We start from the raw sequence: 57,671 nt of genomic DNA, 5'->3' as shown, positions 1-57,671 counted from the left end.
GCAGCCGTCACCCGGCGCATCGCACTCGGCACCGCGGTGATGCAGATCCCCGCACGCACTCCCGCGGCCACCGCCATGACCGCCATGACGCTGGACATGCTCTCCGGAGGACGCTTCCAGCTCGGCCTGGGGCTGTCCGTGCCCTGGATCGTCGAGGGCTGGCACGGCCGCCCCTACGACAGACCGCTGCGGCGCACCCGCGAGTACGTCGAGGTCGTCCGCAAGGCGATCGCCCACGAGGAGCGCGTCGAGCACGACGGCGAGCTCTACCCGCTGCCCTACCGCGGGCCGGGCTCGAGCGGCAGCGCACGCGCCGTGAAGTCCGACATGACCCCGCTACGTCCGCACATCCCTGTCCACTTGGGCGCGATCGGCCCCCGCAACGTCGCACTGACCGGAGAGATCGCCGACGGCTGGTTGGCCGGGATGTACGCACCCGAGCACGAAGCGGCCCTGACCCGCCCGCTCGACGAAGGACTCGCCAAGGCCGGCCGCACACCCGACGACATCAAGATCAACCCGATCCTCTATGTGGCACGCGCCGACACGATCGAAGAGGGCCGCGACAAACTGCGACCCCTGTTCGCCCACCTGATCGGTGCCGTAGGACCGGGAGGACGTAACACCTACTTCGACGTGGCCTGCCAGATGGGCTACGAAGGCCCCGCCCGGACCGTTCGCACCCACCTGACCGACGGTCGCAAGCGCGACGCCGTGGCCGCCGTACCCGACACACTGCTGGACCAGGTCGCGCTGCCGGGACCCCTGCCCGCCATCGTCGATCGGATCCTCGCCTGGAAGGATTCCCGCGTCGACACCCTCATCCTCCTCGACCGCGACCCCGAGCTGCTGGAAGCCGCCCAGGCCGCCCTGTGAACAACCCGGAGCACCCGGCCGCGAGCCGCGCCGTGGACACCCCAGAACCACCGACCGTGCGCCGTGTGTGGACCCTCGCGTGTCCGCTGCTCATCGCCGGTGTCACCCAGATCGCCCTCAACCTGGTGGACACGGTCATGCTCGCCCGGCTGTCCACCCGCGCGCTCGGTGCGTTCGCGCTCGCCGCGCCCGTGTACCTCATCGCCCTGATCGTCGTACGCGGCTGGGCCACCGCCGTCCAGGTCCAGGTCGCCCGGTGTCACGGTGCCGGGCGGCACGAGGACGTCGCCCGTGTCGTACGGGCCGGGCTGGTCATGTCCGCCGGTGCCGGGGTGGCCATCGGTGCCGTCCTGTTCGCCGTCGCCCCGACGGCACTGACCGTGCTGGGCGCTCCCGACGACGTCATGGCACCGGGCACCGACTATCTGCGCCTGGTGGCGTTCGCCGTCCCCTTCGCCGCCGTCTCCTTCACACTCCAGGCCGCGTGCGCGGGTATCGGCGCCACGCGTGCCGCGATGCACACCGCGCTGCTCGTGAACGCCGTCAATCTGCCCCTCGGACTGCTGCTCATCTTCCGCGCCGGTCTCGGAGTCACCGGCGCTGCCCTCGCCACGTTCGCCGCCACCGCCGTGGGAACGGGCTACCTGGCCCTGTACTGCCGCACCAGGCTGCCGAGGCGTACCAAGGGCGCGCACGATCCACCGGGCACCGCCAAGGAACTGTGGCGGATCGGCTGGCCCGAGATGAGCACCCTGGGCATCGGTTACGTCAACGAAGCGCTGATGGCGGGATTCGCCGCCCGCATGAGCACTCCCGACCTGGCCGCCTACCGGATCGTGGACAACCTCACCCTCATCGTCTTCACCTTCCTGGCCTCCGCCTCCACCGCCATCACGATCCTGGCCGGCCAGGATCTGGGCGGCGGTCGTCACGACCGCGCGGTGGCCTGGCGGAAGGCCGGCGCCCGACTGCTCCTGCTGATGCTCGCCCTGCCGTCCGCCGCCGCACTCGTCATCGGCCGCCCGCTGCTCGCGTCGGTGACCGATGATCCCGAAGTTCTCGACAGGGCTTGGTCGGTGACACCGCTGGCGCTGCTCAGCCTGGCGCCTTTCGCGATCGCCATGTCGTACGCCGCCCTGCTGCGAGCCGCAGGCGACACCCGAACCGTCATGATCGCGTCCGTGACCAGCGACTACACGCTGCTCATCCCGCTCGGCTGGCTCCTCGGGGTCCACGCCGGGCTCGCACTGCCCGGGCTCTACCTGGCCTGGACGATGTTCGGGGTCCTCTACGCCATCCTTCTCCTCCCGCAGTACAGACGCCGATTCACGTCGAGCGCGCCGGCGCCACCGCCGTGACTTCCGACGTCGGCCACGCGGCGCTGCGTCGGGTCACCTGCGGCGGTGGATCGGGCGCGAAGCGCCACCGACTCTCCGGCGCGGCCGAGCCGGTACGCGTGGCGCAGCTCCCAGCCGAGCGCCGCAGGGGACGGCGCGTGGCCGCAGCATCAGTGACTGCCCTCGGTGGAGGCGGCGACCGGGATGCTCAGGGCCGTGCACGACAGGGACAACCGCCGCACAGACGATCCCCCGGGCCGCTCGCCCTCAGAATTGCGCAGCGGCGGGCGACGGGGCATCGGCGGATGTGGCGCGTACCGCAGCGGGAGGGGTGGCCGCGTTCGCACAAAGGCGCATATGATGCGGCCGATCCGTCTGCGGGCGGACGTACAACTGAATGCGTACGCAACTGGGGAAAGCCGGTGTGAATCCGGCGCTGACCTGCAACCGTGAGCGGAAGAGCACTACTTGCCGCGAGCCGGAGCACCCACTGCGTACGTGCACTGCTTCTCACTGTCATGGTCTGCAGCGTGGAGCCCGGCAACTGCCTCCCGGGCCCTGCCGTATTCGGTTTCCGAATTCCGAATGCGCGCAAGGGTCCTTTTTGTGACAGCGTCCCGGGAGCCCGTTGCCGGCCCTCATCGAAGGGATCTGTGCCATGGTCGGCGTCAGACCACCGGTCAAGGTTGCCGCCGTTCTCGGTGCCGGGGGCTCGTTCCTCGCCGCGGGCCTGATCACCCTCAGCCCCAACGCGTTCGCCGAGCCGCGACCGGACGCCGCGACCGCCGCCGCTCGCTGGCAGGCGGGCGAGCTCGACAACGGCGCGATACCCGGCTTCTCGCCCGGGATGTACGACTGGGGCCTGACCGTCGACACCCTCATCGCGCTCAAGGCGACCGGTGCGGACGAGGAAGCGGCCGACAAGGTCGTGGACACGCTCAAGGTGCACGTGCGCGACTACAACAGCTACGACGCCTGGAGCGAGCCCGGCCAGCGGGTGGCGGGTGCCACCGCCAAGCTGTTGTACGCGGCCGTCGTCGCGGGGGAGGACCCGGCCAAGTTCGGCGCGTACAACCTGCGCCAGGAGACGCTGGACCTCATCGCCGGACCCGACGCGGGGCTGGAGGAGGGCCGGCTGAAGGACAAGGTCCTCGACGGCAACGACTACAGCAACACATTCGGCCAGTCCCTGGCCGTTGTCGGCCTTGCGCGCAGCGGTGACGTGCCGCAGAGCGCCGTCGACTTCCTGATCGACCAGCAGTGCGCGGCCGGTGGCTTCCGCCTCTACCCGTACGCCTTCGGCAGCGGCACGGTCTCCGGGGACTGCGACGCGCAGGGCGCCGAGGCGGTGCTCGACCCGGACTCCACCGCCATGGCCGTACAGGCACTGCTCGCCGCGGCAGCGGACGGCGCGGAGGGCGCCGCCGCGGCGGCGAAGAAGGGCGGTGACTGGCTGGCGGGCATCCAGCACGACGACGGTGCGCTGATCGGCTCAGGACCCACCGCATTCCCCAACGCCAACAGCACGGGCCTCGGGGGCCAGGCGCTCGCCGCCACAGGCCACCAGGCAGCGGCCGACAAGGCGGCCGACTGGATCGAGGCACGCCAGATCACCTCGTCCAACGCCGGCGCCGCGTCGGCGGAGACCGGCACCATCGCCTACAACGACGAGGCGCTGGCCGGGGCACAGGCCGACGGCATCCCCGACTTCCAGCGCGACCAGTGGCGCCGCTCCACACCGCAAGCAGTGCTCGCGCTGGCGCAGATCCCGCTGGCGGAGATCGGCCTCACCGACCCGGGGCCGGGCCCTGACCCGAGTGGCGACCCGAGTGGTGACCCCTCGGGTGACCCGAGCGGGGACCCGTCCGACGGCCCGAGTGGCGATCCGTCGGGCGACCCGAGCGGGGACCCGTCCGACGACCCGAGTGGTGACCCGTCGGGCGACCCGAGCAGTGCCCCGTCCCACGACGGATCCGGCAGCCCGATGCCCACGGCCGGCACCACCACCATCCCGAACAACCCCGTCCCCAGTGGCGGGAGCGGCCCGCTGGCCGGCACCGGCAGCAGCGCACTGGTCCTCGGGAGCGCCGCAGCGGCGCTGACCGCCGCCGGATACGCCGCCTTCCGCGTAGCCAAGCGCAGGCAGGGGGCCCACACATGACCGCCACGGCACCGAAATGGCACAAGCTCCGCTCCGGAGTGCTCGCGCTCGCCCTCACATTCGGCTCGGCCGGGATCGGCATGGTCACCGCGCCCGCCGCGTACTCCATCGACCACAGCAAGGGCACCCCGGGCTACTGCCCGAACGCCAACGGCGTCACTGTGATGATCGACTTTCAGGAGCTCGGCGGAACGACCATCATCCGCTGTGCCCCGGGCGACCAGGCCACCGGTCACGCCGCGCTGAAGAACGCGGGGATCCGGATCGCCGGCACCAACCGCTGGGGCGAGGCGTTCATCTGCCGCATCGAGGGCAAGCCGGGGCCGGAGAGCGAGCCGTGCATCGACACGCCTCCGGCGACCGCCTACTGGTCGTACTGGCACGCCCCGAACGGCGGCAACTGGACGTACAGCCAGTGGGGCGTGATGAACCGCAAGCCGCCGCCGGGCAGCTTCGAGGGCTGGTCGTTCTCCAAGAACAAGACGTCCACCACCAATCCGCCGCCGCGGATCGCGCCGGTACGGCCCACGAGCAGCCGGCCGCCGGGCTCGGGCGGATCCGGAAACTCCGGCGGTTCCGCCACCGGGGGCTCGTCCACCACGGGCGGCGGTTCCACCTCTGGCGGCTCGTCCGGCGCCGGCGGTTCGTCCACCGCGGCGGGCGGCACTTCCACTTCCGGCGGCTCGACCGGCTCTGGCGGCTCCCTCGGCGGGTCCGCGGCGACCGGGAGCACCGGTGGCGGCAGCGCCACCTTGCCGGGACAGGGCAAGGGACCCGAGGCAGCCTCTCCCAAGGGGGGCAAGGACCCCATGGCCGGCAAGACGGCCAAGGCCGATGGTTCCGCTTCGCCGTCGGCGTCCTCCTCTGACGAGCCGCTGCCCGGCACCGAGGTCCAGCCGAGCGAGGCGCCGCAGTGGACCGGAGCCGGCGAGGACGGCATGCAGACGGTGAACGCCTCTGCCGATGACGGCATACCGGTGAGCACCCTGGCCGGGATCGGCGGCGCCACGGTCCTCGCCGCCGCCGCCGGGATCACCGCCTGGCGTCGGCGCCAGGCGGCCGCGGGACCCGGCGACACCCCGTGAACCAACGGATCCTCCCCTTCCACCCGCCGCTGCCACGCACCGTCCATCCCGGGGCGTGGTGGCTGTGGGCACTGTGCATGGCCACCGCCGCCAGCCGGACCACGAACCCGCTGCTGCTCATCCTGATCCTCGCGGTCTGCGGCTACGTGGTGGTGCGGCGGCGCAGCGACGCCCCCTGGGCGCTCGCGTTCCGGATGTACCTGCTGCTTGGCGCGTTCATCGTGACCATGCGCGTGGTCTTCCGCATCATCTTCGGCGGCGGGCAGGGTGACACCATCCTGTTCACTCTCCCCGAGATCCCGCTGCCCGCATGGGCGGCGGGCATCCGGTTGTTCGGCGCGGTCGCGGTCGAGCAACTCCTCGGCGGGTTCTACGACGGACTGCGGCTGGCGACCATGCTGGTGTGTGTGGGCGCGGCCAACGCGCTGGCCAACCCCAAGCGGATGCTGAAGGCGCTGCCCGGCGCGCTCTACGAGATCGGGACCTCAGTGGTCGTCGCACTGACGTTCGCTCCACAGCTGGTGGAGAGCGTGCAGCGGGTGCGCCGCGCCCGGCGGCTCCGGGCCGGCGGCCAGAAGGGCGCCCGCGCGCTGCGCGGCATCATCATCCCCGTTCTGGAGGACGCCCTGAACCGCTCCCTCGCCCTGGCGGCGGCGATGGCCTCGCACGGCTACGGACGCACCGGCCGGATCACCCCCGGTGCCCGCTTCCTCACCGGCTTCCTGGTGATCACCGGCCTGCTGGGGGTCTGCGCCGGGCTGTACGGGGTGATGGACGCCTCCACCCCGCGCTATCTCGGCGCCCCGATGCTGGCCGCCGGCCTGGTCGTTGCCACGACCGGGTTCCTGCTCGGCGGCCGGCGGATGCGACGCAGCCGCTACCGGCCCGACTCCTGGCGGCTGGGCGAACTGGCTGTTGCCGCCTCGGGTCTGAGCGCGGCCACACTCATGTACGTCACCACCAAGGTCGACGCGGCGAACCTGTACCCCTCCCTGAACCCGCTGACCTGGCCCGAGCTTTCACTGCTTCCCGGGGTGGCTGTCCTCATCGGCGTACTGCCGGCCTGGCTGGCTCCGCCACCGGAGCCCACTCTGGACTCCGAGCAGCCTGATGCCATCGGCGATGTCGTTCACCTCCCGCACCTCAAGGAGCCCGTCGCATGATCGAGTTCAACGAGGTGAGCTTCTCCTACGCGGGGGCCGAGCGGCCTGCGCTGCGCGATGTCGACCTGTCCATCGGCGAGGGCGAGCTGTGTCTGGTCACCGGCCGTACCGGCGTCGGCAAGTCCACACTGCTCGGCGCCGTCAACGGTCTGGTGCCGCGCTTCACCGGCGGACACCTCCGGGGCCGGGTCACCGTCGACGGGCAGGACACGGCGCTGTACCCGCCGCAGGAGTTCGCCCACCTCGTCGGTGTCGTCGGCCAGGATCCCCTCGCCGGGTTCGTCACCGACACGGTCGAGGAGGAACTTGCTTACGGGATGGAGCAGTTGCGCCTGCGGCCCGAGGTCATGCGCAAGCGCGTGGAGGAGACCCTCGACCTGCTCGGTATCGCCGAGCTGCGCCGCCGCGCCCTGCGCACCCTCTCCGGCGGCCAGCAGCAGCGCGTGGCGATCGGCTCGGTGCTCACCACCCACCCCAGGGTGCTGGTCCTCGACGAGCCGACCTCCGCGCTCGACCCCACGGCCGCCGAGGAGGTGCTGGCCTCGATCATCCGGCTGGTGCACGACCTGGGCACCACGGTCCTGGTCGCCGAGCACCGCGTCGAACGCGTGCTCCAGTACGCCGACCGGCTGCTGCACCTGACCGGCGACGGCCGTGTGCGCGACGGCGCGCCCGCCGAGTTGATGGCGGACAGCGACGTCGCCCCGCCCGTCGTACGCCTCGGCCGGCTGGCAGGCTGGCAGCCCCTCCCTCTCTCCGTACGCGATGCCCGCCGCCGGTCCGCCGCACTCCGCGACCGGCTGGCCGGGCGGCAGCCCGCCGCACCCGGGACGGTGCTCGGCGACACGGCACTGTCTGCGGAGAAGGTCACCGTTTCCTATGGACAGCACCTGGCCGTCAGAGCGGTGTCCCTGGAGCTGCGCAAGGGAGAGGTGACCGCGCTGATGGGCCGCAACGGCTCCGGTAAGTCGTCCCTGCTCTGGGCGCTGCAGGGTTCGGGTCCGCGCCGCTCCGGCAGTGTGGACGTGGCCGGTACCGACCCCCGCAAGGTGTCGGCACGCGAGGCCAGAGCGCTGGTCGGCCTCGTCCCGCAGACCGCGAGCGACCTGCTCTACCTGGAGACGGTCGACGCGGAATGCGCCCAGAGCGACGCCGAATCGGCAGCCGCCCCCGGCACCTGCCGCGCCCTTCTCGACAGCCTCGCCCCCGGCATCCCGGGCAAGCACCACCCCCGTGACCTTTCCGAAGGCCAGAAGCTGGCCCTGGTCCTGGCCGTTCAACTGGCCGCCGCCCCCGGGGTCGTCCTGCTCGACGAGCCGACCCGCGGCCTGGATTACCACGCGAAGGAACGCTTCACCGAAGTCGTACGCGACCTCGCCGCACACGGGCGGGCAGTCGTCGTCGCCACCCATGACGTGGAGTTCGTCGCCGGCGCAGCGGACCGGGTGGTGGTCATGGCCGAGGGAGAGATCGTCGCAGACGGGCCGACAGCCGATGTCGTCGTCGCGTCCCCGGCCTTCGCCCCGCAGGTGGCCAAGGTCCTGGCCCCGCAGCCATGGCTGACCGTCGAGCAGATCACCCGGGCACTCGACGCCGAGGAGATCCCCGCATGACCACGACGACGAACCGGCCCCGGACGGACCGGCACCTCGATCCGGGCCGCCGAGTCTCCGTCCTGCGTATCCGCCTGCGCACATCCGTCGTGCTGACACTCGCCAGTATTGCCGGGCTGGCGATGTTCTTCTGGCCGCTGTTCGCACCACCGCAGCCGGAGGCGATGGCGCATTCCGCCGACGCCCCGCTGATCTTCATCATCGCGATGCCCGTCATCCTGGCCGTCGTGCTCGCCGAGATGAGCTCGGGCGGCATCGATCCGAAGGTCCTGGCACTGCTGGGCGTCCTGTCCGCCGTCAATGCCGGGATGCGACCGTTGGGGGCCGGGACGGCCGGCATCGAGACGGTCTTCTTCCTGCTGGTGCTGGCCGGGCGGGTCTTCGGCCCCGGCTTCGGCTTCGTGCTCGGGACCACATCGCTGTTCGCCTCCGCCCTGCTCACGGCCGGCGTCGGACCGTGGCTGCCGTTCCAGATGGTGTCCTCCGCCTGGATCGGGCTCGGCGCCGGACTGCTGCCCAAGCGGGTCACCGGCCGCGCCGAGATCGGCATGCTCGCCGCCTACGGAGTGGCCTCCGCGTACTTCTTCGGCTTCATCATGAACATGTGGTTCTGGCCGTTCACGGCCGGCATCGGTACCCAACTGTCCTTCGACCCCGGCGCATCCGTCGTGGACAACCTGCACACCTTCGTCCTCTTCACCCTCGCCACCTCCACCTTCGGCTGGGACACCGGCCGCGCGATCACCAACCTCATCGCCATCCTCCTCACCGGCCCCGCGGTGCTGGCCGTCCTGCGCCGCGCCGCCCGCCGGGCTGCTTTCGACGCGCCGGTCACCTTCACTCCGACCCAGCCCGGCGCACGCGTCGGAGCGTGACGAACACGAGCGAAGGGATGCGTCCGGGCGCCCGCTGCCGGGCGTCCGGACGGACACCGGCGCCCTACTCCCGACCTGGACCAAGGGCGGCGGCGCACTGACTGTCCTCGGCTGCATCGCCTACCGAGCAGCCCCGAACAAGAAGGAAGAACACAGATGTTGAGAACGACTTACCGACACGCGGTACGCGCGTTGCGCGCCGCCGCGCTGTCCATCGCCCTGGTCCTTGGCTCGACAGGAATCGGCCTGGTCGCAGCTCCTCAAGCCACCGCCCTGACCAGCAAGGGGCTGCCCGGTTACTGCCCGGACGGCAACGGCGTCACGGTCGTCGTCGACTTCCAGGAGCTCGGCGGCGACACGATCATCCGCTGCGCCCCCGGCGACCAGACCACCGGCCTCGCCGCGCTGAAGAACGCGGGATTCGAGATCACCGGAACCGCGCGCTGGGGCGAGGCCTTCATCTGCCGGATCGAAGGCAAGCCCACCGCTGCCACCGAGGCGTGCCAGAACACACCCCCGGCTTCCGCCTACTGGTCGTACTGGCACGCCCCCAACGGCGGCAACTGGACCTACAGCCAGTCCGGTTCCTCGAACCGCAAGCCGCCGCTGGGGAGCTTCGAAGGCTGGTCGTTCTCGCTGAACAAGACAGCGACCACCAATCCGCCGCCCCGGGTCGCGCCCGTCCGCCCGTAACCGGGTCTTCGAACTCGAGTGGTGCGTGTCGCTCCTCGCCCCGTGGTCCCGGCTCATGCAACCCGCCGGGACCACGGGTCGTGCGTCACGAGGCCGACTTACCTGCGCGCACGTCCTGCCCTGGGGCGCGCGGGGAGTGTGACGCCTCGGCGGTCCTACTTCCTGTGGGAGGACTCGACGCGGTGCAGCCTCGGTTCGACGATGTCCGCGATCTTGCCCGCTGCATCCATGTGGACACGTGCTTCGGGATTCTCCAGCATGCGCCGGTAGTGCTCCTCGCTCTCCCACTGTGCGTAGTTGATGACGCGCTCGCCGTCCAGGCTGGCGTGGAAGTTGGCGCAGATGAAGCCGGGCTGGTGCTTCATCGTCTCCTCGGTGGCCCGAGCCAGCAGTTCGAGCAACTCGGCCTGTCGCTCGGGGGCGACGGTGAAGACGTTGATCAGCGTGGTAACGGGAGAGGAGGAGTTGATGTATGCGGTGACGGTCATACGCCGACTCTTCCCGCGGCACCCGCCGGGCCATCGCCTGTGGCCCCGCGTTCCACCGTTCGGAGGCGGCGAGCCCGCCGGGCGGTCTACCTCTCGTGGAGCAGGCGGGGCAGCGCGGCCAGAGCGCCCGCCAGTTCGGTGGCGGGAAGGTCTCCGCCCTGGGCGAGTTCAACTGTCCCGCCGCCCCCCGGCCGTTGAGGAGCACCATGTGCTCCGGATGTCACACGGGAAGTTCGGCGTGGTGACGGGGGCCCAGGAACACGGCCACACCGGTGCCTTCGGGGGCGGGGTGGGTGGCCTGACGCCAGCCGAGCCGTCGGTAGAAGTCCAGTGCGGCTCGTGCCCGCACGGAGGTCAGCAACCACGTGCGGCCGTCGGAGACATCCCGGCTGACCACGTCCAGGAGTGCCGCGCCCACCCCTTTGCCGCGGCCCCGGGAGTGGACGGCGAGTTCGTCGACCTCCTGCCCGCCGCACAGCCAGGCGCGCGTCCGTGGAGCGCCGAGTGCCGCCGACACCTCCGGGTAACAGCGGTCTTCGGGGAATGGGTCTGGGGTGGTCCAGGCCGTGCAGAAGCCGATGAGCCGCTCGCCGTCGAGAGCGACGGCGGCCGCGAACCCGGGACGCAGCACGTCGATGGCCAGTCGGTCCAGATACGCATCGGCCATTGCTGCGTCCTCCGCCCAGGGCGGGGCGGCGAACGCGTCGGCATAGACGTTCCGTATGTCCGCCGCGTACGTCAGCAACCGGTCGCCGGTGGTCGTCTCGACACGCACGGCTCTCACGCGGCTCTCGTCGCCGGGACCGCGGCTTTCGGGTGCAGGGCCGCGTATTCCAGGGGGGCGGACGGATCGATCGAGACATCGAGCGGGGCCGGCGCGGCGTCCGCCCGGACCAGGAGGTCCCCGACGGCGGCGATCATCGCACCGTTGTCGGTGCACAGGCGCAACGGCGGCACCCGCAGGGTGATGCCGGCGGCCGCGCAGCGTTCCTCGGCGAGCGAGCGGACCCGTGAGTTGGCGGCCACCCCGCCGACCACGACCAGTGTGGCGACGCCATGGTCCCGGCAGGCGGCAACGGCCTTCCGGGTCAGCACATCGGCCACTGCCTCCTGCAACGAAGCGGCCCCGTCCGCGACCGGCAACGTCTGCTCCCGGTGATGCTCGGCCCAGCGGGCGGCGGCGGTCTTGAGACCGGAGAAGGAGAAGGCGTACGGATCGTCGCGCGGACCGGTGAGCGGCCGTGGGAACGGCACAGCACGCGGATCACCCTCCCGGGCGGCACGGTCGATGGCCGGCCCTCCCGGATACGGCAGCCCGAAGACCCGTGCCACCTTGTCGAAGCATTCGCCGGCCGCGTCGTCCAGGGTGTCGCCGAGGTGCACGATGGGGTCCCGTACCAGGTCTCGCACCAGCAGCAGCGAGGTGTGCCCGCCGGAGACGATCAGGACCATGCAGGGATTGGGCAGCGGACCGTGCTCCAGGGTGTCCGCGGCCACGTGCCCGGCCAGATGGTGAACCCCGTACAGGGGCACTCCGAGTGAGTAGGCGAGCCCCTTGGCTCCGGCGACACCCACCTGCAGAGCGCCAGAGAGCCCGGGGCCCGTGGTGACGGCGACGGCGTCGATGTCCGCCATGCCCAGCCCCGCCTGCTCCAGTGCCTGGCGCACGACCGGATTGAAGGAGTGGACGTGGGCGCGGGCGGCAATCTCCGGGACCACGCCGCCGAACCGTGCGTGCTCGTCCATGCTCGACGCCACCGCGTGTCCGAGCAGGCGTCCGTCACGGACGAGGCCGGCACCGGTCTCGTCGCACGACGACTCGATCCCCAGCACGATGCGTCCGTTCGCCATGTGACCGGTCCTCCTCAGCCTCACCTTGTTGCTAGAACATTGTAATTGCACATCTGACGCAATAAGGCGGGGGAGTGGCTCGTCGCACGACCGCTGTCCGGTGGTTCTGATCCAGGAGTGCGGAGTCCCGGCCTCGCCACCTTGTCTGCTGCTGCCACGGTGTGCGGGTCTCCACCGGATGCGGCATGTAGGTCCGTCGGTCGGGATCGACGGCCAGCCGGCATCGACTCCGTGCGTCGACTGCCCCCGCGTGTGCCCGCGTCCGACCAGCGCGTCACATCGATCTTCTCCAGAATGCGCAGGACCGGCCCCTCCTCGTGGCCGCCGGCCTCGTCGCCACCGTCTCCCTTGCCGGCGTCGCGGCCTGGCAGCACCAGCAGAGCACCGAGTCACAACGACAGGCACAGCAGGCGGCCCGGAAACTCGACGAGCTGACCTCGATCATGTCCGCCCCCGACGCCCGCACCGTCCAGGGCCGCACCACCAACGGGGCCACCACCTCGGTCACCACGTTCAGGCAACTCGGCAAGGCGGTGTTCGTCGGAACCAACCTCCCCAAGCCTGCGACGCTCACTACGGCTCCGCTCCTGCGGCTCACGCTGCCCGCATGACCGGATGTCCGGATGCACTGCGTGTACGCGGTGCGAGGGGCACCACTCCACTTGGGGCGTGGCGGCCGAGCAGAGATCGAGGAGCCGCCGCCGGCGGCGTATGGAGTGGTGGGAGCAGCGTGGTCCCTGCGGTGACTGTGGTCGGTGCGGGGTGTCGGAGTTGACCGCCGCGTATGTGCTCAGCCGTTCGAGTGAGGTCACGCTGTACGAGGCCGACGATCGCCTGGGTGGACACGCGCCACTCATGAGCCGGCCGCCTCGTCCGGGGGCACGGTGGGGGTCGATTCAGGGGGTTTGGGCGTCGATCGCAACGTGGGCAATGAGATCGATGTTGAACGGAAGGTCCGCCGAGACTGCTGATCGCAGAGGAGTCCCGTTGCCTGTATGTCATGCGCCCTGTCGCCCGGTCTGAGGACGCTCTGTCGCGAGCTCACGGTGGCTGCGGGGCCGGTTGGCGGATGCAACCGTCTCCCGTGTCGCAGTGCTGAACCGGATCAGTGGGTGTCGACCCGCGAGCAGCCGGCCGCCCTCCTCCCTAACGGCGCCTCCGGAGCAAGCGCGCGCCGCAACGAGAGCAGTGCTCGGCGCATATGGCTCTTCACCGTTCCCAGAGGCAGCCCCGTGGCCTCCGCGATCTGCGCCTGGGTGAGGTCGGCGTAGAAGGCCAGTCGGACCACGCGCTCCTGAGCCGCGGGAAGTGCTTCCAGCTCGCGCAGGACGAGGACCCGATCCAGGGCCCTTTGGGGTTCGTCGGCCGCGCGGGCCCCACGGGCCGACTCGTAGCCGATGGCCGCCGCCGCGACCAGCTCCGCGCGACGTGTGCGGGAGGCAAGTGTGTCGGCGATCTTGTGGCGGGTGATGCCCACGAGCCAGCCGGCGACCCCTCCGCGGCCTGGTCGATAGCCCTGCCGTCCACGCCAGGCGGCGAGGAACACCTGCTGGGTGACGTCCTCCGCCTCACGGTCGTCCCCCAGCGCCCGCCGCGCAAGCGTGTACACAAGTGATCCCCAGCGGCGGTAGAGGGCCTCGAGACTCCTGTCGTCACCGGCCGCGAAGCCCGCGGCCAGCGACTCGTCCGCGCGTGTCTCGTCGGAGGGCGGTGCCGATTCTCTGCGTCGTGGCCGAGCGAGCGGGGGCCGGGGCGTTCCGGATGCGACGAAGACCATGATCTCGGCTCCTCGTGCCAGATCCTCACCTGACTGACGGTTCCGGACACGCTGCCGTGACGGTGTCCCGTCAGGCATGTCGTGGCGCCGTACGCGTTCTGCAGGTGCCAGCAGGACCAGGTTGGCTGGTGAGCGACCAGCTCTCAACGTGCATCGCTTTTGCATCGGATTGCGCCTTGAGGAGGATGTGTCGTCCGGCGCAGTACGGTCGTGGCTGCGGTTGCTGTTGGCGCTCAGGGGGCCCCGCAGCCCAGGCGCGCGACCAGCAGCCGGTGCCGGGTACGCGGACACGGGATCACCATCCCGCGGTTCCCGGGCTTCCCTTGAACGGACCGACGATCCCGGGTGTGATCCAGCCCCCGTAGAAGTCCCCGGACTGAGCATCGACCCTCTGACCGTCCACCTCGCAGGCGCTGACGCGCCCCGCGTGGAAGGCGAAGTGGCTGGCCAGTGCCTGGTATCCAGGCATCGGGCTCTCGTAACTCCACGCGGCCTGGGCGGATTCGAGTGCTCCCACCTGCAGATCCCAGTACGTGGCGATGCCTTTCCACTCGCACCGTGTGCGGAACTTCGAGCGGTGCAGAGTCTCTTGCCGTACATCCTCGACGGGGATGTAGAAGGTTGGCGGATGGCTGGTCTCCAACACCCGCAGCGCCCTGCGCGTGTCCGCTATCAGGACCCCGGAGAACGTCACCACGACGTGGCGCTCGTCCGGCTCCACGCGGGGCGGTCGTGGGTAGTCCCACACCGACTCCGACCTGCGCACGTCTCTGCCCCGGTCTTTCATCGCGCGTCCTCTCCTGTCCCCCCGAGTCGCTTCGGACCGAGCCCACGGATCGGATGCGTCATGTCCACGCCGCCGCCGCGGACAGGCAGGGCGCCTCGCACCAGCGGCGCCAACTGACCTTCCTTCACGCTCAGTCGGCGGCGCGTGCCGATGCGCTCAGGCCGCACTTCCCGGGGTGCTCCGGCTCGGCGGGCCAACCGGGCTCGGCGGCGGGATCCTGCAGCCACCTCTGATCCATTCCTCGCCCCGGGAGGGACTCCGCCCGCCGAGGATTCGACCGCGGAAGCCCATCAGGAGCGCAAGGACGGCGGCATCTGGGAGCGTCCGGGAATCTGGTTGTGGCTCGTCGTCATCGGTGCAGTGCTCGTCGCCGCCTTCTTTCGTCGCTCGCGTCATCAGCATCTGATGTCAGGACGGCCGGACGGACCGTTCTCGCCCTGAGACGTCTGCCGTTGCTGCTCCCGCTCTCAGGGCGGACGCCGCAAGGGTTCGGTATCGCCACCAGTTCCTGCGCAGGAAAGCCTGCGATCCCACTTGCGCACGGGCGCGGTTGGCGCTTCCGCCCGGCGGATGCCCAGGCGGAGCCGCATCCGGCTGCCGCCCGCGGGCGGAACAGGTGATGAGGTTCCACATCCTGCGGATCCGCCATGGAGGGCAGTCCGATGATGAAGTCCCACACCGCCGGAATGGCAGTCGCCCTGCTCGGGGTATCCGCCCTGTCCCTGGGGGCAGCGGTGCCTGTGGGTGCCGTGGACCACGCAGCCGCGGACAAGGCGATGGTTTTTGTTTTCCACGGCGTACCCGGCCTGACGGTCGACGTGTACGCGAACGGAAGCGAGCTGCTGCCCGACTTCAAGCCCGGTACGCTGACCGATCCGCAGTCCCTCGACGCCGGCTCCTATGATGTCAAGATCTTCAAGGCTGGGGACAGTCCGAGCGGTACACCCGCGATTCAGAAGACGATCGAGGTTCCGGCGGGGGCCAACGCCACCGTCGTCGCCCATTTGTCGGCCTAAGGAAAGCCTGAGCTGGACGCCTTCGTCAACGACACCGCCAAGGTGGCAGCGGGCAAGTCCAGGCTCACCGTCCGGCATGTCGCCGCAGCTCCGGCGGTCGACGTCCGCACCGGTGGCCAGCCGGTCTTCAATGGGCTGGTGAACCCCAAGGAAGAGACGACTGACGTCGACGCGGGTACCGTGCCCGCTGATGTCGTGCTCGCCGGAACGGACACCGTCGTCATCGGTCCCGCCGGCCTCGATCTGAAGGAGGGCACGAGCGACATCGTCTACGCCTGGGGCAGCGCCGACGACAAGAACCTCGCGCTGAAGGTCCAGACCCTCGATGGGATGAACTCCACCCCGAACGCCGTCCACGCAGGCACCTTGGGACTCGGCGCGGTCAACTCGCCCGGCGCGTGGCTGGCATGGAGTGCCGCTGCCGGACTGGTCACACTCATGGGCGCGCTCAGTGTCGGCCGCCTGGCCCGGCGGCGGGTCTGATGTGGCAGACGATGGCCGGGGTCCCGGCGGCTTCTGGTCGCTGCATCGTCCTTTCCTTCACTCCATGAGTGAGATCAGACGCTCCGTCAAGAACCTCTTCGAGTACGACCGGGGTGGCGAACCTCAGTGACGGTGTTCCGCGAGTGCGGATGGGAGACGCTGGGCGACCTTGTCCGCAAGCGCCTCGAGCTCCGTTCTCATGAACGGAGTGGCTAGCCTCGCCAAGCCCTTGAAGCGGAAGGACGCCTGGTACCTCAAGAGTGTTCCGTCGCCCGATCGTGCCTCGAAGCGCATGTCATCGGTCGCCGTCACCGACTTGTTCGTACCTATGAACACCAGGTGTGTCGGCTCTCTGACCTCCAGCACGTACATCAGTTCGGTGGTGCGTCCGCGGAAGTGTGAGGTATTCCGCCACACGGCACCCGGCCGCACCGGCCCCTCGTCGATCCGGACACAGCACACCGTTCCCGGATCCCATTCCTCGGTGCGACGGAAGTCCTGCAGATAGGAGACCGCCTCGTCCAGAGGGGCGGGGAGGGCGACCATACGTTCCACCACTATCACTTCATGACCTCCTGGGTCGGCTCGAAGGGATCGGATGCATGAGCTGATGTCATTCCTTCTTGCGCAGCGCGCCCGACGGATGCGGGGTGCGTGGCGCGGGAGGCTCCGCCGTCCCTGCAAGAAGCGATGCACAAACGCTGCGTCTTGAGGACCAAGGGGCGTCGCCCGACCCTGAGTGGGGCGGGACGTACCCGCCCGGCGGTGTCCCGCTCCCTCGGAGCGGAAGCTTCCACCCGCCGGATCGCACCATGGGCAACAGGAGTCGTCGTGATCGCAGTGCACACGGCACACCGCCTCCGGCCCCTGGCCTCCGAGCCGACCGACGAGGAGCCCGGGCGCCGGACTCGTTCGCGGCGACGAGGGCTGCCTGGCCCTGGCCTTCCGGCGCTGGGGCGACCTCGTGCATGCCCTGGCGAGCCGGGCGATCTGGGACTCCCGCGAAGCGGAGGACGTGACGCAGCAGGTCTTCCTCGCCGCCTGGCGCGGTCGCCAAGGCGACCGCCCGAACGGGGGGCGGTTCGCGACCTGACACAGGCCAGGACCGCTCGGGGGACCGGTATCCCACTCGGAACCGTCAAGAGCCATGCCAGGCGCGGGCTCCAGCGGCTGCGCGGCAGCCTCATGCCGCTCCCGGAAGCCCGCCCGTACGACGACAAGCCGGACGCCCGGCCGTCCGTCGGCGAACGGCCGAACCCCGTCAACCGCAGCGGAGGAGAGCGCACCCATCCGCAGTTGCGAAGGCGCCGAATCAGCACAGATGGCAACCCTTACAGCCGATGACACGAGGGGGAACGGATGAAACAGCGAAGCGTCGCCGTCGTCGGGGCAGGAGTGGCGGGCCTGACCGCCGCTCATATCCTTTCGCGCACCCATGACGTGGTCCTGTACGAGGCCGAATCCCGGCTCGGCGGCCACGCCCACACCCATGAGTTTCCGACCGGGGCGGGCGGTACCGTCCGCGTGGACACCGGCTTCATCGTCCACAACGAGCGCACCTACCCGCACCTCCTGCGGCTCTTCCGCGAACTCGGCGTCGTCACACAGGACTCCGAGATGAGCATGTCCGTGCGGTGCGACGGTTGCGGCCTCGAATACGCCGGCGCTCGCGGCCCGCGCGGGCTGCTGGGCGGAGGCAACGCTCTGCGGGGCCGACACCTACGGATGCTCGCGGACGTACCGCGCTTCCACCGGGCCGCCCGTCGGCTTCTCGCCTCCGGGGACGACACCAAGACCCTCGGGTCCTTCTTGAACCAGGGCGGCTTCTCTGCCTACTTCATCGGCCACTTCGCACTGCCACTCGTCTCCGCCGTCTGGTCCTGCGCGCCGGACACCTCCCTCCTGTACCCGGCCGCGTACCTCTTCCGGTTCCTCGACCACCACGGGCTGCTCTCCACCACCGGATCGCCGCAGTGGAAGACCGTGACCGGAGGTTCCTCGGCCTACGTGGAGAAGGCGGCCAAGAGCCTTGCCTCCGTCCGGATCGCCACGCCTGTGCGGGCGGTCGAACGCGGTGCCGACCATGCGCGCGTGACCACCGAGGACGGCGAGTCCGAGCTGCACGCCGCCGTCGTCGTGGCCGTCCATCCCGACCAGGCCCTCCGGATGCTCGTCGACGCCACTCCCGACGAGCGCCGCGTCCTGGGAGCGTTCGTCTACTCTCGCAACCCCACCGTCCTGCACCGGGACACCAGCGTCCTTCCACGATCACCGCACGCGCACGCGTCCTGGAACTACTGGCTCCCGTCCTGCACGGCACGCCCCGGCTCCGTGCAGGTGAGTTACGACATGAACCGGCTTCAGCGCCTCTCCCTGACCGAGCCGCACATCGTGACCCTCAACCCCGGCAACCGCGTTGATGAGAGCACCGTGATCGCACGGATGGTGTACGAGCACCCCGTCTACACGCCCCGATCCGTCGCGGCCCAGCGGGACCTCCCCGGCCTCGCCACATCCGTCACCGCCTTCGCCGGCGCCTACCACGGTTGGGGCTTCCACGAGGACGGCTGCCGTTCCGGAGCCGAAGCGGCCCGCGCTCTGGGGGTGACCTGGTGAGCTACGACGTCAAGCCCACCGACTCCGCGACACCTGGGCCCATACCTGTGCCCCTGCCCGTAACGGTGCCCGCGCTGTACACCTGCGAGGTCGCCCATACCCGCGTCCAGCCGGTCAGGCATTCCCTGCGCCGACGCACGTACCTCTGGCTCGTGGACCTCGACGACCTGCCCGAACCACCCCGCCTTCTGCGGCCCCTCGCCCGCTTTGATGCCCGCGACCACTTCGGTGGCCGGGCACGCACCATCCGCGCGGGCCTCGATGCCTACCTGGCGTCACACGGTGTGCGGAACGCCGACGGCCGTGTCCTGATGCTCGCCCACGCCCGCGTCTTCGGCCACGTCTTCAACCCGCTCACGCTGTACTGGTGCAACGACACGGCCGGCCGGCCGGTCTGCGTTGTCGCCGAGGTGCACAACACCTACGGCGGCCGGCACTGCTACCTCCTGCGGCCCGACGCAGACGGCCGCGCCTATGTCGTCAAGAACTTCTACGTCTCGCCGTTCTTCGACGTCGAAGGCTCCTACCGGATGCGGCTCCCCCTCCCCGGCGAGCGGCTCGACCTCACCGTCCAACTGCGGCATTCGGACGGATCCCGGCCGCTCACCGCCACCGTCCGAGGCCGCCACCGCCCCGCCGACGCACGCGGTCTGCTCACCGCCGCGCTCCGCCATCCCTGGTCGACGGCCGCTGTCAGCTTCGGCATCCGCTGGCACGGAATCCGCCTGTACCGCAAGGGACTTCCTGTCCGCCCCCGACCTCTACCGCCCACCAGGGAAGGCATGCTGTGACTGTCTCCACCCCCTCGGCCACGCGAGCCTCCACGGCCCCCGGCCGACCGGTCGCCGTCGATCCGGCGCGATGGCCCGACGTGGCGCGACCTCCGCGCGCCTCCACCGTGCGCACGACCGTCGCCCGGTACGTCGTCGAACGTGCCCTCGCCCGCCTGCCACTCCGGATACAAAGGGGTGGCGACCACACGGCGAGTGAGGACGGGGCGCCGACGCTGACGTTGCGCGATCCGGCCGCGTTCCATCAGCGGATCGGGGCCGACGGGCTGATCGGCTTCGGTGAGTCCTACATGGCGGGGGAATGGGACAGCGACGATCTCGTCGGCGTTCTCACCGTCTTCGCGACCCATGTAAACGACCTCGTACCCGCTTGGCTGCGCCGGTTCCGGGGCGTGTGGGCGCACCGCCGCCCCGCCCGCGACCGCAACACGCTCGACGGGGCCCGTGACAACATCCACCGTCACTACGACCTGTCGAACGACCTGTTCGCGCTCTTCCTGGACCCGAGTCTCACGTACTCCTCGGCCGTGTTCGACACCCTCCCCGCCACATCGCACGCGCTCACCTCCGCCCAGCACCGCAAGATCGACCGGCTGCTCGATCTCGCGGGCGTCGGCTCGGGAACCCGGCTGCTCGAGATCGGCACGGGCTGGGGTGAACTCGCCGTTCGTGCCGCGCTCCGGGGGGCCGACGTCCTGACCGTGACGCTCTCCCAGGAGCAGCACGACCTCGCGCTCCGCCGCATCGCCGACGCCGGCGTGGAGGGGCGGGTGAAAGTCGAGCTGCGTGACTACCGTCAGGTCGGGGGCCGCTACGACGCCGTCGTCAGCGTCGAGATGATCGAGGCGGTCGGCGCCGAGTTCTGGCCCGACTACTTCCGTGCCCTTCGCCGGCTCATCACCCATGGCGGAAGCGTGGCCGTGCAGGCCATCACGATGCCGCACGAGCGGATGCTCGCCACCGCACGGACGCACACCTGGATCAGCAAGTACGTCTTTCCCGGGGGCCTCATCCCGTCGCCGGACGCCATCAGCAGGGAGAGCGCCGCGGCCGGCCTGAGCATCACCCACGACACCGGTTTCGGCGACCACTACGCCGAAACGCTCCGTATCTGGCGGGAACGATTCGTCCAGCGGTCGGCGGAGGTTGACGCTCTCCGCTTCGACCCGGTTTTCCGCCGCATGTGGGAGCTGTACCTGGCCTACTCCGAGGCGGGGTTCCGCTCGCACTACCTTGACGTCCGCCAGTTCCGGCTCGTCCCGACAGACCCGGAACGGGAGGCGTCCCGATGAACGCCTCCGCTTTCGCGGTCAACCTGGCAGCGTCGGCGGCCGCCGCCCTCGCGGTCATGCTGGGCACGTTCGGGGTGGCGCTGGTGAAGGGCGTCCACCGGATCGTCGACGTCGCCTGGGGCCTGGCGTTCACCGCCGTCGCGCTGGTCACCTACGGGCTCTCCGCAGGCTACGGTGACGATGTACGTCGCCTTGCCGTGATCCTCGCGACCTGTCTGTGGGGGATGCGGCTCGCGTTCCACATCGCCCGCCGGGGACGCGGCCACGGCGAGGATCCCCGCTACGCACGGATGCTCTCCCGCGTTCCCGGCAATCCCGCACTCGTCGCGCTCCGCAAGGTCTACCTCCTCCAGGGCGCTCTCGTCTGGCTCGTCTCGCTCCCGGTGCAGGCGGCGGCGTATCTGCCCGAAGGAACGGACCTCCTTCTGGTCGTCGGCCTGGTCCTGTGGGCAGCCGGGCTGGCTTTCGAGGCCGTGGGCGACCACCAGCTCGCCCGCTTCAAGGCCGACACCGCGAACCAGGGTCGGGTCATGGACCGCGGACTCTGGGCCTGGACCCGGCACCCCAACTACTTCGGCGACTTCCTCGTCTGGTGGGGCCTCTACCTGGCCGCGTGCGCGAGCTGGCCGACCGCCGCCCTCACCGTCGTGTCGCCTCTGGTCATGAGCGGGCTGCTCATCTGGGGGAGCGGCAAACGGATGCTGGAGGCTCATATGGCGGAGCGCCCCGGCTACGCGGCTTACCGGGCCCGCACGAGCGGTTTCCTTCCCCGTCCACCTCGTAGGGCAGCAGCCGGCGAGACCGACTCCTGGTGATGGCCGAGCCACGGTGGGTCCGACGGCGTGGGGGCGGCCCCATCAACGTCGTGACCTCACCCGCCGATCCGGGTTCGGCGGTCCTCCTACTGCACGGAGGCCGCTCCGAGGGCTTTGAGCCGCCGCCCCTGATCAACTTGCCCGCGCTGCGCATGCGGCCCTTCTCCATCGGGGTCGCACGGGCCCTCGCGGACCGGGACGCACTCGTGGCGGAGGTCCGCTACCGCCACCGAGGCTGGAACGGGGGCCGTCACGACGCGGCACGGGACGCCGAGGCCGCCCTGGCGATGGTGCGGCGGGCCGTGGGGGAGATCCCGGTCGTGCTCGTGGGCCACTCGATGGGCGCCCGGGCCGCGTTGCGCGTCGCGGGGGACCCGATGATCCGTGGCGTAGTGGCCCTTGCCCCGTGGTGCCCACCCGGGGAGCCCGTCGCACACCTCGCGGGACGGGTGATCTACGTGCTGCACGACGAGGCCGACCGGATCACCTCCGCGAGGGAGTCCTGGGAGTTCGTCCACAGAGCTCGGGCGGCGGGTGCCGAGGCCGTCGGGATTCCGATGCGAGGGGGAGGGCACGCGATGCTGGGCGGCTGCTCCGGTTGGAAGCGCCGCACCACACGACTGGTCGCCGAACTGCTGGCGCCCCGCACGTGACAACGTGCCTGCCACGCCGTGTCTGCCGTCCTCGCCATTCCTACCCGCCTGACCCCGCGCCTGGTCTCAGACACAGGGTCAGGCGAGCCGTGCCATGTCACGATGGCAGGGCGATCACCGCGAGGCGCGTGTCGGTCGGCCGGGGTGATCCGCCTGTCGGCTCAAGAGTGATGCCCATGGTTGTGGAGAAGGTGGTGGAGTCCGTGGGCATCAGTCCTGCGGGGCGCACAGTCCCGTGGTCGTCGTATCAGAGCGGGTAGACCTTTCCCTCGGGCGGCGAGGGTATGAAGGACGCGGTGAGCGCCGGGTACTGCCAGCCGGAGACGCCTGGCAGAGCGACGGCGCCGGCGAGGGAGGCGGCGAACGCCACCGGGAAAGGCGGAGCCGTGACCGGCTCCTTCCCGTCACCGACGACGCGTGGCACCGTGCGCTGGCTCCTGGCGGACCGTGGCGATGCGGCGCAGCACATCGGACCGCGCGGGGTCGACGGTCTCCGCGACGGCCTGGTCCGGGTGAGCTCGCGTTTCCGACAGCTCGCGCACCTCCTGGGTGCACGGAGCACGCTGCGCTCTGTGCCGTTCGACTGCCTGTCGTTCCTCCTCGGTGTCGAGCGCGTGGAGGACGGGGGCGGCAGTCAGCGCATGCAGATCGTTGGCGGTCACGCCGTCACGTCGAAGACGGCCGTGCACGCTTCCTCGTCCCCACGCGCGGACTGGCGGTGGCTTCCGGCGGACCGTCAGCGCCTGGGCGTCCGAAGAGCTCCGAGCTCCTCGTTGAGCACGGTGAGGAATCGCAGCGCGGTGGCCAGCTCCTCGTCGTCGAACCGCTCCCTCGCCTGGGTGGCCGCCTCTGCCAGCGGGCGGAAGTACAGCCGGGCGACGGCTCGTGCGCTCTCCACATAGTGCACGTGCACCACGCGGCGGTCCGTGCTCGCCCGCGACCTGCGAAGGTGACCCGCCTTCTCGAGGCGGTCGAGACACGCCGTGACCGCACCTGAGGTGAGCCCCAGCTGTTCCTGCAACCGGCCGGGTGTCAGAGGTTCCGGGCTGTCGAGGATGATGCCGAGCGCCTGTACGTCGGTGGGGTGCAGGCCATGGGTGGCCGCGAAACCGTGGACCAGCCGGCTGATCTCCCCGTGCGTACGGCGCAGTGCGACGGCGAAGCTCTGGAGGTCGCCGGGCACCCGCGCGGGGGGCGACACCGTCTCTCCGTCATCGGTACTGGCCACGCGGTCAGCCTACGCTCCGGGAGCACGAGCGGATCACCGGAGGCTCCCACCTGTCGGGGGACCGGATACCAGGTGCGTCGCACATGGACCGGCGGCCCTGGACCTCGGGGACTTCCTGCGGTTTGCACAGGGAACGTTCGAGGACCACAGCGAGGAAGGCCACGGCGGGAAGCAGCCCTTCACGGTCAACCTGGGGACCACAAGAGCTGCAGACATCTCCCCCCCCACATCGCCGGCGCGCGGCCCTCCTCCGTCCAGGAGGGGTGACTCGCGATCCGGCACGACTCCACCATCAGGCGGCGCCGCAACGCCATCGTGCCGGCTCCGGGGGAGCAGCGGGCCAGTGCCTCGTATGTGCGGAGCCAGTCAGGGGCCGGCGGTGGTCGCCGCTCCCTGACTGGCTCTCAGCGGTGGATGGTCAGAACGACGCGTGCCACTTCTGGTAGTTGCCCTCGTTGCACTGTTTGATGTAGATGTCGCCGGTGCTGTTGCTGTCCAGGCAGGTCGAGAACCCGTGCGCCCAGGTGGCTTCGAACCTGTTGTAGGACGTGCCCTCGGCCCGCCACTTCCCGTCGTTGAACGGCTGGCCGTTGCTCGCGAAGCACGGCGTCGCCCACACGTCCTGCCTGGTTGTTTCGAGCTGGAGGCAGTCGCGGGTCGCGACGTTGCGGAACAGGTTCACGTGGTACCCGTCGCTCGACTTCCCGAGTTGGACGCGCTCCCAGCGCTGATGCTGGTTGCCGCCGTCGCACGACGACATGTAGACCGCCCCGGCGTGGTTGGCGTCGATACAAAGCCCGGTCTGGGCGTTGTGGATGTGCGCGACCGGATTGGCCGCGGCGGCCGGCGACGACTGGACGACCAGCGCCCCGACGAGCAGGCCGACTGCGGTCAGGACGCGGGCGAACCGGCGACCGTACAGCTTCATTGTCCTCTTCCTCACGGGTGGACAGACCCACCAAGGGCCTGTCGGACCGACATGACGCTCATCGGAGTCACATACGGCCCGCCGCGTTACATCGAGAAGACGACCAGTTCCCGGTTCTGGTCGTCACGCACCGGCCGGGCGCCACTCACGCCACGGACCTGCAGCGGTGGAGCATCACCCGCTGGTCGGCCGAGATCTCCCGGATCTCGCAGACCTCCTCCCTCCCGTATCTCTCGGCCTGCGGTACGGAGTGGCCCAGTTGGACGCCCTGACCGAGTCGGGGGCGGCGGCGGTCCGGCGCCGATGTGAAGGCCACCGACCCCTACGCGCCGTGCTGGGTGATCCAGTGCGAACACCGCCGTAGCGGCCTGGCCGGCTCCGCAGTGCGCACGCCGGACCTCCAGGTCCTCAACGGCACCGCTCGCCGAATCCACGGCGCCGACGTCGCTTTGATCGTGACGAACGGCCGGGTGACGAGGAAGCCTTGGCGGGCGAGACGGCTGTGGGTGACGTTCATGTCTGAGCCGTCGGTGGGCAGGCCGAGTAGCCGTGCCGTGCACGACCTGCTGGCAGGCGGTGCCTTGGTCGTGAGGACCGAACCGAGATCGGATATTCGGTGTTCTGCCCGCGCCGTGAGGGCACAGGATGGTGCGCATGACTTTGGCCACCCCCACACTGCACACCGCTCGCCTGCGGCTGCGCCCCTTCACCGACGCCGACACGGACCGCCTCTTCGCGCTGCACAGCAGCACTTACGTGATGCGCTACTGGGACTCCCCGCCGTGGAACGAACGGGCCCGCGCCGAGCGCTTCATCGCGATGTGCCGGAAGATGGCGGACGAAGTCACCGGGGCGCGGGTGGCCATCGACCGTGCTTCTGACGGGGCCTTCGTGGGCTGGTGCGGTCTGTCCGGATGGAACCCGGAGTACCGCAGCGCGTCGTTGGGCTACGTCCTCGACGAAGCGATGTGGGGCCACGGCTACGCGACGGAGGCCGCGCACGCCTTGCTGCAGTGGGCATTCGACACACTGGACCTGAATCGAGTTCAGGCCGAGACCGATACGCGCAACGTGGCATCTGCCCGGGTCCTGGAGAAGATCGGATTCCTGCGTGAAGGGACGTTGCGGGAAGACTGCGTCGTGAACGGCGAGGTATCCGACTCGTGGGTGTTCGGGTTGATCAGGCGAGAATGGCGGCCGGCGGCCGTGCCGGTACCAGCCCGCGAAGAGCGGCTGTAGGTCCGTTTCTGGCAGCGGCGACGAAGAGTTCAGTGAGGTTCACGCGGCCACCTGAAGGCTGTCGCGCCAGGCTGGCACGGGCGTGGTGAGGCGGCGGGTCATGTTCGTGGTGAAGGCCCAGTAGACGCGTGAGGCGGAGTTGCCTGGCCGGTGGTCGTACTCTCGGGCCAGGCGCCCGTGCAGCATCAACGTGCCGTTGACCTGCTCGACCACCCACCGCCTCGGCTGCGGAACGAAGCCCTTGCCTCTGGTCGCCGGGGTTGTGGCGGACGACGTCGACGGCGAGTCCCCGCTTGCGGCCCGGCGTCTTCTTGTTCGCGTCCAGTCCCGTCGTGGTCTTCGGAACCCCCGCGGCCGCGCGGGACCCCGCGCCAGATCTCTCAATCATTGAGATACTTTGCTGTCGACCTGATCGGTTGAAGTACTGAAGGGCTGACATGAGAAGCACATCCCGCTGGGCTCGCTGGGTGGTCCCGCTCACGCTGCTGGTGGTCTGGCTGGGCATCGGCGGCACTCTCGGGCCGTACGCGGGGAAGCTGGGCGAGGTCGCCACCAACGACCAGGCCGCCTTCCTGCCCCGTAGCGCCGAGTCCACCCAGGTCCTCGAAGCGCGTGGGGCGTTCGAGCGGTCGGCGTCGGTGCCCGCGATCGTCGTGTGGACCGGCGAGAGCGGCCGGGTGACGGATGCCCAGCGAGAGGCCGCGACCCGGGCGGTGGCCGATCTGGCCGGTCGTAGCGGGATCCAGGGCACCCCCTCGCCGGCGCTCGCCTCGAAGGACGGCCAGGCGCTTCAGGCCGTCGTCCCCTTGGCTCCCGGCCTGGGAGAGGAGCTGCCGGTCGTCCTGGACGACGTCCGTGAGGCCGCGAAGTCGGTCCCTGAGGCTCGGGTTGAGATCGCCGGCCCGGCCGCCAGCCAGGCGGATCTGTCCGACGCCTTCGCCGGGATCGACGGACTCCTCTTGGGTGTTGCGCTCGGGGCTGTCCTGTTGATCCTGCTGCTGGTCTACCGCAGCGTCCTGCTGCCCCTGGTGATCATCATCAGCGCCGTCTTCGCCCTCGGCCTGGCCTGCGCGGTGGTCTACGCGCTGGCCGACCGCGACATCGTGCGGGTCGACGGTCAGGTCCAGGGCATCCTGTCGATCCTCGTCATCGGTGCCGCGACCGACTACGCCCTGCTGCTCGCCGCCCGCTACCGCGAGGAACTCGCCGCACGGGGCGAGCCCGCGGCAGCGGCCATGGCGGCGCTGCGCCGGTCCGCCGGGGCAGTCGTCGCCAGCGCCGCGACCGTGGCCCTCGGGCTGATCGCTCTGCTCGCCAGTGATCTGACGAACAACAGGGCGCTCGGTCCCGTGGGTGCCATTGGCATCGTCTGCGCGGTGCTGAGCACGCTGACGTTCCTGCCGGCGGTCCTCGTGCTGCTGGGCCGCGCCGCCTACTGGCCGGCCACGCCCAAGCCCTCGGACGCGACGGCGGAGGGCCACAGGGTATGGCGTCGCGTCGCCGCTCTCATCGACCGCGCGCCATGGCGGGTGTGGGTCTCCACCGCGCTCGTGCTGCTGGCACTCGCCGCCTTCTCACCGGGCCTGTCCTCCAAGGGGGTGCCGCTCGACGAGATCTTCGTGAACGACGCCCCGTCCGTGAGCGCGCAGAGAACCCTCGGCCGTCACTTCCCCGGCGGGTCGGGGAACCCCACGGTCGTCATCGCCGACGCCGCCCGCGCCCAGGAGGTCACGCGGGCGGCGGAGGACACCGAAGGTGTCGCGTCGGCGGTACCTGTCACCGTGTCGGGCCGCCCGGGGACCGGTGTGCCGCTCGTCGTCGACGGCCGCGTCCGCATCGACGCCACACTCTCGGCGGCCGCCGACAGTGACGCCGCCGAGGAGACCGTGCAGCGGCTGCGCGACGAGGTGCACGCCGTTCCCGGTGCCGACGCCCTCGTCGGTGGATACACGGCCCAGCAGTACGACACGCAGCGGACTTCGGAGCGGGACAGAGCCGTCATCGTGCCCGTGGTCCTCGGCATCATCCTGCTCATCCTGGTGCTGCTGTTGCGCTCGCTGCTCGTACCTCTGTTGCTGGTGGCCACCGTGGCGCTCAACTTCTTCGCCACGCTGGGTGTATCGGCCCTCGTGTTCGAGTATCTGCTCGGCTTCAGCGGAACAGACGCGTCCGTTCCCCTGTACGGATTCGTCTTCCTGGTCGCCCTCGGCGTCGACTACAACATCTTCCTGATGTCACGCGTGCGCGAGGAGACCCTCACCCACGGCACGCGACACGGCGTCCTGCGCGGGCTGACCACGACCGGCGGAGTCATCACCTCGGCCGGCGTGGTCCTTGCGGCCACGTTCGCGGCACTGATGGTCATCCCGCTCGCCTTCCTTGTCCAGATCGCGTTCATCGTCGCCTTCGGAGTCCTTCTCGACACCCTGGTGGTCCGTTCCCTCCTCGTGCCCGCACTGGTCATCGACATCGGTCCACCCGCCTGGTGGCCCAGCGGCCTCGCTCGACGCGGTCCTGCCTACTCGCCACCGCCCGAGCCCGCCACCTGACACGGGCCGCCGTGACCCGGGCCGCGCCGCTCGTGCCCGGTCACGGCGATGGAGACGGGGGTCGGGCTTCCAGCGGCGGCAGGGGCGGAATCGCCCACCGGATGGCTGCCGTGATCGCCCGGCCCCCGACGCGGGCCGCCGGCAGCAGCAGGCGGGTGGTCAGGGGCAGCGGGAGCGAGGCCCGGGCCCACGGTGGCAGCAGCTCGACCGCGGCGGCGGCGAGGAGGGCGTAGGGGAGCAACGCGGGCTTGGGCAGGGGAGGACTCGCCAGCAGATAGCGCGCCGTTGCGTGGGACTCCGGGGTGGCCCGCAGCTCGGAACGGTAACCGGCGAGGCATGCCACCAGCTCGGCCCGTGACTCCGGCGGACGCTCCACTCCCAGCCGCCGGGCGACGCGCGCCATGTCTGCCACGTAGCCGTCCTCTCCCGCCGGATCCAGCGGGCACCGCCCGTAGCGTTGGTGAGCCCTCAGGAAGCAGTAGGCCTCCGCGGCGTGCACCCAGGCGAGCAGGTGAGGTTCGGATGCGCGGTACGCCACACCGTCCGGAGTGGTCCCCACGACCCTTTCGTGGACATGTCGCACCCTCAGCACCGCATGCTCGGCATCTTCGGCTCTGCCGAACGTGGTCACCGCGAGGAACGTGCTCGTGCGCTGCAGTCGGCCCCACGGATCTCCCTGGAACCCGGAGTGCGCCGAGACTGCGGCCATGGCAACGGGGTGGAGCGACTGGAGCAACAGCGCGGCGAGGCCGCCCACATACATTGACGCATCGGCGTGCACCACTCGCACTGGTCGGTCGGGGCCGAACCAGCGAGGCCCGGATGTGCCGTGGATGCGGGCGCGTTTCTCATGAGCGGCAGGACCCGCGACCCGGCGCAGCAACGCCTCACCGGCTCGCTTGCGCAACCTCGGGATGACACGGGGTGGCTCGGGCACACCTCCAGTATGTCCCGGTGCGCCGGGGGCACTCGCGGTGCGACAGCCGGTTTGTCGGCTCGTTGCACTGCTCGGGGCTATAGGTCGGCTTCTACTGTTCGCGCCGGCAGCGGCGGTGGCCTGTGGGACTGGACGATCTCGCCGCATCCGTGAGGCGCCGTAGGGCGGAAGAGATCCCTGTAGACGCGCAGCAGTCCGCCCGGCTGATCTTGAGAGCACGCACGGCGGTCAATATCCGGGAGTCGCCCATGACCATCCCCGTAGTCCTGTTCACATCCGACCTTCGGGTGCACGACCATCCGCCGCTCCGGGCAGCGCTGGAAGGCGCTCACGAGGTCGTCCCGTTGTTCGTCCGGGACCCGTCGGTGGACCGCGTCGGATTCGCCGCGCCGAACAGGCTGGCGTTCCTCGCTGACTGCCTTGCCGACCTCGACGAGGCGCTGCAGGAGAGGGGAGGAAGGCTCGTAGTGCGTACAGGCGACACGGTGGCCGAGGTGTGCGCCGTGGTGCGGCAGGCGCAGGCCGACGAGGTGCACATGGCGGTCGGCCATACGGCCTTCGCGGTCTCCCGGGAGGCACGGCTCCGTCAGGCACTGGAGGCGGAAGGCTGCCGTCTCTACGTGCATGACGGGGTGAGTACCGTGGTGCCACCCGGTGACGTGACTCCTCAGGGATCCGACCATTTCGCCGTTTTCACGCCCTACTTCAGGCGATGGGTCGACCAGCCACTGCGCAAGCCGCTCGGGGCCCCGCGCGCCGTGCAGGTTCCGCGCACCGTGCGGTCGGAGGAGCTCCCCGCGCGCTCGGCTGCTTACGGCGTGTCGGATGGCTTGGCGGTGGGCGGGGAGATCGAGGGGCGCAAGCGGCTCGGCTCGTGGCTCTCGCGCCATGCCGACGCGTGCGAGGAGCGACACGACGATCTCGCCGGCGATGCCACCTCGAGACTCTCCCCGTACCTCCACTTCGGCGCCGTGTCACCAGTCGAGGTGGTGCATCGCGCACGGGCACATGGGGGCGCCGGTGCGGACGCGTTCGTCCGGCAGCTGTGCTGGCGCGACTTCCACTATCAGGTACTGGCCGCGCGGCCCGAGACGTCGGTCAGGGACTACCGCTCCCGAGGCGATGGCTGGCGCCGGGGCGAGGACGCCCAAGCGGAGCTTCTGGCGTGGCAGGAGGGACGCACCGGATACCCGATCGTCGACGCGGCCATGCGCCAGCTGGCCCACGAGGGCTGGATGCACAATCGCGCCCGCCTGATCACCGCCTCGTTCCTCACGAAGACGTTGTACATCGACTGGCGCGAGGGCGCCCGCCACTTCCTGAGCCTGCTGGTCGACGGCGACGTCGTGAACAATCAGCTCAACTGGCAATGGGTGGCCGGTACGGGGACCGACACACGGCCCAACCGGGTCCTCAACCCGGTCCGGCAGGCACAACGGTACGACCCCGAGGGCAGCTATGTGCGTTGGTGGGTTCCGGAACTCGCCGGGTTGGAAGGCCCGGCCGTACATGAGCCCTGGCGGCTGACCGGACTAGACCGGGCCGCATACGACTACCCGGACCCGCTCGTCACCCTCACCGAGGGGCTGCGCAGGTTCCGCCACGCCCGCGAAGCCGGCTGATCACACGGAGGGCTTGGCGACGGCGCCGGCCCGAGCGTGCCGCGCCCCACGGGGCCGTGATAACTCGACGGACCGGCCAGGCAGTTCTCCGTGCATCTGCTCTCCGTGCTTCCGGGAGATCACGTCGAGCGCCTCGCGCAGACTGCTCGGCCGCAGGTACCCGGCGCTGAGGCTGCGCCCGGCCCACCCGGGCCCCGCGAGCACGACGAGTGGTGTCGTGCGGGCTCCTCTCACCCCGAACGTCGTTTCGGCCAGGTGTCTGGCAAGCGCGTGCGAGGCGGTCGAGCGCGCCTGGGACCACAGCACGACCACGCCCGGGCCAGAGCGGCGGACGGCCGCGTTCAGCGCTTCGGCAGGGACCGCGCCGCCGAACATGCGGGTCGGCAGTCCCCGTTCGGCAAGGCCGGCGGCAAGGGCCTCCAGCGGCAGAGTGTGGAACTCCTCCGGCACGCAGGCCAGTACCACCGGAGTCGCCGCACCGGACGAGATGGGGACGCCGACGGCGGCGCGCCTCAGTGCGGTCGAGACGTGCCACGACAGCAGGTGCTCCACCTCGACGTAACGGTCGTCCGAGGACGCCCACTTGCGACCCACGGCGTGCAGAGTGGGAGCCATCACCTCCTCCCACGCGGCGACGAGCCCGTACTCCTTGATGACCTGCTCCAGCAGGACCTGCATCGCCGGACCATCGAGCCGCACAGCCGCGCGGGCCAGCCCACGGCCCTCCTGTCGTACTTCTCCGAGGGGCAGCTCGCTGCCGTAGCCCGGCCGACGTCCTGAGGGTGGTGGCTCTGGTGCTGGTGTTTCTGGTGCGTCCTGCGCCGTCGGCGAGGCCGGCTGAGCTTCGGTGACCACCGCCTCGTCACCGCCGTGGTTGGTCCGAGCCGCGCGTGCGGCCTCAGCGGGAGGGACTCCGGTCGCGGTGAGACGACACATGTCCTCGAGCATCGCGATGTCCCCGGGTGTCCAGCGCCGGTGCCGCCCGCCCTCCCGGACCGCGGGGCCGATGCCGTACCGCTGGTCCCACGAACGCACGGTGGTGGGCGAGACGCCGAGGCGCCGCGCCACCGCACCCGTGGTGATGCCGTGGATCGCTTCCGCCATGGAATCCACTGTACGACGCACGAGCGATGCGAAGCGGCTCGTGCGGCGCAGGTGCGGATCAGCCGTTACTACCTGTGGCCTGCGCGATGTTGGAGTCGGTCGTGTCTCATGAGCGCGTCGTCCGGTGCAATCGGTCGTGGCGCCTGGCATCGGCCTTCGGAACGTGGTCCGCTGGACCGGTGGTCGCGGCTGCGGCCGGTCGTGCGGTCGGCTGCAGCGACGCATTCCGAGCCGGGCCTCTGCTGGTGCGTTCAGCGGGCCGGGCGGGCGGTCCGGGTAAACCGGCCCCGCCCCCTGAGACGTCAGCCACAGGCTTCGATTGAGGTGAAGCATGACCGATGTGCACCGCGGGACACCGGACACCGTCGTTGTCGGTGCAGGTCTGGCGGGCCTCGCCTGCGCGCTGGATCTGTGCCGTGCCGGGCGGCGGGTGGTACTGCTGGAGGAATCCGACGGCGCAGGCGGTCGGATGCGCACCGACCGGAGAAGCGGATTCCTGTTGGACCGCGGATTCCAGGTGTTCAACACCTCGTATCCGCAAGTGCGGCGGCGCCTGAACCTTCGAAGTCTTCGGCTGCGTCCGTTCACGCCGGGCATCATCGCCCACACGCCCACCGGGCCGGTCCGTCTCGCCGATCCGACGCGCCGGCCGAGCCCGGCAAGATCACTGGTGCCGGACAGGGCTCTGACCCCCCGCGATCTCACGGCACTGGCGGTGCTCTCCGCGCGGGACGCGGTGCTGCCGGCGGACCTGCTCACACGTCGAGCGGATCGCTCCACCGCGCAGGCCCTGTCACGTGCCGGGCTGTCCGACGCGGCAATCGCGCACGTCCTGCGGCCGTTCCTGTCCGGGGTCTTCCTGGAGGACCGGCTGGAGACCTCCGCCCGCTTCTTCCACCTCGTCTGGCGGAGCATGATCCGTGGGTCCCTGTGTCTGCCCGCCGACGGGATCGGAGCGGTCCCCGTCCGGCTCGCCGAGACCCTGCCCGACGGCGTGCTGAGGCTGCGCACCCCTGTCGCCGAGGTCACCGCCGACGGAGTGCTCCTGAGCGACGGCACCGATGTGCCGGCTCCGACGGTCGTGGTCGCGACGGACGCGGCAACCGCCGGCCGCCTGCTGCCCGGTCTGTCGGTGCCGGACGGGCGTACGGTGACCACCTATTACCACGCGGCCGGCAGCACACCGCTGTCGGAACCGACCCTGATGGTGGACAGCACCGGGGCGGTGCTGAACACCTGCGTGCTCACCGAGGTCGCTCCCACCTACGCGCGGCCCGGCACCGCGCTCGTCTCCACCTCCGTCCTCGGCACGGACCGGCCCGGCAGGGCGGACACCGTGCTCCGGCGCCTGGCGGAGCTGTACGGCACCGACACCAGTGCCTGGCGGCAGATCGCCGTGTACACCGTCGAGGGTGCGCTGCCCGCGATGCTGCCGCCCTTGCCCCTGAGCCGTACCACCCGCTTCGGCCCACGCAGGTACGTGTGCGGGGATCACCGGGCGACTGGATCGGTGCAGGGCGCACTGGCGTCGGGCACGCGCGCCGCGCGGGAAGTCCACGCGGACCTGCAGCGGGCCTGACGCCGTGTCAGCCTTGATCCGCCGCATCCATGGACGTCCGGCTGTGCGACCCCGGTGCCCTTGGCGGTGCGATCACCGCTGAGCTGGTCCGCCGCGGTGCGCGGGTGGCTCTCGCCGGACGCGATCCGAGCCGACTGGTCCGGGTCGCACATGCCTACCCAGGCGTCTGGACCGCCCTGTACGACACCTACGATCCGGGGTCGTGTTCTCGGGCCGTGTACCGTGCGTCGGCCCTCGTCGGGGACCTGGATGCCGTGGTCATCGCGACAACCTGGACTGCTATCTCCAGCCCAAGACACCGCCGCACCCGACCCGGGAACAGCTCCACAGCACGGGCCGCGGCATCGCCTACACGCACCCGCCACCGCCTACGTCTTCCAACGCGTCGAGCAGACGTGATCGCCGCGGGGTGCGCGGACGGCGCACGTCCGAGATCAACTCACTGAGCTGTCGCGGAGTGTTCGACCGTGGAGTATTTACCATACGGGTCGACCCGTATGGTAAAAAGAGGTCATGACTACTGAGGCAACTCGTCGAGGACGCCCGCGAGATGCGCTTGCTCACGCGGCGATCCTCGTCGCCTCCACCGAGTTGCTGGCCGAGACCGGCTATGCCGCCATGTCCCTCGGGGCTGTGGCAAGCCGGGCCAGGGTGGGGAAGGACACCATCTACCGCCGGTGGTCCGGCAAGGCCGAGCTGGTCTACGAGGCCGTGTTCACCACCACCGACACCGCACCGGTTCCAGACACCGGCACCTTCGAAGGCGACCTCACCGTCCTCGTGCAGCAGTTGATCGACGAGTTCAGCACCCCGGCCGCCGCTGCGGCGCTGCCCGGCCTGCTGGCAGACTTCGCTGCCGCCCCCGAGCTGCGCGCCAGGATCCGCGACGCTTTCCTCGCGCCCGCCAAGCAGCGCCTGACCGACGTCTTCGAGCGGGCTCAGGCGCGCGGCGAGACGGGCCCGAGCGTCGAGGCCAATCTGGTACTCGACGCCCTCGTCGGCATCATCCTGTTCCGGCTGGGCATCCTCGGCGAGCCTGCCGGCCCCCAATTGGCTCGGAGTGTTGCCGGGATCGCCGCCAAGGGAATCGAGGCCCGGTGAACGGGTGGCTGCTGGCCGGAGGCTCTCTGGCGACCGTGACGGCCCTGATCCACCTCGTCGTCGGCGAGCGCGATGTGGTCCGCCCGCTGCTGGGCAGCTCCCTTCAGGCCGAGCCGCGGCGTACCCTGCACGGGGTGTGGCACTTCGCCACGGTGGACCTCCTGTTCAGCGGCCTCACCCTGATCGCCCTCGCGACCCGGCCCACTGCGAATGCCCCGCTCGTCCTCTTCATCGCGGCCCACTTCCTCGCATATGCGGCGGTTTTCCTGGTGATCACGCTCCGCGCAGGCTGGTCACGCCCCCTGCTGCGGCTGCCGCAGTGGATGCTGCTGCTTCCGGTGGCGGCCCTGGCCGGAGCAGGGGTGCTGTAGCGGTACCGGCACCGTGCGCCTCGGCTGCCATCTCGTTCCCGGTCCACAGAGACTTCGCGGAAGTTCACCTTGACGAGCCGAAGTCAGTAACGAGACAACGCCGCCCCCTCCGACCCCAGCAACCCTCACGTTCGAAGGGAAGCCGCTGGTGGTCGGTTTGCGGGGTGTGTACAGTCGGCACGCCCTGCGGCTGCCGGACCGATGGGGCGGCCTTCCTCCACCGGCCAGGTGAAACTGTGACGAGCACGTCCCACGAGCCAGAATGCTCGTCCGAGACCGCCGCGCCGCGGTCCTTGATCGAACGCAAGCAGCGGATGCGGCGTCGTCTGGAGCGGTTGATCGGAATCGCGGCCACGGAAGGCAACGCGCTGCTGCCGCTGCGCAACGGGGACGAGATCTTCGCAGCGATGCTGAAGAGCATCCGCGCTGCGGAGCACACCGTGGACATGATGACGTTCGTGTATTGGCGCGGCGACATAGCCCGCCGGTTTGCCGAGGCGCTGGCGGACCGGGCCCGTAACGGTGTACGCGTACGCCTGCTGTTGGACGGCTTCGGTAGTCGCCTCATCGAACAGGACCTACTTGATCTGATGGACCGGGCCGGGGCCGAGGTGGCGTGGTTTCGCAAGCCCCTGTACCTGTCGCCCCTCAAGCAGAATCACCGCTGCCACCGCAAGGTGCTGGTGGTGGACGAGTCGGTGGCCTACACCGGTGGAGTGGGAATTGCCGAGGAGTGGTGCGGCAATGCTCGCAACGAGAACGAGTGGCGCGACACCCACGTCCAGGTCCGTGGACCCGCAGTGGACGGTTTGGCCGCAGCTTTCGCGCAGAACTGGGCGGAATGCCATGACACTCTCTTCGACACCAGCGACCGCTTTACCGACCACGAGCCGCAAGGCGACGCGGTGGTCCAGGTCGTTCGCGGTTCGGCCAGTTTCGGCTGGCAGGACATGCAGACGCTCATACGAGTCATGCTCGAATCCGCCCAGGAGTGCTTCCGCTTGGCTACCGCCTACTTCGCACCCGACGCCTACTTCATCGAGCTGCTGTGCGCGGCCGCGCGGCGCGGTGTCGAGGTAGAGATTCTGCTGCCAGGCCCCCACACCGACAAGAGGGTCTGTCAGGTCGCCGGCCAGAACTATTACGAGGACCTTCTCGCCTGCGGCGTGAGAATCTACCAGTACCAACCGACGATGATGCACGCCAAGGTCATCACGGTGGACATGGTCGCTGCCCTGATCGGTTCCACCAATTTCAACCGCCGCTCCCTCGACCATGACGAAGAAGTCATGCTCGCAGTCCTGGACGAGGGTTTCACCGCCACCCTCGACCGGCACTTCGACGAGGACCTGCAGGCCAGTGAGCAGATGCGGCAAGGGCGCTGGAAGAAGCGCTCCGCCACCCAGCGGCTCCGAGAAATCGCGGTCGCTCCCATCCGCCGCTTCCTGTAACCGCAGTTGGAGAACCAGCAGTGGCTCGGGGTTGCTGTCCCGCCCGCTCGCAGGTGCCTCTCCTTCGGAGCCGGCACTGACCGCTCTTACGCAGGTGGACGGTTAACGGGGTAGAGAAGTCCGAGTCCTTCATCACGTTCGCGCTTGCTGATAGCCGACGCGCGAAGCTGATGACAGCTGCGCGCGAGGGTCGTTTGATGAGCACACTGGTCTGCCGGCATCCGAGTTGCGAGCCATCAAGCAGCGAACCAACTGGTATGACCTGGCGCACGAATACATCGAGCAAAAAGCGGGAGCGCACGCCAGGTAACACCCGCCGCACGCTGGCTGATGCCTTCGCCACGGTCACGCCCGCCCTCGTGCGCCCCGGCGCAACGTTCTCCGATCCCCGGGTCACGTCCTCTCTCGTAGCGAGCGGACTTCTCGCCTGGCCAAGCGGCCTTACGCTCTCCGGCACGCCGGGATCTCGTTCTGGCTCTACTCCGGAGTGGCCCCGGCCGAGGGCGCCCGCCGCGCCGGTCAGAGCATCGAGGTTCTCTTTCGCCACTACGCCAAGTTCCTCGACGGCCTTCGAGAGCAGGCGAACCGTCTCATCGAGCGGTCCATGAACGAGTGGCAGCGCGTCGGTCAAGGTGACGTACCCGAGGGCTGAACCGGGGGTTTGGCCCGTGACTGGTCCCGAAGTACTGGTCAGGAGGGGTGCAGTCGTGGGAGGAATTGGGAGTTAGAGCGCAAGCCGGGCTCGGTCGAGAGCGGGTTGAGCGAAGGGCGCCTGACGGGTGAAAACACAGGTCAGGCGCCCTTTCCCGGGCGTCTAGAAGAAGCCCAGCTTCTGCGGCGCGTACGACACCAGCAGGTTCTTCGTCTGCTGGTGGTACAGCAGCTGCGTCCATATTGACCAGGCGAAACGGTAGTTGGCGCAGCCTTCGGTCGGGAGCTGGTCCGGACATGGTCCGGATCTTGCTCTGGAGATGTCGGCTCGGTTCATGCTGCGACTGCAGTGCGAGCGATTGAGAGCGAGCGGGACTTGACGGCGCAGATGGTTGCCTGCCGGACGTTGGCACCTCTGTCTCACCGGGCCGTCCGCACCGCCCGCACTGACCCCACGGGACCCGACCGCCACAGCAGATACCGGGCGCATCGAACCTCTGGCCGGTTCCCCGGATCCATGACACGGCCGCGATACGGCGCTTCTTATAATGATTCGATCCACTCGCCGGGCCCTTCCAGCACATAGGAGGCGCCGGCCGCCGACGACTCGCGGGCCGTACCGTCGCACGACGCAGGGGGCTCCGGGATGGTCGCCGCCTGCGGAATCGCGACCGCGCACGCGGCTCAGGCGTCGGCGAGCTGCCAGGTCCGGCCCCAGTCTGCCCGGATCAGTACCAGTTGCCCTGAGCCTCGCTCTCGCCCGGACCTGGAGCCAGGAGCTTCGCGGGGCCGCCGCAGAGAAGGAGGAGGGTGAGCGGCTCCGCGGCATCCTGTCCACTACTCTCCGCTACCTGCGCGAAGCAGGAAAGGGCCGCAGGGCGGGCCGGATCGAGCGCGGCCTGAACGGGAGGTAGCTCACGTCGGTCGGAGTGTCAGTGGTCGCCGCCATACTCAGAAGACGTGCAACTGACTTTCAGGCGCAAGTCCAGGAGTCCTTCACCGAGTAGGAACGAATTGACACCCGAGAGCGACGCGGTGCCCGACCGCGACCTGTACCTGCTGGCGCAGATGCGAGAGGCCTTCGGGCGCGTGGTCTACAGCCACAAGACCCATGAGAAGCAGGCGGACATCTGCTTCACCAAGCACCGGTGGCAGCAGGGCGTCCTCATTGCTCTTACCGCGGTCAGCTCGGGTACCTTCCTTGCCGCGGTGGTCGGCCTGCTCGGCAACGCAGTGCTGACGAGCCTCGCGACCTCTTCTATCGCGCTCCTGGTCAGCTGGATGAGCCTTGGGGCTAAGACCTTCAAGTTCGAGGAGGAGTCCGATGCCCACCGCGGCATCGCCTCTCGGCTGTGGGATGTCCGGGAGTCCTATATCTCCCTCATCGCCGACCTGATGTCCGGCACTATCTCCGTCGCGGAGGGCCGAGAGCGGCGGGACGAGCTGCAGCGGGCCGCGCGCGACGCGTACGCCGACGCGCCTAGGACGAGCAGCAGAGCGTTCGCGCGCGCCCAGGGCGGGCTGCAGAACAACGAGGAGATGACGTTCACCTCGCGCGAGATCGACCTCTTCCTCCCGGAGGCGCTCCGGCTCGGCGAAGGCGAGGCATGACGATGAAGACCTCAGAGATCTTCGAAACGCTGCTCGAAAACCTAAAGGTCGGAGAGACGGCCACGACGGTCGCCTCGCGCCGGGATGAGATCACGAAGGCGCTCAACAAGGACTTCCGCGACAAGGACGGCTGCACCGACTACAAGCTGATGGTCGGATCGTTCGGCCGGCACACCGCGATCAAGGGCGTGTCCGACCTCGACATGATCTTCATCCTGCCGCCCGGGATCCGGTCGAGCTACGACGGGGACACCGGCCCGCGGAGGATTCTCGAGAGGGTTCGCGACGACCTTAAGGCGCGGTACAAGAACACGGAGATCCGCGTCGACCAGTGCGTCGTCCGCGTGCGATTCACGTCCAACGCCTTCAAGTTCGAGGTCCAGCCTGCGTTCGAGAACGCCGACGGCAGCTTCGACTACCCGGACACGAAGGCTGAGGGCTGGAAGGTCACCAAGCCGCGCGAGGAGATCGCCGCGACCAAGGAGTGCAACGACCGCACCTCGACGAACATGCGCCACCTCGCCCGGATGGCACGGGCCTGGAAGAACGCGAACGGCGTAAACATGGGCGGCCTGCTCATCGACACCCTCGTCTACAACTTCTTCGACCAGACCGACGACTACGACGCCGCGGGCACAGGCTCATTCGACCTCATGGCCCGCGACTTCTTCGCATTCCTCAAAGATCAGCCAGAGCAGGAGTACTACCTGGCGCTGGGCAGCCGACAGCGGGTCCACGTCAAGGCGCAGTTCCAGCCGAAGGCCAAGAAGGCGTACAACCGATGCCTCGAGGCGATCGCGGACGAAGGCAAGACGTCCGCCAACAAGAAGTGGCGTGAGGTCTTCGGCACGTCGGTGCCGCTGGCGAAGAGCGCGAGCGAGTCGTCCCGGTCGTTCAGGGACACCGAGGAGTTCATCGAGGATGAGTTCCCGGTCGACGTGTCCGAGACTGTGTCCATCGACTGCGAGGTCACGCAGGCCGGATGGCGTCCGACCTGGCTTCGCGCGATGCGTCGCGGCGGGATCCTGCTAAAGGCCGACAAAAACTTGAGGTTCGTGGTCACCAGTTGCTCGGTCGGGGAGCCCTACACGCTGAAGTGGAAGGTGCTCAATCGTGGTCCGGAAGCCGAGCGGCGGGACGCGATCCGCGGCCAGATCGTCGACTCGAGCAAGCGGGGAGTCCGCATCGAGCACTCGGACTTCAAAGGCGAGCACGTCGTCGAGTGCTACGTAGTCAAGGACGGGGTCGTCGTCGCTCGGGACCGGATCGACGTGCCGATCGGCAACACGAGCGTGAAGAGGGCGAACGCCTTGTAGAAAACCGATCCTCGAAGCGTGACGAGGCCCCGACGACTCTGCCGGGGGCTCGTCGCATCAGACACATCCGCCCCCCAGGGTTGAAGTATGAGCAGCTCTCTCGCTGTCATGTCCGAGTGCCTGCTCAACGCGGAGCTGGCTTCCGCGGAAGCGGTAGGCTGCCCGCCGCCCCGCTGAGCTGCGTTCCGGGGATCCCGGCAGGTCCGCTGAGTAGATCGTCGATCTGCTCAGCGACGAAGCAGATGCCGCCGAGGACCTCGGTGAGGAACCCTCTCAGCTCATGGCGCTGGGGGCCGCGCAGACCGTCGTCCTCAAGCAGCATTCGGCAGCATTGCTCGACTTCCTCGTCGGTCATGAGTCCGGTCGTGAGGGCGTCATTGATCTGGCCGATCTCGCGCTGAGTGCGCGCGGACGGAATGGTCGGCATCCGTTGGCTCAGCGAGTCGAAATCGGCGGCGAGGGCTTGCACCTCTGGCTCCGGGGTGCCATGGCCAGTGTGACTGCGGAGCAGTGTCAGGCAGTTGGCGATGGCCAAGGACGCGTCCTCGGGCGGGGAGTCGGCCAGTTGGAAGGCGAGGAATCGGGCGCGCTGTAGATGGTGCAGCCATATTGCCGACGCTTCTAGGTACCCTGTCGCGCTTTCCGGCGGACCGATCCTGCGGCAACACGACCCAGCTCTCACCGGGCGCGATCAAGATGCGATGGCACGGCCTCGCGTCCGTCCGGATGGGGCAGGGCGCCGGCGGACCGGTAGGCGAGCCAAAACCCTCGGCCGGAACTCGAGATTGTGTTCGGGGATCGTCGCAAGGGCAAGGAGCGGGAACGATCCAGATCCGGATGTATCCGGCCTCCTGCCTGCCGTTTTCCCTCCCCGAGGCAGCCTGGCCTATCCCGTCATCGGCTCGGGTCGAGTCCCGTTGTCAGTGGTGGCCTCTACGGTTCCTTGTGGCCGGCGCGGAATGCCCATGCGCGGCTGTGCGGGCATGAGTGCCGATCGAGTGGGGCGTCCATTTTCGCTGTTGGCGGGAAATGCGGTCGTACTTGCTGGGGTAGTGAGAGGGCAGGATGTATGGAGTTGGACTACGACCGCCTGGTCGCCCTGCGGAAGCAGAGCGCTGCTTGGCGGCTGCTGAAGGCCGACAATGCGGCACTGATGTTGAGCTTCTTCAACAAGGTGTTCGTCGAGCAGGGAGCGCGCTCGATTGCCGGTGCGGAGCTTGTCGAACGTCTGGACGATGAGTTGTTCGCCCTCAATGACCGGCTCGGGCAGGGCACGTTTCCCAAGTCCGCGAAGGCGTATCTGGATGTCTGGTCGGCACCGGGGAACGGCTGGCTGCGCAAGTATTACCCGGCGGATTCGGACGAGCCGCACTACGACGCCACGGCCGCGGTCGAGAAGGCGATCGCGTGGGTCCGGTCGCTGGAAGAGCGTTCGTTCGTCGGTACGGAGTCGCGCCTGAATACGATCTTCGATCTGCTGCGGCAGATGACGTTCGGCACCGAAACCGACCCCGAGGCGCGACTGGCCGAGCTCTCCCGGCGACGGCATGAAATCGACCAGGAAATTGAACGTGTTGAGGCCGGCGAGGTAGACGTTCTGGACAGCGCGGCGCTGCGGGACCGCTACCAGCAGGTGACAACGACGGCGCATGGGCTGCTGGCCGACTTCCGCGAGGTTGAGGCGAACTTCCGGGACCTGGACCGGGACCTGCGGAGCAAGATCGCCGCGTGGGACGGGGCCAAGGGCGAACTCCTGGATGAGGTGCTGAGCAGCCGCGAGAGCATCGCTGAGTCGGACCAGGGACGGACCTTCCAGGCGTTCTACGACTTCCTGCTCGCCCCGAGCCGTCAGGACGAACTCAAGACGCTGCTGGCCGAGGTTGAGGCCATGGAAGCCATCGACGAGCCTGACCCGCGCATGCGTCGCATGCCCCGGGACTGGCTGGAGGCCGCCGAACGCACCCAGGCCACGGTGCGGCAGCTGTCGGATCAGCTCCGCCGATTCCTGGACGACCAGGTGCGCTCGGAAGACCGCCGTGTCCTGGAACTGGTGCGCGAGATCGAGACGCAGGCCCTGGCCCTGCGCGACGTGCCGGGCGTGAATCTGGTCGCCGAGATCGATGCGGCAGCCCCGGCCATTGCCCTGCCGATGGAGCGGCCCTTGTATACGCCGGTGGTCAAGGCGCCGATCGACAGTACCGGCATCGAGGCGGGGGACGAGGAGTTCACCGCCGACGCCTTGTTCGAGGCGGTGTATGTGGATCCCGCCCGGCTCACGGCCGCGGTGCACCACGCCCTGGGCTTGCGCACGCAGGTGTCCTTGGCCGAGACGCTGCGCGAGCACCCTCTGGAGCAGGGGCTTGCCGAACTGGTCGCCTACTTCGCGCTACCGGACGACGGGTTCACCACCGTGTTCGACGACGACCGCCAAGAAGAGATCACGTGGATCGGCGAGGACGACGTCCAGCAGGTCGCCACCGTGCCCGTGGTCACCTTTGCTCGCACCAGCCCCGGCATCGCCTGGGTATCCAGCCCGAAGGAGGGGCGATGACCACACCTGCCAACCTCACACCGCAGCAGCCGTACGCCCTCTCGCTTCCGGTCAACCAGCTACTCAAGGGCCCGGTCTTCCGCGACCAGCACGAGCGGGCCTGGGACGCGCTGCTGCACCACAGTGCCGGCGTGAAGGACTACGTCGACGTCATGGGGCTGCGCGTGGTGATCGACGAGATGGAGGGCTACGCCTTCCTCCAGTCGAAACCCGACGACGAGGACGATGACCGCGATCCCCGCCTGGCGCCGCCGCGGCTGATGCCCCGCCGCTCGCTGTCCTACCCCGTCAGTCTGCTGGTCGTGCTGCTGCGCAAGAGGCTTGCTGAGTTTGACGCGGGCGCCGATGGCACCCGCCTGATGATCACCCGGGACGAGATCGTCGAGATGATCCGCATGTTTCTCCCGGCCGGCAGCAACGAGGCACGCCTGGTCGACCAGATCGACGGCCACATCAACAAGGTGGTGGACCTACAGTTCCTGCGCCGCGCTCGCGGGCAGGAGCAGCTGTTCGAGGTGCAGCGGATCATCAAAGCCTTCGTCGACGGGCAGTGGCTCGCCGACTTCGACACGAACCTGGCCCAGTACGCCGCCACCCACACCCCCCAGGAGAAGTAGCAGTGATCCCCGCCCAGCCCGTCCCCGCCGACACGAGTGCCTCCACCGACCTGGCTGCGGCAGGCTTCCGACTGGAGCGTATGGAGGTCTACAACTGGGGCACCTTCGACAAGCACGTGTGGTCGTTCGGCCTCGGCGGCGCCAACGCCCTGCTGACCGGTGACATCGGTTCCGGCAAGTCCACCCTGGTGGATGCGATCACCACGCTGTTCATGCCCGCCCGCAAGATCGCCTACAACAAGGCAGCCGGTGCGGAGAGCGGCGAGCGCAGCCTGCGCTCCTATGTGCTGGGCCACTACAAGTCCGAACGCAACGAGACCACTGGGACGACCAAGCCAGTAGCGCTGCGAAAGCCGGGCAGCTACTCCGTCATCTTGGGCGTGTTCACGAACCCGGCGCTGGCGGCGACCGTCACGCTGGGGCAGGTGTTCTGGCTGGCCGACGGGAACGCCACCAGCCCCGAGCGGCTGTTCCTCGTCGCCGACCGGACGCTGTCCGTCGCCGGAGATTTCGCCGACTTCGGCACCGAGGTGCGGGCGCTGAAGAAGCGCCTCGAAGCGGGCGATGTCCGCGTCCACAAGACGTTCCCGCCATACAGCAAGGATTTCCGGCGCCGGATGGGCATCGAGTCCGAACAGGCGCTGGAGCTCTTCCATCAGACGGTGTCGATGAAGTCGGTGGGCAGCCTGGACGAGTTCGTGCGCAGTCACATGCTCGAACCGTTCGATGCGGCGGCGATGACGGACAACATCGTGAGCCACTTCGACGCTCTGACTACCACCTACAACTCCGTTCAGCGGGCCCGTGCCCAGATCGAGGCCCTCACCCCGCTGCTTGAGGACTGCGACGCCTATGAGGGCCTGGCCGCACGCATCGAGGAGGCCGACGGCCAGCAGGCCGCCTTGCGGTACTTCATCGCCCAGCGCACGTCGGCGCTGCACGAAGCCCAGCGCGCCGAGGCGGAGCGGATGCTCGCCCGCCTGGAGGGCGAGAAGAAGACCGCGAAGGACGAGCTGGAGCGGCTGCGGGACCAGGAACGCCGGTGGGAACTGCAGCGTGAGGGCCTGGGCGGCGGGCGCCTGGGCGAACTGGAGCGCCAGATCGAGGAGACGGAGCAGCAGCGCGCCGCTCAGGAGAAGCGTGCCCGCCAGCACGCAACCCTGCTGGAGCAGGCAGAGCTTGCCCCGGTCACCGATCAGGCGCAGTTCACCGACCGCCTTGAGGAGATCGCCCGGGCCCAGCACGACGTCGCCGCGACGACACAGGAGACGCGCACGGCCCTGGAGACGCTCGCAGTCGAGGCCGCACAGCTGAAGCAGCGGGCCGAGGACCTCAACGCAGACCTGATCAGTCTGCGCTCGCGCCGCAGCAACATCCCCCGCAAGCAGCTGGAGGTACGCGCCCGTCTGAGCCGCGAACTCGGCATCGAGGACAGTGCCCTGCCCTTCGCCGGCGAACTCATTCAGGTCCGAGACGAGGAACAGGCGTGGGCCGGAGCCGCCGAGCGGCTGCTGCGCGGCTTCGCCGTGTCCCTCCTGGTCCCCGGCGATCAGTACGCTCGCGTCTCCGACTGGATCAACGACCACCACCTGGGGACGAAGCTGGTCTACTTCCGCGTCCCGGACAAGCTCCCGCCGCGGCGCCTGCCCACCGGTGCGTCCACGGCGCTGTTCACCAAGCTCGAAGTGCGCGAGGACTCGCCGTTCGCCCCGTGGCTGGCCGGCGAGCTCGAACGCCGTGCCTCCCACGCCTGCGTGCCGACGATGCAGGACTTCCGGCACGCCGAACTAGCCATTACCGCACAGGGGTTGATCAAGGGAACGCGGGGCCGCCACGAGAAGAACGACACCACCCGCATCGACGACCGCAGCACGTATGTGCTCGGCTGGACGAACCAGGCGAAGATCGATGCCCTCCTGGATCAGGCGGGACGAGTCCATGGCGCCCAGCGCGAGATGGAGAAGAAAAAACGCGGGTTGGGAGCTGCATACGAGGACGCCATCAGCCGTGACAAGGTCCTCGACCGGCTGACGGCGATGGTGGACTACAGCGAGATCGACTGGCCGTCCGCGGTACGGCGCATCACCGAGCTGACCGCGGAGAAGCAGCGCCTGCAAGCCGCCTCCAACGACCTGGACGAACTCACCCGCCGCCTCACCGAGATCGCCGACGAAATCACCGAACAGGGAGCCGCCTACGAGAAGGCCAGCCAGAGCTGGGGACGGGTCGACGGCGAGCGCGACGCAGCTGAACGCGCCCGCGACGAGACCCGCGTGGTACTCGACGAACCGGCCGCCGGCGCTGCACAGTCGCACTTTCCGGCCCTCGAACAGCGCTTGACCACCGCCCGCCTGGCGTGCCGGACCGCGCAGGAGTGCGCGCAGACCGAAACCCGGCTGCGCGAGGAGATGACGGCGCACCAGCACCGCTGGGCCAAGGAGCAGACCCGCCTCGCCCAGACGATCGCCGCCCAGATGAGCTCCTTCCGCACCACCTATCAGGTCGAGACCAGCGAACTCGACGCCTCCGTTGCCTCCGCCCCTGGCTACCGTGCCCTGCACCAGCAGCTCGTCGCCGACGACCTGCCGCGCTTCCAGGACCAGTTCCGCACCTACTTGAAGACCAACGTGATCCGCGAAATCGCTGGATTCCACGCCCAGTTGAACATCTGGGCCGACGAGATCGGCGACCGCATCAACACCATCAACGAGTCGCTGGCCGGCATTGACTACAACCCGGGCCGCTACATCATGCTCAAGCCCGAGCAGACGCCCAACACCGAGATCCGCGAGTTCACCGCGGAACTGCGCGCCTGTACCGACGACGTCCTATCCGGCGATGACTCCGACCTGTACTCCGAGGAGAAGTTCCACCAGGTCCAGCGCCTAATCGAACGCTTCAAGGGCCGCGAAGGCTACGCGGACAGCGACCGCGGCTGGACCAAGCGCGTCACCGACGTGCGGTACTGGTTCGTCTTCAGCGCTAGCGAACGACGCCGCGAGGACGACTCCGAGTACGAGGTGTACTCCGATTCCGGCGGCAAGTCCGGCGGACAGAAGGAGAAGCTCGCGTACACCATCCTGGCCGCCTCTCTCGCCTACCAGTTCAAGCTCGACACCACCCACAGCAGGAGCCGTACCTTCCGCTTCGTGGTCGTCGATGAAGCCTTCGGACGCGGCTCGGAGGAATCCGCCCGCTTCGCCCTGGACCTCTTCAAGCGCCTGGGCCTGCAACTCCTCATCGTCACCCCGCTGCAGAAGATCCACGTCATCGAGCCCTACGTGTCCGCAGTCGGCTTCGTCGACAACCCCAGCGGACACCACTCCCGCCTACGCACCCTGACCATCGCCCAGTACCGCCATGAACGCCTCGCCCACACCCTGGCCGGCCTGCAGCCCGCCGCCGGGCAGGGAGACTGAGATGACGACGCATCAAAGCTCCAACTGGACTACGCCGCAGGCCGTCCTCGAACGCCTCCGCAAACGCTGGAACACGGGTACCTACCTCACCCAAGTCGCCGACGGGGCACCCTGGGAACCCGTCGAGATCCCCCTACGCGGCCCCAAAGCCGGCGACATCACCCGCCACTACGACGACGTCCTCGCCTGGACCGAATCGTGGGCGCCCAGCGCACACCGGCACCTGCGCATCGAATACCGCCGGCTCGGCGGACGCCTGGCTGGCGTGAACAACATCCCCGCCCGCGTCTGGATCGACGACCGCGACGACCTCTGGCGCCTACTCGGCGTCACCCCCACGGTCGCCCGCTACCAAGCCCTGCTGGCCTCCACCCAGGAAAGGCTGCCCGCGCTCATCGACTGGATGGTCGCCCACCCCATGCAGGTCCTCCAACGGGAGGCCGACTGGCCCCGCCTGGAGGGCACGATCCGCTGGATCACCGACTACCGTGGACCAGCCGTCTACCTGCGCCAGCTCGACGTACCTGGGGTGGACACCAAGTTCATCGAACGCCACCGCGCCATCCTGACCACCCTGCTCGAACAGTGCCTTCCCGACGACCGCATCGACGCCGAGGCCGCGCGCACTGACTTCGCAGCCCGCTTCCGTTTCCTGCGCAAGCCCGCCTACCTGCGATTCCGGCTGCTCGGCGGCGAGTCGCTGGGGGGCTTCAGCGAACTCACGGTCCGCGCGGATGAGTTCACCTCGCCGCCGCCCGGCATCACGACCGTGTACGTCATCGAGAACGAAACCACCTACCTCGCCTTCCCCGACCAGCCCCACAGCATCGTGATCCACGGCGGCGGCTACGCCGTCACCCAACTGTCCGCCCTGACCTGGCTGCACGATGTACGCCTTGTGTACTGGGGCGACCTGGACACTCACGGTTTCACCATCCTCGACCGGCTGCATCGGGCCTTCCCGCACACGCAGTCCATCCTGATGGACCGGAGCACTCTCCTGGAGCACCGCGGCCAATGGGTGAAGGAGGACGCCCCCACCCACCAGCCTCTCGGCACGCTCACCCCGGACGAAGCCGACGTCTACGCCAGCCTCGCGAACGGTGAGTTCGGCCCCAACGTGCGACTCGAACAAGAACGCGTGCGCTACCACCTGCTCGAAGTCGCCCTCAACGACCTTCGCCAAGGGCCGCGGTGACTAACCCTCGTGCCTGTCCGGCAGTCGGAAACCGGGAACTGCGGCGTCGCTGCCGTTCTGTCGCGCCCCGGGGGTGCAGGCGCAGCGTCGGAGCCGAACGGTCTGATCTGCAGACCAAGTACCCAGAGCGGCATGGGCTCCACGACCGATGGGCAGCGCCGCAATCGCCGGGGCTACATGGGTTAGAGGCACACCCCTTTTTCGGAATGGACGTTCGTAAGGAATGATGCTCCGGCGGGGGGTCCTGCGTAGACGGAGACCTGATACGACGACGCCCCGCCGGCTTGCTGCGGCGGGGCCTCGTCGTGCAGCCAGCGCGCTACGCGCGGCCCCGCCGTTCTTGTCTTTTGTCCCCAGAACCAGTCGGCCATCAGCCCACGCCGGGGCAACTAAGGATGCGAGCTCTCGATGCCTTTTCGGGAGCCATGGGCCTGGGCTGACCGGGGCGCAGTGGTGCTGACTAGCCGGGTGCCGATTCGCTGCGCCAGGTGCTAGATGAGCGCCAACCCGGGGCGGTGCAGGCGTCGGACCGCGGCGCATCGAGCACACACCTGGTCACCAACTTCTCCGCCGGGCTGCCGACTACTGACCGGGTGCCCGCGCGGCGGGGCCCTCCAGCCAGCTCCTGATGCGCCGGGACCACTCCTGAATCTCGAACACAGCCCGCGACCGTTCGTCTCCGTACTGGTCCAGCACGGCGAAGCTCGCGCCAACCACACTCAGGGCGTCGTCGTGACGTCCCTCGTCGCCGAGCAGGACGGCGAAATTGATCAGGCTCATGGCGTGGTCCGTCCAGACGCGCCGCGCCTCCTCCGGAGGCAGGGCGCCGTAGATCTGGGTAGCCTCGGCGACGGCCGTCCGAGCCTCGCCCTGCCGTCCCAGGTCGCCCAGGCGGCTGCCCAGGTTCGTGAGACTCCTCGCCAGATCGCCCCCAACCGCCGGCTCACCCAGCTCGGCCCTTCGACGCCCGATGAGAACAGCCTCCTCGATAGCCTGGAGTGCCTCACGGTACCGACCTGCCTCCGCCAAGCGGTTGGACTGGTTGTTCAGGGTCATGGCGTGGCCCGCGCCGAAGACGCCGAAGTCCCGGTGACTCAGCTCCCGGTACAGCGTCTCCGCTTCGGAGACCGCGTCGAGACTCTCCCCCGCCCGGCCGGCTTCGCCCAGTCGCACGGAAAGATTACTGAGGGCCTCGGCGAGACCAGACGAGAAGGGGACGGAGGCGGAGTTACCCCCTACCGACAGCAGCTCTCGGTACACCTCCACGCTCTCCAGGGCCGCAGCGAGCGACTCCTCCCGCTGCCCCACGGAGGCCAGTTGGTTCGAGAACGTCAGGAGAAGACGAGCGAATTCCAGTCCGTAGGTGCCGATGTCCCGCCCCGCCAGATCCCGAACCCGCCGGACGTCCTCAGCGACGACCTCCTCCGACGCTCGGTCGGCCGTCGGGCCTCCGGACGCAAGGGCGAACGCCTCGGCCAGGGCGGCGGCGGAGGGTCTGCGGACGGGGTCATGCTCCAAGCAACGCCAAAGAGTCCGCAGGAGCACCGGGATGATCCCAAGGTTGGTCAAGGGACCATGTCCCGAGTTGTCGGCCCTGGGGTCGCTCCACCGTCCCGAGAGGAAGGCCAGCAGCAGTGCACCGACGGCGTACACATCGCTCTGCGGCGTGAGCGAGCGCTCGTCGTCGTCCGCCTCTAGGTAGGTGTCGCTGAGGGGCAGCACGTCGCGGTGAGCACTGTCGACTCCGTCGATCGTCGCGGTCGCCCAGCCGACCAGCCAGACGTCGCGGTCGGTCACGAGAACGGCCAGGGGTGAGAGCGAGCCGTGCACGAGCCCCCGAGAGTGGGCGAAGGCAACGGCCTCCGTCAGGCCCAGCCCGATCCGCAAGAAAAGCTCCTCCGGGACCGTTCCCCCGTGTTCGTCGAGGACGGCGCGCAGGTTCGGTGCGGGCGGTGAGGACGGGGCGTCTGCGCTGCGGTGGACGCAGCTCGCCGCGACCCATGGCAGCTCCCCTGTGGTGGGCGCCGCCACACCGAGGAGTGCGGGGGCATGCGTGCCCTGCATCCGCGTCAGGCACTCGGCTTCCGTCCGGACGAGGTCCCGCGCGGTTCCCGGGTCGCCGGTATGCAGCATGACCGGCGCCCGGACCGTGGCGACGGTGCCGTCATCGTCCTCGGCCAGGTACATCGTCAGGTGAGGCCAACCGTGGGCACTGCGTGCACGGAGACGGAATCGACCGAGCCGTACCGGGTCCTCCGGCAGGAGCTCCACCCAGCCGGCTGGCAGGGTCTCACCCGGCGCGTCGTCGTACGCCTCATCAGTCCCGGCGGCTGCGGAGTCCCGGGGCTCGGTGGAATCCCCGGTCTCGCCCACGGGGACAGGGGTTTTCGGCATGGGCGCCACCGGCCTTGCGTCGGCGGACGGGATGCCGAGCCGCGTTAGCGCCTGCTCCCGTAGCCAGCCGAAGGAGCGCCCAGTGTCGTCGATGACGGCCGCGCCGTCCGGGTGCCCGACCCACGCCGGGAAGACCGGGGCGCGGCCGACGGCGGCCTCAATGCGCTGCGTCACAGCCTCGGCGGTGCGCAGCAATTCCCTCGGGGAGACGGCGCTGAGGAGAACGCGCCGGGCGCCGTCTGTGAAGTCGTACCGTCGGTGGTGCGGCAGCCGGTCCACACCGTCGGCGTCGAGCTCGTGCATCAAGCCCCCTAGGAACACCTCCATGAGGTGTCCGATGTCTGTCGGCGGCCCGAGGGCGGCCTGTACCAGGCGCATCACGGGCGGCGTGACGGGGGCGACGGCCGCCACGTGGGCCGCGAGCCGATACGCCTCGGCGGACGCGGCCTCCCTGAAGCGGAGTACCGCTTCGGCGGCGTCGCCGTCCCGGGCGTCGGCTACGGTCCGGCTGGAGCCGGGACGGCCGGCGTCCCACAGCGGGAGGAGCGCTGTGCCGCCGGGTGAGGCGACGAGCGACGCCCAGTCGGCGACGGCCGCAGGGGTCGGCGCGAGGACCGGGACGGGTACGGAGTCGAAGCGGAGCAGGTCCGGCGGCAGGTCAGGGTCGGCGACGTGCCAGGCGCGGGTGGGGCCGCCGCGGCGATGGGTGGTGACCTGCCAGCGCCGTGCGCCGATGCCGGTGCTCGCCCAGAGCCGGGACGGCAGTGCCTGGACGATCGCGATGGGACCGCAACGTCCCCAACGGTCCGTCACCCGGCGCATCCCGCCGTCCCGCCAGGCTTCGCCCACACCGTCGCTGACGACCAGGACGAGGGTGTTGCCGGTTAGGTCGCACAGGGCCCTCGGCGATAAGAGCCGGCCGCGGTGGCGGTAGGGGGTGGTCCGCAGAGACGGAGTGTCGCTGCGCGTGTCGAGTCCGTACACACGCACGTCTCGGAAGGCCCCGGCACGTTCCATCAGTACCCGGACGTCGGCGGCGAGCCGCTGCCAGAGGACCATGGAGACGCCGTCGTCAACCACGAGGGCCAGGGACAGCCAGCGGGTGCGCACCGCACGGGCGACGGTCTCGGGCACGCCCGTCTCGGCGATGGCAGCGACGGTTCGTGTGACGTCGAGTTCCTGCTGGCGCCGGTCGGGGAAGCGCTGCCGCAGCGGCCGGAGGGACTTGCCGAGCCGGAGTTGCCCGGCGCCGAGGGTGCTGCTGTCCGGGGTGCGGACTGCGAACGCCGGTGACAGGCCCGCGAGCGCTGGCGCGTCTTCGTCGGGACTGGGCTGCGTCGAGGCCAGAAGCGGGCGTGCGGACCGCTTCTTCGTGGACTCCGCAGCGGTCGGCTCTGGTGCAGGCTCCGCGGTCTCCGGCGCCGTCACCGTCAACCCGTCGTGGTGGGGCTCGCCGTGCCGCTCCGAGCTCGCAGCGGCCACGCCGAGGGAGCGCACCAGGGGCCCGGAGTCCCGAGGCAGCTTCCCGGCGAGCCACATGGCGTCAAGGAGTTCCTCCAGAGAGAGCTCCACCCCGCTCTCGGCCAGGACCTTCGTCACGCGCGAGATCACGGCGTCACACGGCTCCGCCGAGACGGTGCAGGACGCCCTGGAGGAGGGAGGCCGCGTCGAGGTTCACGCCACCCTTGCGGAGGAAGACGGCGTTGAGCAGCTGATCGGTGGCCAGTTCGCCCTCGGCGCGGCGTTCGAGGAACTCCCGCAGCAGGTCGTCGGTGTCGTCCAGGGCGTCGGGACCGAGGTGCGCGGCGACGATCTCCCGAAGCCGCCGCTCGTTGGGCTCGGGGAGATCGAGGCGAACGCAGCGCCGCAGGAAGGCGGGCGGGAATTCCCGTTCGCCGTTGCTGGTGATGACTACAACCGGGAACTCACGGCAGCGGACGCGGCCGCGCGTGACCGGGGCGGTCTCATCCAGGTCGTCGGTTCGAACGTGTACCGGTGCGTGGCTCGCGGGCAGCCGGGTGAGTTCGGAGATGGCGAACTCTCCCTCCTCGAAGACGGTCAGCAGGTCGTTGGGTAGGTCGACGTCACCCTTGTCCAGCTCGTCGATGAGCAGCACGCGGGGGCGCTCCCGGGGCACAAGCGCGTTGCCCAGAGGGCCGAGCCGGATGTACTGGCCGATGTCCGGTTCGGTGCCGTCCGCGTCGCGCCGCAGGGTCGCCTCGCGCAGCCGGCCGACGGCGTCATAGAGGTAAAGGGCATCCTGAAGAGTTGAGCGGCTGTTCACCGGCCACTGCAGGACACGGCCGAGCGCGAGTTCGTGAGCGATGGCGTGGGCCAACGAGGACTTGCCCGTGCCGGGCTGCCCGGTCACCAGGAGGGGCCGGCGCAGGTGGAGTGCCGCGTTCACCACCTCCACCTCGTCGGGGCCGATGAGGTAGGGCCGCGGGTACGGAACCCTGTCACCGGTCACGGTCTCCTGCCGGTCGAACCGGCGCCACGGGGGTGCAGCGGGGAACGGTACCTCACGGCGCTCGCCGTCTCCGCGGAACAGCCACCAGTCGTCGCCTCCGCCGTCGGAGGATGAAAGCCGAGGGCTTGTACCGGCCAGGGGCTCTGAGGTGGTCATGACGCGTGCGATCCTCTCCAAGGGTCACTCAGTTGAAGCGACTCAGTCTGCGGGAGACGACCTTCCGGTTCCCACACGAGGGAGGGCCGTGCCCGCCGCTCCGCCGGGCAAGCTGCCGAGTCGCTCCGGAAGCCCCGGACCCGCTCGGGAAGTCCCTCCAGGTCGCCGGCGGGAGCCAGGATCTCCAGTCTCCCTGCGTCCTCGTAGCCAATGGCCTCACGGTCCCACAGCACGACCGGGACGCCCAGGACGAGACATTTCAGTAACCAGGACCGACGCTCGTTGGCGGGGCCGTGGAGAACGACCCGCGCGGTATCACGATGCTCAGTCTTCAGCAGATTCACGAGCTGCCTGGCGTCGCCGGACGTCCGGCCGGTGACGAGCACCGACGCGCGTCCGTTCTTCCACCGGCGCTCCTGGTCGCCTTCGCGTTCCGGCCTCTGGTCACTGAGTTCCGGGCAGCTCAGGGAGACGCGGTAGTCCGCTCCGATTGGCCACGCCGGAAGAATGTCGTCGAGCGCTCCGGGCTCCCATTCGTCGACGGCCAAGTCGAGCCCCGCCCGGTCGACCACGACGGTCACCCACGGCACATGGTCGCCTTGCCCCGGCTCCTGGGCCGCGGCGAAGACCGCCTCGCTCAGGGTGCTCGCCGCCTCCCGCGGGGTCTTGGGCTCCGACTCCGCCTCCTTGAGCACACGGTACGAACCGTCGTCGCGGACGAGCAGAATCCGGACCCGGTACCGGTCGTCTCCCGCGGCGGGGTCGTGTGCCAAATCCATCACGACCCGCGACACCGGCGACGCTGCGCGCTTCGCCCACTGGGCGGCGTCCGCACGCCGCTCGCCCAAGGCCCCGGCGTGGATACCGAGCCGCCGGGCGGTCTTCCCCGACCACGCGCGCAGGTCGTCGCCCAGCCCGTCGCCCGCGGCCGCCGCCACGTACTCGACGAGCCGCAGTAGCGCCGGCACCGGCGGGGCATCCTCGGGACCGCTCACACCGTCGGACAGATCCTCCAAGCTCTCGACCACGCCGCAGACATCGTCCGCGCTGAGCTGCGGACGGGTGAGGATCTCCGGAAGTACGACGTACCGCAGCGCCTCACCGGCTGTTCGGGGCAGCAGCGCCGGCTGCTTCTCGCAGAGCCGGCGCAGCAGGCCGGTCAGGGCGTCGTACTCGTTCACGGAGAGCAGCGACCCGCAGTCGAGTCCCCTGGCCCACGAGAACAGACGAGTCAGAGCGGCGCGGGCCGTCCCCTGCGCGCTGCTCGCGAGGGCTTCGCCGAGAGACGCGAGTGCTCGGGGATGGGCCATGAGGAGCGCCACGAGGTCGGCAGCAGTGGGCTCATACCCCTCGGCCTCGTAGCCCAGTTCGCGCGCCAGGGCCCGGGCGTGGTCGACACGGACGCCGGGGTGCGAGAACAACGGCGCAAGCAGCGTCTCCAGTTCGCGCTCAGCGGGCGTGCGCTCGGCGGCGGGCCCGGCCTCGGGCAGGGACGCGCCGATCGCACTCAGCTCGGGAGACCGACCGGTTTGTTCCTCGACGTGGGACACGAAGCCGCCGTCCCCGGCGAAGGAGGACACCGGCAGGGCGATCAGCCGACGGGCTCCGTAGGCGTGGTCCTCCTCGGTCACGACGCCGACGAGGTGGCCGCCGCAGAAGATCGCCGTGCCCGAGGCCCCGCCCCAGGCGTTCCCGCCGTCGGTACGGGCGGTGGGGGCCGGTCCCTGGTCGAGGACGTAGCGGTCCTTGCCTCCGGAGAGGACCGGCAGGACACCGCGCAGGTGCTCCGGGGCCCGGGTCTCCCCTTTGGCGGCCCAGGGATAGCCGAGGCCCTCGTACGGCAGCGGCGCGGTGCCCGCTGGGCAGCCCCAGCGGACGGAGCCGGGCGGATCGATCTTGCGGTCGATGCGCAGCAGTGCGACGTCCAGTCCGTCCGGGTGGGCCCAGAGCAGCTCCGCGTCCGCGCGCGTCGTCTCGCCGTCGAGGTGGTGGCCTACGCGTACGGTGATGACCGGCCACAGCGTTCCCGTGTCGCGGTCCTCCAGCACATGGCGGGCGGTCAGTACGAGCCGCGGGGCGATCAGATAGCCGGAGCCGACGGTGAGGCGACCCTCACCGGTGCCCCCGCTGCGGATCAGAGCCAGTCTGCGGCGATCCACGTCACTCCTCGTCCAGCGACCCGAACTCGTCGTCGCCGATCTCGGGGCGCGCGCCTCCGAGGGCCCGGTCCTTGACCGACAGCTTCAGCACCAGCTTGTGGGTACGGACGGTGGTTTGCTCGCCCCCCGCGCCGACGACAACTACGCCGAAGGAAAGCTTGCCGTCCCCTTTGGCAGACTTGCGCAGCTCCAGCTGCAGCTCCAGCTCGGCCTCCTCGACGCCGAAGGCGAACTGCTGGTTGACGCCAAGCTGCTGCGCCTCGTACAGCTCTTGGCGCAGCTCCTCGATGGCTGCGGCCAGTCCGATAGTCGACACCTTCGCCCCGCCCCCGGTTCAAGACAATGAGAAAAACAGTAGGTCGCCGTACGGTACAACGCTCGCGAGACACCACAAACCTCGGTCATGGACAATGACTTGTGGAAGGAGCCGTCCACCGCATGCCACCGCGCGAGAAGAAGTCCACCGAGCAGGAGGAAACTTGAGCGCCTCCACCACCGAGGAGATCCAGGCGATCCTCTGGAAGGCAGCCGACAAGCTGCGCGGCTCCGTCGACTCCGCCCAGTACAAGGAGTTCATACTCGGGCTGATCTTCCTAAAGTTCGTCTCCGACGCGTTCGACGAGCACCGGAACAAGCTCGCCAAGGAGCTTGCCGAGGACGGCGTCTCGGACGACCGAATCGGCGTCTTCCTGGAGGACCGCGACGAGTACACCGGCGCCCACGTCTTCTGGGTACCGGTGACCGCCCGTTGGTCCTGGATCGCCGCGAACGCTAAGAGCCAGGGTGTGGGCAAGCTCCTCGACGAGGCGATGGACACGGTCATGCGGGAGAACGCCTCTCTGGCGGGCGTTCTCCCCAAGGTCTTCAACCGCGATGACGCCAGCCAACAGCGCGTGGCTGAACTCTTCGACCTCATCACCGACGCGCGCTTCGGCAGCACCGAGGACAAGCCGGCCCAGGTCGTGCTGGGCGACGTGTATGAGTACTTCCTCAACAACTTCGCGCGCGCGGAGGGCAAGAAGGGTGGCGAGTTCTACACCCCTCAATCAGTGGTCCGGCTGATCGTGGAGATTCTGGAGCCGTACAACGGGCACGTGTACGACCCGGCCTGCGGCACAGGCGGCATGCTCGTACAGGCGAGCAAGTTCATCGAGGCACACGAGGGCCGCGGCCACAAGGCCGACATCGCGGTCTACGGCCAAGAGGTCAACGAGCGCACCTGGCGCCTGGCCAAGATGAACCTCGCCATCCACGGCATCGACGCCAACCTGGCCGCCCGTTGGGGCGATACCTTGGCCGACGACAAGCACCCGGACCTCAAGGCCGACTTTGTGATGGCCAACCCGCCGTTCAACATGAGGGACTGGGCGCGGGACGAGAGCGACGTCCGTTGGCAGTACGGGGTTCCTCCGAGGAACAACGCCAACTTCGCGTGGCTCCAGCACGCCGTCTCGAAACTGTCCGACCGTGGGACGGCCGCCGTCGTCCTCGCCAACGGCTCACACTCCTCGCCCAGAGTCGAGGCTGAGATCCGCCAGGCGATGGTGGAAGCTGACCTGGTCGCCTGCATGGTTGCATTGCCGCCCCAACTCTTCCGGACGACCCAGATCCCGGCCTGCCTGTGGTTCCTGACCAAAGACAAGTCCCCCCAGGGCGCGAAACGCCTGGACGACCGGCGCGGCACAACCCTTTTCATCGACGCCCGCGGAATGGGCGAGATGGTTGACCGGACCGAGCGGAATCTGACAGAAGCCGACCTCGCAAAAATCGCTGGCACCTACCACGCCTGGCGAGGCACGGCATCAGCGCAGGAAGCAAACCTGGCCTACCAAGACGAGTCCGGCTTCTGCTTCTCGGCGGATGTGGCGACTGTGCGCGAGCATGAGTACGCGCTGGCCCCGGCACGTTATGTCGGCGTGGGCCTGCCAGCCGCCGTGGAGCCGCAAGCGGTCCCGCGGAGCGGTCCCGCGGCCCTGATGAAGGACCTGTACGCAATCTTCGACTGAGAACCGCCAGCGAGAGCCCCCGGCTGGGCGGGGTGCCTGAGGCGCGTGAAGGGGGAACGCTGGGCACACGCCGTCTGGCCCCACACGCTCGTCACGACTGCACTACGCCACCTGGGACGGCCGCGCCCCTCGACGGTGCTGTCCTGCCCACGACGGCACCGTGGAACCTGTCATTGGTCGGGACCCGGAACATAGGCACGAGCACAGGCTGCCGCCGACAGGGCCGTTGGATAAACGCGGCCGTGCGGGCATCGGCCCGCGAAGGGAGGGAAAGCGCGCACGTCAGCGGACCATATGGCGCACCTTGACGGGGTCATGGTGCGCTTCAGCCCCGTCAAGTGCGCTCGGGGAAGCCGGGGAAGTTCTCGACCTCGGTTGTGGTGGTGAGCGCACCGCCGACGAAGATGGCGCTGCCGAAGAGGAGCGGCTTGAACTCTGGCGCGGGTGGTGTAGAGGGCGGCGGTGAATCCGGCGCGGCCGGAGTCGATGACGATGACCTCGCGTATGCCGGTGTCGGTCACTGAGGTCACGCGACGACGTCGAACCTCCCCCGTTATCTTCTTCGCGGTCCTGCAAGAGGGCCGCTGGCCTCCGGGCCCGGCATGGCTGGTCCCCCCTGTCGAACGGATGACCTGGGGGGTG

Annotated in this window: 46 protein-coding genes, 4 pseudogenes and 1 riboswitch (1 of these 51 running past the window's edge); of the genes and pseudogenes, 30 read left to right on the top strand and 20 right to left on the bottom strand. The window is 69.4% G+C overall.

Annotated features, from left to right (window positions below; genetic code table 11):
• The 8 genes from ACIQMR_RS34985 to ACIQMR_RS34950 form a co-directional block, all read left to right on the top strand.
• Positions 1-876: the 3' portion of an LLM class F420-dependent oxidoreductase gene (locus ACIQMR_RS34985; protein ID WP_401396221.1), read on the top strand. Its footprint begins 147 nt before the window's first position; only the last 876 of its 1,023 coding nucleotides appear in the window; the start codon falls outside the window, past its left edge; its stop codon occupies positions 874-876.
• Positions 873-2,234, top strand: a complete 1,362-nt coding sequence (locus tag ACIQMR_RS34980; protein WP_401396218.1) for an MATE family efflux transporter — start codon at positions 873-875, stop codon at positions 2,232-2,234. Before ACIQMR_RS34985 ends, ACIQMR_RS34980 begins: the two co-directional genes overlap by 4 nt.
• A 344-nt stretch (positions 2,235-2,578) precedes the next feature.
• Positions 2,579-2,723: riboswitch (cobalamin riboswitch) on the top strand.
• A 148-nt stretch (positions 2,724-2,871) separates the two neighbouring features.
• The gene (locus ACIQMR_RS34975) at positions 2,872-4,374 is read left to right on the top strand and encodes a hypothetical protein (RefSeq protein ID WP_401396216.1); all 1,503 of its coding nucleotides are present in this window, start codon (positions 2,872-2,874) and stop codon (positions 4,372-4,374) included.
• Complete coding sequence (locus ACIQMR_RS34970; RefSeq protein WP_401396213.1) at positions 4,371-5,459, top strand: hypothetical protein; 1,089 nt, start codon at positions 4,371-4,373, stop codon at positions 5,457-5,459. The genes ACIQMR_RS34975 and ACIQMR_RS34970 overlap by 4 nt, the downstream gene beginning before the upstream one ends.
• On the top strand, positions 5,456-6,622 hold the full coding sequence (locus tag ACIQMR_RS34965) for a CbiQ family ECF transporter T component (protein WP_401396210.1): 1,167 nt from the start codon (positions 5,456-5,458) through the stop codon (positions 6,620-6,622). The genes ACIQMR_RS34970 and ACIQMR_RS34965 overlap by 4 nt, the downstream gene beginning before the upstream one ends.
• Positions 6,619-8,235, top strand: a complete 1,617-nt coding sequence (locus ACIQMR_RS34960; RefSeq protein WP_401396208.1) for an ABC transporter ATP-binding protein — start codon at positions 6,619-6,621, stop codon at positions 8,233-8,235. Before ACIQMR_RS34965 ends, ACIQMR_RS34960 begins: the two co-directional genes overlap by 4 nt.
• Positions 8,232-9,110 (top strand): ECF transporter S component, encoded by an 879-nt coding sequence (locus ACIQMR_RS34955; protein WP_401396205.1) that lies wholly within the window; start codon positions 8,232-8,234, stop codon positions 9,108-9,110. Before ACIQMR_RS34960 ends, ACIQMR_RS34955 begins: the two co-directional genes overlap by 4 nt.
• A gap of 156 nt (positions 9,111-9,266) precedes the next feature.
• Entirely contained in the window at positions 9,267-9,803 is a 537-nt protein-coding gene (locus tag ACIQMR_RS34950; RefSeq protein WP_401396203.1) for a flagellar hook-length control protein FliK, read from the top strand.
• A gap of 155 nt (positions 9,804-9,958) precedes the next feature.
• Here ACIQMR_RS34950 and ACIQMR_RS34945 read toward each other — a convergent pair whose 3' ends face one another.
• The 3 genes from ACIQMR_RS34945 to tsaD all read right to left on the bottom strand — a co-directional run bounded on the left by ACIQMR_RS34945 (position 9,959) and on the right by tsaD (position 12,142).
• A complete protein-coding gene (locus ACIQMR_RS34945; RefSeq protein ID WP_401396200.1) occupies positions 9,959-10,291 on the bottom strand; it encodes an antibiotic biosynthesis monooxygenase family protein in 333 nt (110 codons plus the stop codon).
• Between the two features lie 220 nt (positions 10,292-10,511).
• Positions 10,512-11,066 carry a GNAT family N-acetyltransferase gene (locus ACIQMR_RS34940; protein WP_401396243.1) on the bottom strand — a complete coding sequence of 185 codons (555 nt, stop codon included), beginning with the start codon at positions 11,064-11,066 and terminating at the stop codon, positions 10,512-10,514.
• Positions 11,067-11,071: 5 nt separating this feature from the next.
• Complete coding sequence (gene tsaD / locus ACIQMR_RS34935; protein ID WP_401396198.1) at positions 11,072-12,142, bottom strand: tRNA (adenosine(37)-N6)-threonylcarbamoyltransferase complex transferase subunit TsaD; 1,071 nt, start codon at positions 12,140-12,142, stop codon at positions 11,072-11,074.
• Positions 12,143-12,459: 317 nt separating this feature from the next.
• Between tsaD and ACIQMR_RS34930 the strand changes: the two genes are divergently transcribed.
• Positions 12,460-12,753, top strand: coding sequence for a hypothetical protein (locus ACIQMR_RS34930; protein WP_401396195.1), 294 nt, complete (start codon positions 12,460-12,462; stop codon positions 12,751-12,753).
• Between the two features lie 494 nt (positions 12,754-13,247).
• Here ACIQMR_RS34930 and ACIQMR_RS34925 read toward each other — a convergent pair whose 3' ends face one another.
• Positions 13,248-13,919: an RNA polymerase sigma factor gene (locus tag ACIQMR_RS34925; protein ID WP_401396192.1), complete on the bottom strand. Its 672-nt coding sequence runs from the start codon at positions 13,917-13,919 to the stop codon at positions 13,248-13,250.
• A 295-nt stretch (positions 13,920-14,214) separates the two neighbouring features.
• Entirely contained in the window at positions 14,215-14,706 is a 492-nt protein-coding gene (locus tag ACIQMR_RS34920) for a DUF427 domain-containing protein (RefSeq protein WP_401396189.1), read from the bottom strand.
• Between the two features lie 665 nt (positions 14,707-15,371).
• Here ACIQMR_RS34920 and ACIQMR_RS34915 point away from each other — a divergent pair.
• Positions 15,372-16,205, top strand: a pseudogene (locus ACIQMR_RS34915) (DUF4397 domain-containing protein).
• A gap of 123 nt (positions 16,206-16,328) precedes the next feature.
• Here the strand turns inward: ACIQMR_RS34915 and ACIQMR_RS34910 are convergent.
• Entirely contained in the window at positions 16,329-16,769 is a 441-nt protein-coding gene (locus ACIQMR_RS34910; protein WP_401396187.1) for an SRPBCC family protein, read from the bottom strand.
• Positions 16,770-17,136: 367 nt separating this feature from the next.
• On the opposite strand from ACIQMR_RS34910, the pseudogene ACIQMR_RS34905 reads away from it, so the two are divergent.
• From ACIQMR_RS34905 to ACIQMR_RS34880, 6 genes and pseudogenes are all read left to right on the top strand, one after another.
• Positions 17,137-17,390: pseudogene (locus ACIQMR_RS34905) on the top strand (sigma factor-like helix-turn-helix DNA-binding protein); the annotation flags it as partial.
• 174 nt (positions 17,391-17,564) lie between these two features.
• A complete protein-coding gene (locus tag ACIQMR_RS34900) occupies positions 17,565-18,821 on the top strand; it encodes an NAD(P)/FAD-dependent oxidoreductase (protein WP_401396185.1) in 1,257 nt (418 codons plus the stop codon).
• Positions 18,822-18,886: 65 nt separating this feature from the next.
• Positions 18,887-19,612, top strand: coding sequence for a DUF1365 domain-containing protein (locus ACIQMR_RS34895; RefSeq protein ID WP_401396240.1), 726 nt, complete (start codon positions 18,887-18,889; stop codon positions 19,610-19,612).
• Positions 19,609-20,904, top strand: a complete 1,296-nt coding sequence (locus tag ACIQMR_RS34890; RefSeq protein ID WP_401396182.1) for a class I SAM-dependent methyltransferase — start codon at positions 19,609-19,611, stop codon at positions 20,902-20,904. The genes ACIQMR_RS34895 and ACIQMR_RS34890 overlap by 4 nt, the downstream gene beginning before the upstream one ends.
• Positions 20,901-21,719 carry a DUF1295 domain-containing protein gene (locus ACIQMR_RS34885; protein WP_401396179.1) on the top strand — a complete coding sequence of 273 codons (819 nt, stop codon included), beginning with the start codon at positions 20,901-20,903 and terminating at the stop codon, positions 21,717-21,719. Before ACIQMR_RS34890 ends, ACIQMR_RS34885 begins: the two co-directional genes overlap by 4 nt.
• A gap of 50 nt (positions 21,720-21,769) precedes the next feature.
• Positions 21,770-22,372, top strand: a complete 603-nt coding sequence (locus ACIQMR_RS34880; protein WP_401396176.1) for an alpha/beta fold hydrolase — start codon at positions 21,770-21,772, stop codon at positions 22,370-22,372.
• 247 nt (positions 22,373-22,619) lie between these two features.
• Here ACIQMR_RS34880 and ACIQMR_RS34875 read toward each other — a convergent pair whose 3' ends face one another.
• From ACIQMR_RS34875 to ACIQMR_RS34860, 4 genes are all read right to left on the bottom strand, one after another.
• Positions 22,620-22,796: a hypothetical protein gene (locus ACIQMR_RS34875; RefSeq protein WP_401396173.1), complete on the bottom strand. Its 177-nt coding sequence runs from the start codon at positions 22,794-22,796 to the stop codon at positions 22,620-22,622.
• Positions 22,797-23,108: 312 nt separating this feature from the next.
• Positions 23,109-23,600 (bottom strand): MarR family winged helix-turn-helix transcriptional regulator, encoded by a 492-nt coding sequence (locus ACIQMR_RS34870; protein ID WP_401396170.1) that lies wholly within the window; start codon positions 23,598-23,600, stop codon positions 23,109-23,111.
• A gap of 418 nt (positions 23,601-24,018) precedes the next feature.
• Positions 24,019-24,528 carry an RICIN domain-containing protein gene (locus tag ACIQMR_RS34865; protein WP_401396168.1) on the bottom strand — a complete coding sequence of 170 codons (510 nt, stop codon included), beginning with the start codon at positions 24,526-24,528 and terminating at the stop codon, positions 24,019-24,021.
• 145 nt (positions 24,529-24,673) lie between these two features.
• Positions 24,674-24,844, bottom strand: a complete 171-nt coding sequence (locus ACIQMR_RS34860; protein ID WP_401396165.1) for a hypothetical protein — start codon at positions 24,842-24,844, stop codon at positions 24,674-24,676.
• Positions 24,845-25,182: 338 nt separating this feature from the next.
• Between ACIQMR_RS34860 and ACIQMR_RS34855 the strand changes: the two genes are divergently transcribed.
• Positions 25,183-25,767 carry a GNAT family N-acetyltransferase gene (locus ACIQMR_RS34855; protein ID WP_401396238.1) on the top strand — a complete coding sequence of 195 codons (585 nt, stop codon included), beginning with the start codon at positions 25,183-25,185 and terminating at the stop codon, positions 25,765-25,767.
• Between the two features lie 39 nt (positions 25,768-25,806).
• On the opposite strand, the pseudogene ACIQMR_RS34850 reads toward ACIQMR_RS34855, so the two are convergent.
• Positions 25,807-26,194 (bottom strand): annotated as a pseudogene (locus ACIQMR_RS34850) (hypothetical protein); the annotation flags it as partial.
• Between the two features lie 10 nt (positions 26,195-26,204).
• Between ACIQMR_RS34850 and ACIQMR_RS34845 the strand changes: the two are divergent.
• The gene (locus tag ACIQMR_RS34845) at positions 26,205-28,316 is read left to right on the top strand and encodes an MMPL family transporter (protein WP_401396162.1); all 2,112 of its coding nucleotides are present in this window, start codon (positions 26,205-26,207) and stop codon (positions 28,314-28,316) included.
• A gap of 40 nt (positions 28,317-28,356) precedes the next feature.
• On the opposite strand, the gene ACIQMR_RS34840 is transcribed toward ACIQMR_RS34845, so the two are convergent.
• Positions 28,357-29,253, bottom strand: a complete 897-nt coding sequence (locus ACIQMR_RS34840; RefSeq protein WP_401396159.1) for an oxygenase MpaB family protein — start codon at positions 29,251-29,253, stop codon at positions 28,357-28,359.
• 248 nt (positions 29,254-29,501) lie between these two features.
• Between ACIQMR_RS34840 and ACIQMR_RS34835 the strand changes: the two genes are divergently transcribed.
• Positions 29,502-30,875 (top strand): cryptochrome/photolyase family protein, encoded by a 1,374-nt coding sequence (locus ACIQMR_RS34835; RefSeq protein WP_401396156.1) that lies wholly within the window; start codon positions 29,502-29,504, stop codon positions 30,873-30,875.
• Here the strand turns inward: ACIQMR_RS34835 and ACIQMR_RS34830 are convergent, their stop codons facing one another.
• The gene (locus ACIQMR_RS34830) at positions 30,876-31,979 is read right to left on the bottom strand and encodes a MerR family transcriptional regulator (RefSeq protein WP_401396153.1); all 1,104 of its coding nucleotides are present in this window, start codon (positions 31,977-31,979) and stop codon (positions 30,876-30,878) included.
• Between the two features lie 331 nt (positions 31,980-32,310).
• On the opposite strand from ACIQMR_RS34830, the gene ACIQMR_RS34825 reads away from it, so the two are divergent.
• The 4 genes from ACIQMR_RS34825 (at position 32,311) to ACIQMR_RS34810 (ending at position 36,481) form a co-directional block, all read left to right on the top strand.
• Positions 32,311-33,558, top strand: coding sequence for an NAD(P)/FAD-dependent oxidoreductase (locus ACIQMR_RS34825; RefSeq protein ID WP_401396150.1), 1,248 nt, complete (start codon positions 32,311-32,313; stop codon positions 33,556-33,558).
• A 513-nt stretch (positions 33,559-34,071) separates the two neighbouring features.
• The gene (locus ACIQMR_RS34820) at positions 34,072-34,659 is read left to right on the top strand and encodes a TetR/AcrR family transcriptional regulator (protein WP_401396147.1); all 588 of its coding nucleotides are present in this window, start codon (positions 34,072-34,074) and stop codon (positions 34,657-34,659) included.
• Positions 34,656-35,030 carry a hypothetical protein gene (locus ACIQMR_RS34815; protein WP_401396144.1) on the top strand — a complete coding sequence of 125 codons (375 nt, stop codon included), beginning with the start codon at positions 34,656-34,658 and terminating at the stop codon, positions 35,028-35,030. The genes ACIQMR_RS34820 and ACIQMR_RS34815 overlap by 4 nt, the downstream gene beginning before the upstream one ends.
• A 314-nt stretch (positions 35,031-35,344) precedes the next feature.
• Positions 35,345-36,481 (top strand): phosphatidylserine/phosphatidylglycerophosphate/cardiolipin synthase family protein, encoded by a 1,137-nt coding sequence (locus tag ACIQMR_RS34810; protein ID WP_401396235.1) that lies wholly within the window; start codon positions 35,345-35,347, stop codon positions 36,479-36,481.
• A gap of 814 nt (positions 36,482-37,295) precedes the next feature.
• Here the strand turns inward: ACIQMR_RS34810 and ACIQMR_RS34805 are convergent.
• Positions 37,296-37,469 carry a hypothetical protein gene (locus ACIQMR_RS34805; RefSeq protein ID WP_401396141.1) on the bottom strand — a complete coding sequence of 58 codons (174 nt, stop codon included), beginning with the start codon at positions 37,467-37,469 and terminating at the stop codon, positions 37,296-37,298.
• Positions 37,470-38,146: 677 nt separating this feature from the next.
• On the opposite strand from ACIQMR_RS34805, the gene ACIQMR_RS34800 reads away from it, so the two are divergent.
• Positions 38,147-38,743 (top strand): SLATT domain-containing protein, encoded by a 597-nt coding sequence (locus ACIQMR_RS34800; protein WP_401396138.1) that lies wholly within the window; start codon positions 38,147-38,149, stop codon positions 38,741-38,743.
• Positions 38,740-40,059: an SMODS domain-containing nucleotidyltransferase gene (locus ACIQMR_RS34795; protein ID WP_355954160.1), complete on the top strand. Its 1,320-nt coding sequence runs from the start codon at positions 38,740-38,742 to the stop codon at positions 40,057-40,059. Before ACIQMR_RS34800 ends, ACIQMR_RS34795 begins: the two co-directional genes overlap by 4 nt.
• A gap of 124 nt (positions 40,060-40,183) precedes the next feature.
• On the opposite strand, the gene ACIQMR_RS34790 is transcribed toward ACIQMR_RS34795, so the two are convergent.
• A complete protein-coding gene (locus ACIQMR_RS34790; RefSeq protein ID WP_401396135.1) occupies positions 40,184-40,594 on the bottom strand; it encodes a hypothetical protein in 411 nt (136 codons plus the stop codon).
• 534 nt (positions 40,595-41,128) lie between these two features.
• On the opposite strand from ACIQMR_RS34790, the gene ACIQMR_RS34785 reads away from it, so the two are divergent.
• The 4 genes from ACIQMR_RS34785 to ACIQMR_RS34770 are packed head-to-tail and all read left to right on the top strand — an operon-like array spanning position 41,129 to position 47,844.
• On the top strand, positions 41,129-42,610 hold the full coding sequence (locus ACIQMR_RS34785) for a DUF3375 domain-containing protein (RefSeq protein ID WP_401396132.1): 1,482 nt from the start codon (positions 41,129-41,131) through the stop codon (positions 42,608-42,610).
• On the top strand, positions 42,607-43,227 hold the full coding sequence (locus tag ACIQMR_RS34780) for a DUF4194 domain-containing protein (protein WP_401396129.1): 621 nt from the start codon (positions 42,607-42,609) through the stop codon (positions 43,225-43,227). Before ACIQMR_RS34785 ends, ACIQMR_RS34780 begins: the two co-directional genes overlap by 4 nt.
• Before the next feature lie 2 nt (positions 43,228-43,229).
• A complete protein-coding gene (locus tag ACIQMR_RS34775; protein ID WP_401396126.1) occupies positions 43,230-46,646 on the top strand; it encodes an ATP-binding protein in 3,417 nt (1,138 codons plus the stop codon).
• Position 46,647: 1 nt separating this feature from the next.
• Positions 46,648-47,844 (top strand): Wadjet anti-phage system protein JetD domain-containing protein, encoded by a 1,197-nt coding sequence (locus ACIQMR_RS34770; protein ID WP_401396123.1) that lies wholly within the window; start codon positions 46,648-46,650, stop codon positions 47,842-47,844.
• 582 nt (positions 47,845-48,426) lie between these two features.
• On the opposite strand, the gene ACIQMR_RS34765 is transcribed toward ACIQMR_RS34770, so the two are convergent.
• From ACIQMR_RS34765 to ACIQMR_RS34750, 4 genes are read right to left on the bottom strand one after another with little or no spacing between them, the layout of a single operon-like run.
• The gene (locus tag ACIQMR_RS34765; RefSeq protein WP_401396120.1) at positions 48,427-51,837 is read right to left on the bottom strand and encodes an SAV_2336 N-terminal domain-related protein; all 3,411 of its coding nucleotides are present in this window, start codon (positions 51,835-51,837) and stop codon (positions 48,427-48,429) included.
• 16 nt (positions 51,838-51,853) lie between these two features.
• Positions 51,854-52,864, bottom strand: a complete 1,011-nt coding sequence (locus ACIQMR_RS34760) for a MoxR family ATPase (RefSeq protein ID WP_100572677.1) — start codon at positions 52,862-52,864, stop codon at positions 51,854-51,856.
• Entirely contained in the window at positions 52,861-55,023 is a 2,163-nt protein-coding gene (locus ACIQMR_RS34755) for a trypsin-like peptidase domain-containing protein (RefSeq protein WP_401396118.1), read from the bottom strand. The genes ACIQMR_RS34760 and ACIQMR_RS34755 overlap by 4 nt, the downstream gene beginning before the upstream one ends.
• A gap of 1 nt (position 55,024) precedes the next feature.
• Positions 55,025-55,339, bottom strand: coding sequence for a trypco2 family protein (locus ACIQMR_RS34750; RefSeq protein ID WP_125537050.1), 315 nt, complete (start codon positions 55,337-55,339; stop codon positions 55,025-55,027).
• Between the two features lie 163 nt (positions 55,340-55,502).
• On the opposite strand from ACIQMR_RS34750, the gene ACIQMR_RS34745 reads away from it, so the two are divergent.
• Complete coding sequence (locus ACIQMR_RS34745; RefSeq protein ID WP_401396114.1) at positions 55,503-57,029, top strand: type I restriction-modification system subunit M; 1,527 nt, start codon at positions 55,503-55,505, stop codon at positions 57,027-57,029.
• 343 nt (positions 57,030-57,372) lie between these two features.
• Here the strand turns inward: ACIQMR_RS34745 and ACIQMR_RS34740 are convergent.
• Positions 57,373-57,550, bottom strand: a pseudogene (locus ACIQMR_RS34740) (thioredoxin-disulfide reductase); the annotation flags it as partial.
• Between the last annotated feature and the right edge of the window lie 121 nt (positions 57,551-57,671).

Origin of the sequence: Streptomyces sp. NPDC091376 (assembly GCF_044757085.1) — a bacterium.
GTDB classification, from domain to species: domain Bacteria; phylum Actinomycetota; class Actinomycetes; order Streptomycetales; family Streptomycetaceae; genus Streptomyces; species Streptomyces pratisoli.
The sequence above is the reverse complement of the archived record's forward strand: the minus strand, read 5'-3'. Positions and strand labels throughout refer to the sequence as shown.

What these genes read in the sequence shown, in the direction of transcription:
- ACIQMR_RS34975 (WP_401396216.1), top strand. Translation starts at nt 2,872, where the DNA reads ATGGTCGGCGTCAGACCACCGGTCAAGGTTGCCGCCGTTCTCGGTGCC.
- ACIQMR_RS34970 (WP_401396213.1), top strand. Translation starts at nt 4,371, where the DNA reads ATGACCGCCACGGCACCGAAATGGCACAAGCTCCGCTCCGGAGTGCTC.
- ACIQMR_RS34960 (WP_401396208.1), top strand. Translation starts at nt 6,619, where the DNA reads ATGATCGAGTTCAACGAGGTGAGCTTCTCCTACGCGGGGGCCGAGCGG.
- ACIQMR_RS34955 (WP_401396205.1), top strand. Translation starts at nt 8,232, where the DNA reads ATGACCACGACGACGAACCGGCCCCGGACGGACCGGCACCTCGATCCG.
- ACIQMR_RS34950 (WP_401396203.1), top strand. Translation starts at nt 9,267, where the DNA reads ATGTTGAGAACGACTTACCGACACGCGGTACGCGCGTTGCGCGCCGCC.
- ACIQMR_RS34945 (WP_401396200.1), bottom strand. Translation starts at nt 10,291, where the DNA reads ATGACCGTCACCGCATACATCAACTCCTCCTCTCCCGTTACCACGCTG.
- tsaD (WP_401396198.1), bottom strand. Translation starts at nt 12,142, where the DNA reads ATGGCGAACGGACGCATCGTGCTGGGGATCGAGTCGTCGTGCGACGAG.
- ACIQMR_RS34925 (WP_401396192.1), bottom strand. Translation starts at nt 13,919, where the DNA reads ATGGTCTTCGTCGCATCCGGAACGCCCCGGCCCCCGCTCGCTCGGCCA.
- ACIQMR_RS34920 (WP_401396189.1), bottom strand. Translation starts at nt 14,706, where the DNA reads ATGAAAGACCGGGGCAGAGACGTGCGCAGGTCGGAGTCGGTGTGGGAC.
- ACIQMR_RS34900 (WP_401396185.1), top strand. Translation starts at nt 17,565, where the DNA reads ATGAAACAGCGAAGCGTCGCCGTCGTCGGGGCAGGAGTGGCGGGCCTG.
- ACIQMR_RS34885 (WP_401396179.1), top strand. Translation starts at nt 20,901, where the DNA reads ATGAACGCCTCCGCTTTCGCGGTCAACCTGGCAGCGTCGGCGGCCGCC.
- ACIQMR_RS34865 (WP_401396168.1), bottom strand. Translation starts at nt 24,528, where the DNA reads ATGAAGCTGTACGGTCGCCGGTTCGCCCGCGTCCTGACCGCAGTCGGC.
- ACIQMR_RS34855 (WP_401396238.1), top strand. Translation starts at nt 25,183, where the DNA reads ATGACTTTGGCCACCCCCACACTGCACACCGCTCGCCTGCGGCTGCGC.
- ACIQMR_RS34845 (WP_401396162.1), top strand. Translation starts at nt 26,205, where the DNA reads ATGAGAAGCACATCCCGCTGGGCTCGCTGGGTGGTCCCGCTCACGCTG.
- ACIQMR_RS34835 (WP_401396156.1), top strand. Translation starts at nt 29,502, where the DNA reads ATGACCATCCCCGTAGTCCTGTTCACATCCGACCTTCGGGTGCACGAC.
- ACIQMR_RS34830 (WP_401396153.1), bottom strand. Translation starts at nt 31,979, where the DNA reads ATGGCGGAAGCGATCCACGGCATCACCACGGGTGCGGTGGCGCGGCGC.
- ACIQMR_RS34825 (WP_401396150.1), top strand. Translation starts at nt 32,311, where the DNA reads ATGACCGATGTGCACCGCGGGACACCGGACACCGTCGTTGTCGGTGCA.
- ACIQMR_RS34820 (WP_401396147.1), top strand. Translation starts at nt 34,072, where the DNA reads ATGACTACTGAGGCAACTCGTCGAGGACGCCCGCGAGATGCGCTTGCT.
- ACIQMR_RS34810 (WP_401396235.1), top strand. Translation starts at nt 35,345, where the DNA reads ATGCGGCGTCGTCTGGAGCGGTTGATCGGAATCGCGGCCACGGAAGGC.
- ACIQMR_RS34805 (WP_401396141.1), bottom strand. Translation starts at nt 37,469, where the DNA reads ATGAACCGAGCCGACATCTCCAGAGCAAGATCCGGACCATGTCCGGAC.
- ACIQMR_RS34795 (WP_355954160.1), top strand. Translation starts at nt 38,740, where the DNA reads ATGACGATGAAGACCTCAGAGATCTTCGAAACGCTGCTCGAAAACCTA.
- ACIQMR_RS34785 (WP_401396132.1), top strand. Translation starts at nt 41,129, where the DNA reads ATGGAGTTGGACTACGACCGCCTGGTCGCCCTGCGGAAGCAGAGCGCT.
- ACIQMR_RS34780 (WP_401396129.1), top strand. Translation starts at nt 42,607, where the DNA reads ATGACCACACCTGCCAACCTCACACCGCAGCAGCCGTACGCCCTCTCG.
- ACIQMR_RS34770 (WP_401396123.1), top strand. Translation starts at nt 46,648, where the DNA reads ATGACGACGCATCAAAGCTCCAACTGGACTACGCCGCAGGCCGTCCTC.
- ACIQMR_RS34760 (WP_100572677.1), bottom strand. Translation starts at nt 52,864, where the DNA reads ATGACCACCTCAGAGCCCCTGGCCGGTACAAGCCCTCGGCTTTCATCC.